Source organism: Pseudomonas sp. SJZ131 (assembly GCF_007828705.1).
In the GTDB taxonomy this organism is placed as follows: Bacteria; Pseudomonadota; Gammaproteobacteria; order Pseudomonadales; family Pseudomonadaceae; genus Aquipseudomonas; species Aquipseudomonas prosekii.
This window is the reverse complement of record NZ_VIVC01000006.1, coordinates 341026-397342: the sequence shown is the minus strand read 5'-3', so window position 1 is coordinate 397342 and position 56317 is coordinate 341026. Positions and strand designations below refer to the sequence as shown.

The 56317-nt window shown below is 60.7% G+C and carries 52 protein-coding genes, 4 tRNA genes and 2 pseudogenes (2 of these 58 running past the window's edge); 40 read left to right on the top strand and 18 right to left on the bottom strand.

Going from position 1 to position 56317, the window contains the following annotated elements:
- The 3 genes from relA to FBY12_RS25100 form a co-directional block, all read left to right on the top strand.
- Positions 1 to 14, top strand: partial view of a GTP diphosphokinase gene (relA, locus tag FBY12_RS25110; protein ID WP_092279156.1) — the final stretch only. 2230 nt of this gene lie to the left of the window's left edge; only the last 14 of its 2244 coding nucleotides appear in the window; its start codon lies beyond the left edge, outside the window; its stop codon occupies positions 12 to 14.
- Between the two features lie 128 nt (positions 15 to 142).
- Positions 143 to 976 carry a nucleoside triphosphate pyrophosphohydrolase gene (gene mazG, locus FBY12_RS25105; RefSeq protein ID WP_145256903.1) on the top strand — a complete coding sequence of 278 codons (834 nt, stop codon included), beginning with the start codon at positions 143 to 145 and terminating at the stop codon, positions 974 to 976.
- 28 nt (positions 977 to 1004) lie between these two features.
- The gene (locus tag FBY12_RS25100) at positions 1005 to 1547 is read left to right on the top strand and encodes a DUF2058 domain-containing protein (RefSeq protein WP_092279160.1); all 543 of its coding nucleotides are present in this window, start codon (positions 1005 to 1007) and stop codon (positions 1545 to 1547) included.
- A gap of 103 nt (positions 1548 to 1650) precedes the next feature.
- On the opposite strand, the gene FBY12_RS25095 is transcribed toward FBY12_RS25100, so the two are convergent.
- From FBY12_RS25095 to FBY12_RS25070, 6 genes are all read right to left on the bottom strand, one after another.
- Complete coding sequence (locus tag FBY12_RS25095; RefSeq protein WP_045061768.1) at positions 1651 to 1839, bottom strand: hypothetical protein; 189 nt, start codon at positions 1837 to 1839, stop codon at positions 1651 to 1653.
- 417 nt (positions 1840 to 2256) lie between these two features.
- Positions 2257 to 3477 (bottom strand): beta-ketoacyl-ACP synthase I, encoded by a 1221-nt coding sequence (gene fabB, locus FBY12_RS25090; RefSeq protein ID WP_121731897.1) that lies wholly within the window; start codon positions 3475 to 3477, stop codon positions 2257 to 2259.
- A gap of 11 nt (positions 3478 to 3488) precedes the next feature.
- On the bottom strand, positions 3489 to 4004 hold the full coding sequence (gene fabA / locus FBY12_RS25085) for a 3-hydroxyacyl-[acyl-carrier-protein] dehydratase FabA (RefSeq protein ID WP_042560484.1): 516 nt from the start codon (positions 4002 to 4004) through the stop codon (positions 3489 to 3491).
- Positions 4005 to 4252: 248 nt separating this feature from the next.
- Complete coding sequence (locus FBY12_RS25080) at positions 4253 to 6157, bottom strand: ATP-binding protein (protein ID WP_145256900.1); 1905 nt, start codon at positions 6155 to 6157, stop codon at positions 4253 to 4255.
- Entirely contained in the window at positions 6154 to 7083 is a 930-nt protein-coding gene (locus FBY12_RS25075) for an ABC transporter substrate-binding protein (RefSeq protein WP_145256897.1), read from the bottom strand. Before FBY12_RS25075 ends, FBY12_RS25080 begins: the two co-directional genes overlap by 4 nt.
- Complete coding sequence (locus FBY12_RS25070; RefSeq protein ID WP_145256894.1) at positions 7084 to 9207, bottom strand: TonB-dependent siderophore receptor; 2124 nt, start codon at positions 9205 to 9207, stop codon at positions 7084 to 7086. It lies immediately after the preceding gene.
- A 196-nt stretch (positions 9208 to 9403) separates the two neighbouring features.
- Between FBY12_RS25070 and FBY12_RS25065 the strand changes: the two genes are divergently transcribed.
- The 10 genes and pseudogenes from FBY12_RS25065 to FBY12_RS25020 all read left to right on the top strand — a co-directional run bounded on the left by FBY12_RS25065 (position 9404) and on the right by FBY12_RS25020 (position 17743).
- On the top strand, positions 9404 to 10429 hold the full coding sequence (locus FBY12_RS25065) for an NAD(P)H-dependent glycerol-3-phosphate dehydrogenase (protein ID WP_092279172.1): 1026 nt from the start codon (positions 9404 to 9406) through the stop codon (positions 10427 to 10429).
- Between the two features lie 31 nt (positions 10430 to 10460).
- On the top strand, positions 10461 to 10808 hold the full coding sequence (locus FBY12_RS25060) for a DUF4389 domain-containing protein (RefSeq protein ID WP_092279174.1): 348 nt from the start codon (positions 10461 to 10463) through the stop codon (positions 10806 to 10808).
- Positions 10805 to 11257, top strand: a complete 453-nt coding sequence (sixA, locus tag FBY12_RS25055; protein ID WP_145256890.1) for a phosphohistidine phosphatase SixA — start codon at positions 10805 to 10807, stop codon at positions 11255 to 11257. Before FBY12_RS25060 ends, sixA begins: the two co-directional genes overlap by 4 nt.
- Before the next feature lie 204 nt (positions 11258 to 11461).
- Positions 11462 to 13129 (top strand): AMP-binding protein, encoded by a 1668-nt coding sequence (locus FBY12_RS25050; protein WP_145256887.1) that lies wholly within the window; start codon positions 11462 to 11464, stop codon positions 13127 to 13129.
- Positions 13130 to 13167: 38 nt separating this feature from the next.
- Complete coding sequence (locus FBY12_RS25045) at positions 13168 to 13611, top strand: hotdog fold thioesterase (protein ID WP_145256884.1); 444 nt, start codon at positions 13168 to 13170, stop codon at positions 13609 to 13611.
- Positions 13612 to 13951: 340 nt separating this feature from the next.
- Positions 13952 to 14758, top strand: coding sequence for an alpha/beta fold hydrolase (locus FBY12_RS25040; protein WP_145256881.1), 807 nt, complete (start codon positions 13952 to 13954; stop codon positions 14756 to 14758).
- The gene (locus tag FBY12_RS25035; RefSeq protein ID WP_092279184.1) at positions 14755 to 15609 is read left to right on the top strand and encodes an alpha/beta hydrolase; all 855 of its coding nucleotides are present in this window, start codon (positions 14755 to 14757) and stop codon (positions 15607 to 15609) included. Before FBY12_RS25040 ends, FBY12_RS25035 begins: the two co-directional genes overlap by 4 nt.
- A 50-nt stretch (positions 15610 to 15659) precedes the next feature.
- Positions 15660 to 15782, top strand: a pseudogene (locus FBY12_RS25030) (glutathione S-transferase); the annotation flags it as partial.
- A gap of 17 nt (positions 15783 to 15799) precedes the next feature.
- The gene (locus FBY12_RS25025; protein WP_145256878.1) at positions 15800 to 16606 is read left to right on the top strand and encodes a DUF4892 domain-containing protein; all 807 of its coding nucleotides are present in this window, start codon (positions 15800 to 15802) and stop codon (positions 16604 to 16606) included.
- Between the two features lie 84 nt (positions 16607 to 16690).
- Positions 16691 to 17743: an AI-2E family transporter gene (locus FBY12_RS25020; RefSeq protein WP_121731906.1), complete on the top strand. Its 1053-nt coding sequence runs from the start codon at positions 16691 to 16693 to the stop codon at positions 17741 to 17743.
- A gap of 167 nt (positions 17744 to 17910) precedes the next feature.
- Here FBY12_RS25020 and FBY12_RS25015 read toward each other — a convergent pair whose 3' ends face one another.
- Both FBY12_RS25015 and FBY12_RS25010 read right to left on the bottom strand, forming a co-directional pair.
- Positions 17911 to 18921, bottom strand: a complete 1011-nt coding sequence (locus FBY12_RS25015; protein WP_092279190.1) for a HAMP domain-containing sensor histidine kinase — start codon at positions 18919 to 18921, stop codon at positions 17911 to 17913.
- On the bottom strand, positions 18921 to 19679 hold the full coding sequence (locus tag FBY12_RS25010) for a response regulator (RefSeq protein ID WP_145256877.1): 759 nt from the start codon (positions 19677 to 19679) through the stop codon (positions 18921 to 18923). The genes FBY12_RS25015 and FBY12_RS25010 overlap by 1 nt, the downstream gene beginning before the upstream one ends.
- Before the next feature lie 292 nt (positions 19680 to 19971).
- On the opposite strand from FBY12_RS25010, the gene pyrF reads away from it, so the two are divergent.
- Positions 19972 to 20670, top strand: a complete 699-nt coding sequence (gene pyrF, locus FBY12_RS25005; protein WP_167370440.1) for an orotidine-5'-phosphate decarboxylase — start codon at positions 19972 to 19974, stop codon at positions 20668 to 20670.
- A 132-nt stretch (positions 20671 to 20802) separates the two neighbouring features.
- Here pyrF and FBY12_RS25000 read toward each other — a convergent pair whose 3' ends face one another.
- Complete coding sequence (locus FBY12_RS25000; RefSeq protein ID WP_145256873.1) at positions 20803 to 21807, bottom strand: NADP-dependent oxidoreductase; 1005 nt, start codon at positions 21805 to 21807, stop codon at positions 20803 to 20805.
- A 233-nt stretch (positions 21808 to 22040) separates the two neighbouring features.
- On the opposite strand from FBY12_RS25000, the gene FBY12_RS24995 reads away from it, so the two are divergent.
- The 4 genes and pseudogenes from FBY12_RS24995 (at position 22041) to FBY12_RS28250 (ending at position 26429) form a co-directional block, all read left to right on the top strand.
- Positions 22041 to 22802: an SDR family oxidoreductase gene (locus FBY12_RS24995; RefSeq protein WP_092279198.1), complete on the top strand. Its 762-nt coding sequence runs from the start codon at positions 22041 to 22043 to the stop codon at positions 22800 to 22802.
- 156 nt (positions 22803 to 22958) lie between these two features.
- A complete protein-coding gene (locus tag FBY12_RS24990) occupies positions 22959 to 24353 on the top strand; it encodes a PLP-dependent aminotransferase family protein (RefSeq protein ID WP_145256870.1) in 1395 nt (464 codons plus the stop codon).
- 108 nt (positions 24354 to 24461) lie between these two features.
- Positions 24462 to 25568, top strand: a pseudogene (locus FBY12_RS28255) (HAMP domain-containing protein); the annotation flags it as partial.
- Positions 25548 to 26429, top strand: a complete 882-nt coding sequence (locus FBY12_RS28250) for a methyl-accepting chemotaxis protein (protein WP_371927557.1) — start codon at positions 25548 to 25550, stop codon at positions 26427 to 26429. The pseudogene FBY12_RS28255 and the gene FBY12_RS28250, both read left to right, overlap by 21 nt.
- A gap of 259 nt (positions 26430 to 26688) precedes the next feature.
- Here FBY12_RS28250 and FBY12_RS24980 read toward each other — a convergent pair whose 3' ends face one another.
- The gene (locus FBY12_RS24980) at positions 26689 to 27054 is read right to left on the bottom strand and encodes a DUF6124 family protein (protein WP_121731911.1); all 366 of its coding nucleotides are present in this window, start codon (positions 27052 to 27054) and stop codon (positions 26689 to 26691) included.
- Between the two features lie 457 nt (positions 27055 to 27511).
- A complete protein-coding gene (locus FBY12_RS24975; RefSeq protein WP_178111809.1) occupies positions 27512 to 28270 on the bottom strand; it encodes a hypothetical protein in 759 nt (252 codons plus the stop codon).
- 390 nt (positions 28271 to 28660) lie between these two features.
- Here FBY12_RS24975 and FBY12_RS24970 point away from each other — a divergent pair.
- From FBY12_RS24970 to FBY12_RS24955, 4 genes are all read left to right on the top strand, one after another.
- Positions 28661 to 28736: transfer RNA gene (locus tag FBY12_RS24970), tRNA-Glu, on the top strand.
- Between the two features lie 3 nt (positions 28737 to 28739).
- Positions 28740 to 28815: transfer RNA gene (locus tag FBY12_RS24965), tRNA-Gly, on the top strand.
- Positions 28816 to 28920: 105 nt separating this feature from the next.
- A tRNA-Glu gene (locus FBY12_RS24960) sits at positions 28921 to 28996 on the top strand.
- 3 nt (positions 28997 to 28999) lie between these two features.
- Positions 29000 to 29075: transfer RNA gene (locus FBY12_RS24955), tRNA-Gly, on the top strand.
- 132 nt (positions 29076 to 29207) lie between these two features.
- Here FBY12_RS24955 and FBY12_RS24950 read toward each other — a convergent pair.
- The 3 genes from FBY12_RS24950 to FBY12_RS24940 all read right to left on the bottom strand — a co-directional run bounded on the left by FBY12_RS24950 (position 29208) and on the right by FBY12_RS24940 (position 31364).
- Positions 29208 to 29846 carry a LysE family translocator gene (locus FBY12_RS24950; RefSeq protein WP_145256864.1) on the bottom strand — a complete coding sequence of 213 codons (639 nt, stop codon included), beginning with the start codon at positions 29844 to 29846 and terminating at the stop codon, positions 29208 to 29210.
- Between the two features lies 1 nt (position 29847).
- Positions 29848 to 30618, bottom strand: coding sequence for a 2OG-Fe(II) oxygenase (locus FBY12_RS24945; RefSeq protein WP_145256861.1), 771 nt, complete (start codon positions 30616 to 30618; stop codon positions 29848 to 29850).
- Positions 30619 to 30737: 119 nt separating this feature from the next.
- A complete protein-coding gene (locus FBY12_RS24940; protein ID WP_145256858.1) occupies positions 30738 to 31364 on the bottom strand; it encodes an alanyl-tRNA editing protein in 627 nt (208 codons plus the stop codon).
- A 90-nt stretch (positions 31365 to 31454) separates the two neighbouring features.
- Between FBY12_RS24940 and FBY12_RS24935 the strand changes: the two genes are divergently transcribed.
- Positions 31455 to 32453, top strand: a complete 999-nt coding sequence (locus FBY12_RS24935; RefSeq protein ID WP_101206828.1) for a LysR family transcriptional regulator — start codon at positions 31455 to 31457, stop codon at positions 32451 to 32453.
- A gap of 147 nt (positions 32454 to 32600) precedes the next feature.
- On the opposite strand, the gene FBY12_RS24925 is transcribed toward FBY12_RS24935, so the two are convergent.
- Together FBY12_RS24925 and FBY12_RS24920 are read right to left on the bottom strand one after the other, a co-directional pair.
- Positions 32601 to 33008: a PA2817 family protein gene (locus FBY12_RS24925; RefSeq protein ID WP_121731916.1), complete on the bottom strand. Its 408-nt coding sequence runs from the start codon at positions 33006 to 33008 to the stop codon at positions 32601 to 32603.
- Between the two features lie 65 nt (positions 33009 to 33073).
- Entirely contained in the window at positions 33074 to 35521 is a 2448-nt protein-coding gene (locus tag FBY12_RS24920) for an acyl-CoA dehydrogenase (RefSeq protein ID WP_145256852.1), read from the bottom strand.
- A gap of 249 nt (positions 35522 to 35770) precedes the next feature.
- On the opposite strand from FBY12_RS24920, the gene FBY12_RS24915 reads away from it, so the two are divergent.
- The 4 genes from FBY12_RS24915 to FBY12_RS24900 all read left to right on the top strand — a co-directional run bounded on the left by FBY12_RS24915 (position 35771) and on the right by FBY12_RS24900 (position 38950).
- The gene (locus FBY12_RS24915; protein WP_145256849.1) at positions 35771 to 36442 is read left to right on the top strand and encodes a transglutaminase family protein; all 672 of its coding nucleotides are present in this window, start codon (positions 35771 to 35773) and stop codon (positions 36440 to 36442) included.
- 43 nt (positions 36443 to 36485) lie between these two features.
- Positions 36486 to 37109 (top strand): glutathione S-transferase family protein, encoded by a 624-nt coding sequence (locus tag FBY12_RS24910; RefSeq protein WP_145256846.1) that lies wholly within the window; start codon positions 36486 to 36488, stop codon positions 37107 to 37109.
- A 132-nt stretch (positions 37110 to 37241) separates the two neighbouring features.
- The gene (locus FBY12_RS24905; RefSeq protein ID WP_145256843.1) at positions 37242 to 38174 is read left to right on the top strand and encodes an ABC transporter ATP-binding protein; all 933 of its coding nucleotides are present in this window, start codon (positions 37242 to 37244) and stop codon (positions 38172 to 38174) included.
- A complete protein-coding gene (locus tag FBY12_RS24900) occupies positions 38171 to 38950 on the top strand; it encodes an ABC transporter permease (protein WP_121731921.1) in 780 nt (259 codons plus the stop codon). The genes FBY12_RS24905 and FBY12_RS24900 overlap by 4 nt, the downstream gene beginning before the upstream one ends.
- A gap of 150 nt (positions 38951 to 39100) precedes the next feature.
- Here the strand turns inward: FBY12_RS24900 and FBY12_RS24895 are convergent, their stop codons facing one another.
- Entirely contained in the window at positions 39101 to 39619 is a 519-nt protein-coding gene (locus FBY12_RS24895) for a DUF2062 domain-containing protein (RefSeq protein WP_145256840.1), read from the bottom strand.
- 136 nt (positions 39620 to 39755) lie between these two features.
- Here FBY12_RS24895 and FBY12_RS24890 point away from each other — a divergent pair, with 136 nt between their 5' ends.
- The 12 genes from FBY12_RS24890 to FBY12_RS24835 all read left to right on the top strand — a co-directional run bounded on the left by FBY12_RS24890 (position 39756) and on the right by FBY12_RS24835 (position 51246).
- Positions 39756 to 42002: a DNA internalization-related competence protein ComEC/Rec2 gene (locus FBY12_RS24890; protein ID WP_145256837.1), complete on the top strand. Its 2247-nt coding sequence runs from the start codon at positions 39756 to 39758 to the stop codon at positions 42000 to 42002.
- A gap of 98 nt (positions 42003 to 42100) precedes the next feature.
- Entirely contained in the window at positions 42101 to 42736 is a 636-nt protein-coding gene (locus FBY12_RS24885; RefSeq protein WP_167370441.1) for a MotA/TolQ/ExbB proton channel family protein, read from the top strand.
- A complete protein-coding gene (locus tag FBY12_RS24880; RefSeq protein WP_092279234.1) occupies positions 42733 to 43164 on the top strand; it encodes a biopolymer transporter ExbD in 432 nt (143 codons plus the stop codon). The genes FBY12_RS24885 and FBY12_RS24880 overlap by 4 nt, the downstream gene beginning before the upstream one ends.
- The gene (gene lpxK, locus FBY12_RS24875) at positions 43164 to 44174 is read left to right on the top strand and encodes a tetraacyldisaccharide 4'-kinase (RefSeq protein WP_145256834.1); all 1011 of its coding nucleotides are present in this window, start codon (positions 43164 to 43166) and stop codon (positions 44172 to 44174) included. Before FBY12_RS24880 ends, lpxK begins: the two co-directional genes overlap by 1 nt.
- A 25-nt stretch (positions 44175 to 44199) precedes the next feature.
- A complete protein-coding gene (locus tag FBY12_RS24870; RefSeq protein ID WP_007945752.1) occupies positions 44200 to 44385 on the top strand; it encodes a Trm112 family protein in 186 nt (61 codons plus the stop codon).
- The gene (kdsB, locus tag FBY12_RS24865; protein WP_145256831.1) at positions 44382 to 45146 is read left to right on the top strand and encodes a 3-deoxy-manno-octulosonate cytidylyltransferase; all 765 of its coding nucleotides are present in this window, start codon (positions 44382 to 44384) and stop codon (positions 45144 to 45146) included. Before FBY12_RS24870 ends, kdsB begins: the two co-directional genes overlap by 4 nt.
- Entirely contained in the window at positions 45146 to 45610 is a 465-nt protein-coding gene (locus tag FBY12_RS24860; protein WP_145256829.1) for a low molecular weight protein-tyrosine-phosphatase, read from the top strand. Before kdsB ends, FBY12_RS24860 begins: the two co-directional genes overlap by 1 nt.
- On the top strand, positions 45607 to 46626 hold the full coding sequence (murB, locus tag FBY12_RS24855) for a UDP-N-acetylmuramate dehydrogenase (RefSeq protein WP_145256826.1): 1020 nt from the start codon (positions 45607 to 45609) through the stop codon (positions 46624 to 46626). Before FBY12_RS24860 ends, murB begins: the two co-directional genes overlap by 4 nt.
- A gap of 255 nt (positions 46627 to 46881) precedes the next feature.
- Positions 46882 to 47352 (top strand): (2Fe-2S)-binding protein, encoded by a 471-nt coding sequence (locus FBY12_RS24850; protein ID WP_121731930.1) that lies wholly within the window; start codon positions 46882 to 46884, stop codon positions 47350 to 47352.
- Positions 47349 to 49676 carry a xanthine dehydrogenase family protein molybdopterin-binding subunit gene (locus FBY12_RS24845; RefSeq protein ID WP_145256822.1) on the top strand — a complete coding sequence of 776 codons (2328 nt, stop codon included), beginning with the start codon at positions 47349 to 47351 and terminating at the stop codon, positions 49674 to 49676. The genes FBY12_RS24850 and FBY12_RS24845 overlap by 4 nt, the downstream gene beginning before the upstream one ends.
- Entirely contained in the window at positions 49676 to 50659 is a 984-nt protein-coding gene (locus tag FBY12_RS24840; RefSeq protein ID WP_145256819.1) for an XdhC family protein, read from the top strand. The genes FBY12_RS24845 and FBY12_RS24840 overlap by 1 nt, the downstream gene beginning before the upstream one ends.
- On the top strand, positions 50656 to 51246 hold the full coding sequence (locus FBY12_RS24835) for an NTP transferase domain-containing protein (RefSeq protein ID WP_145256816.1): 591 nt from the start codon (positions 50656 to 50658) through the stop codon (positions 51244 to 51246). The genes FBY12_RS24840 and FBY12_RS24835 overlap by 4 nt, the downstream gene beginning before the upstream one ends.
- 176 nt (positions 51247 to 51422) lie before the next feature.
- Here FBY12_RS24835 and rne read toward each other — a convergent pair whose 3' ends face one another.
- The gene (rne, locus tag FBY12_RS24830) at positions 51423 to 54791 is read right to left on the bottom strand and encodes a ribonuclease E (RefSeq protein WP_145256813.1); all 3369 of its coding nucleotides are present in this window, start codon (positions 54789 to 54791) and stop codon (positions 51423 to 51425) included.
- Positions 54792 to 55490: 699 nt separating this feature from the next.
- Here rne and rluC point away from each other — a divergent pair.
- On the top strand, positions 55491 to 56317 hold the 5' portion of the coding sequence (gene rluC / locus FBY12_RS24825; protein WP_145256810.1) for a 23S rRNA pseudouridine(955/2504/2580) synthase RluC. The gene runs 136 nt beyond the window's last position; 827 of the gene's 963 nt are visible here — the first part of the coding sequence; it begins with the start codon at positions 55491 to 55493; the stop codon falls past the right edge of the window.

Genomic DNA, 56317 nt, shown 5'->3' with positions numbered 1-56317 from the left:
ACCGCACCCCGTGAAGCGGTCCCTTGTAGGAGCGAGGCTTGCCCGCGAAGGCGCCATACCTGACACACCGCCTTCGCGGGCAAGCCTCGCTCCTACAGGTTTCCGGTTGCCCGATACACCGCGTTGCCGCAGAGATTGATTGATGTATTCACTTGAAGATTTACTGCACCTGATGAACCGCCTGCGCGACCCGCAGTTCGGCTGCCCGTGGGACATCAAGCAGACTTACGCGAGCATCGTCCCGCACACCCTGGAAGAAGCCTACGAAGTCGCCGACGCCATCGAGCGTGGCGACTTTGATCACTTGCAAGGTGAACTGGGCGATTTGTTGTTTCAGGTGGTCTATTACAGCCAACTGGCCCGGGAAGAAGGGCGCTTCGAATTCGCCGGCGTGGTCGACAGCATCACCCGCAAGCTGATTCGCCGACATCCCCACGTGTTCCCGACCGGCGATCTGTATGCGCCGCTGGACGTGCCGCGCCTGAACGAAGAACAGGTCAAACAGCGCTGGGAACAGATCAAGGCTGAGGAGCGCGCCGAGAAATCGTCGGCGCCGGAGCAATTGTCCTTGCTCGATGACGTGCCCGCCGCGCTGCCAGCCTTGTCCCGATCCGCCAAATTGCAGAAGCGCGCCGGGCAGGTCGGTTTCGACTGGCCGCACGCCTTGCCGGTGCTGGACAAGGTCCGCGAAGAGCTCGATGAAGTGCTCGAAGCGATGGCCGACAACGACTCGGCAGCGATTGCCGATGAAGTCGGGGACTTGCTGTTTTCAGTGGTCAATCTGGCGCGGCACCTCAAGGTCGATCCGGAAACCGCGCTGCGCGGCGCCAATGGCAAATTCGAAAGGCGCTTCCGTTTTATCGAACAGGCATTGCGCGACACCCACCGTCCCATAGAAGATTGCACCCTCGAAGAGTTGGACGCCCTGTGGGGCGAAGCCAAACGTCAGGAAAAGAATTTGCCCAGCTGCGGTTGAGCAGTTGCCTAAGTGAGAAATAAGCACCATGAGCATTTCCCTTCGCGACCAGTTGCTCAAAGCAGGGCTGGTCAACCAAAAGCAGGCCAAACAGGTCGGCAAAGACAAGCAGAAACAGCAACGCCTGGCCCACAAAGGGCAGATTGAACTCGATGATTCGCAGCAGCGCGCGGCTCAGGAAGCGAAGGCCGAAAAGGTCAAGCGCGATCAGGAGCTGAACCGCCAGCAACAGGAAAAGGTCGAGGCCAAGGCCCGCGCCGCGCAGGTCAAGCAACTGATCGAGGCGTCGCGCCTGCCGAAGCTGACCACCGAGGATTACTACAACTTCGTCGACGACAAGAAGGTCAAGCGCCTGTGCGTCAACACGCTGATGCGCAACAAGCTCAGCAACGGTTCGCTGGCGATCGTGCATCACGCCGGCGGCTACGAAGTGATTCCGCGTGAGGCGGCGCTGAAGATCCAGGAGCGCGATCCGCAGCGCATCGTGCAGATGAACGTCAAGACTGAAGAAGTCGCGGCTGAGGATGATCCGTACGCGGCTTATCAGATTCCTGATGATCTGATGTGGTAAGGCTTGCTGTGTCGAGTCGATAAAAGGCTCGCGACAACGACGAACCCCGCCAATGGCGGGGTTCGTCGTTTTCAATGCTGTGATTGCCAAATGCTTCGCGGTGTCAGGCGGAACGTAACTCGCGTTGTTGTTCCAGGGTTTCCAGTTCGGCCTTGTAGTTGTGCGCGTCGGTCTCGGAATGAAACATCCCGACCAGCAAGTCTTGTTGATGCACGTCCCAGATTCGGATACCGGCGGCCACGCCTTCGTGGGACATATGTGAATCGTCGCGTTCAGTTACTTTTACAGTCATCTGCTAGCTCCAATTTCAGTTATCTGCAGCAAAGCGTGTGCAGGCCTCTGTTATATGTTTGGTTAGCTCCCTAAGTAAACGCTTTCGTTTCGCAAAGAATAATTGCGAAAACTGCAAATTCGCTGCAGCCCGCCAAAACCGCGACATTCGGTCGCAGGCGCTTGGGTTTCATGACAAATGTTTCATCTTCGCTCAAGTAAAACCGCCATGCAGGACCTGACGAAAGACCCCTGTGGGAGCGAGCTTGCTCGCGATGAGGGAGTGTCAGTCGTCATCATTGTTGTTTGATACACCGCTATCGCGAGCAAGCTCGCTCCCACAGGTTTTGTGTTGGTAGAGGGGCGGTGTTTTTCCAGGCATAAAAAAACGCCCCGAACCAGTCGGGGCGTTTTTATCTGAAGCGAGCGGCGGCGAGTATTACTTGCCGGCCCAGCGCTTCAATACCAGCGTGGCGTTAGTACCGCCGAAGCCGAAGCTGTTGCTCATCACGGTGTTGATGGTGGCGTCTTCGCGCGTCTTGGTCAGGATCGGCATGTCTGCCACTTCCGGGTCCAGTTCGTCGATGTTGGCGGAGCCCGCCATGAAGTTGCCTTCCATCATCAGCATGCAGTAGATCGCTTCGTGAACGCCGGCGGCGCCCAGGGAGTGACCCGACAGGCTCTTGGTCGAGCTGATGGCCGGAGCCTTCGCGCCGAACACTTCACGCACACCTTTCATTTCCGCGACGTCGCCGACCGGAGTCGAAGTGCCGTGGGTGTTCAGGTAATCGATTGGCGTATCAACGGTGGACATCGCCATCTGCATGCAGCGGATCGCGCCTTCGCCGCTTGGGGCGACCATGTCGTAGCCGTCGGACGTGGCGCCGTAGCCAACGATTTCCGCGTAGATCTTCGCGCCGCGAGCCAAAGCGTGTTCCAGCTCTTCAACCACGACCATGCCGCCACCGCCGGCAATGACAAAACCGTCACGGTCAGCGTCGTAGGCACGGGAAGCTTGTTCCGGGGTGTCGTTACGCTTGCTGGACAGAGCGCCCATGGCGTCGAACAGGAACGATTGGCTCCAATGCTCTTCTTCACCGCCGCCAGCGAACACGATGTCCTGTTTGCCCATCTGGATCTGTTCCATGGCGGTACCGATGCAGTGAGCACTGGTGGCGCAGGCAGAAGCGATGGAGTAGTTCAGGCCCTTGATCTTGAACGGCGTTGCCAGGCAAGCGGAAACGGTGCTGCTCATGGTCCGCGTGACACGGTATGGGCCGACGCGCTTCACGCCTTTCTCGCGCAGGATGTCCAGCGCTTCCATCTGGTTCAGCGTGGAGGCGCCACCGGAACCGGCGATCAGGCCGGTGCGCGGGTTGGAGACTTGCTCATCGGTCAGACCGGAGTCAGTGATGGCGTCTTTCATGGCCAGGTAGGCGTAAGCCGCCGCGTGGCCAACGAAGCGATAAATCTTGCGATCGATCAACTCTTCGAGGGGCAGGTCAATGGAGCCGGAAACCTGGCTACGCAGACCCATTTCGGCATATTCCGGGTTGAACCGGATGCCCGGGCGACTTGCACGCAGGTTAGCGGAGACGGTCTCTTTGTCATTGCCCAGGCACGAAACGATGCCCAGACCAGTGATAACGACGCGGCGCATGCGGATAACCCTTAGAAGTTTTCAGTGGAGGTAAACACGCCGACCCGGAGGCCTTCGGCGGTGTAGATTTCGCGGCCATCGACACTGACCGAACCGTCGGCGATTGCGAGGTTCAGTTTGCCTTTGAGGACGCGCTTGATCTGAATGTTATACGTAACTTTCTTGGCGGTCGGCAGGACCTGACCAAAGAACTTCACTTCGCCCGAACCGAGGGCGCGACCGCGGCCCGGCAGACCTTGCCAGCCGAGGAAGAAACCGACCAGTTGCCACATGGCATCGAGGCCCAGGCAGCCCGGCATCACCGGATCACCTTCGAAGTGACAGGCGAAAAACCACAGGTCTGGAGTGATATCCAGCTCGGCGACCAATTCACCTTTGCCGTACTTGCCACCTTCTTCGCTGATATGGGTGATGCGATCCACCATCAGCATGTTCGGCGCGGGCAGTTGCGCGTTACCTGGGCCGAACAGCTCACCGCGACTGCAGCGCAGCAGGTCTTCCCGAGTAAAGGCGTTTTGTTTGGTCATGCGAGCTCCTCAATAGTCCCGTGCGGCAGGGTGGGGCAAATCTTCCCGACCGATCGAAGCGTTCATGCCTCGAGTCGACAGCCTACTCATAGACTATTGCGTTGTGGTGAAAGTCACAGCGCCAAGGACATGAATGTACACTTGTGCACTGAAATTATTATTCAAGCCCCTTTTCGGGCCTGTTCGGGTGCCTAAGACTGCCGCACTTTCGCCTTTCACGCCAGTCGCAGATAGCCAAAAGGACAGCACTACAGCACCCAACGCTGCAGAATTTGCTGCAGATCAGTGCGTTTGAACGGCTTCGCCAGGTAATCGTTCATACCCGCCGCCAAACAAGTTTCGCGGTCACCCTGCAAGGCGTTGGCGGTGAGCGCGATGATCGGCACGTCGAGGCAGCCGGGCAACTGGCGAATCTGCCGGGTTGCTTCGTAGCCATCGATAATCGGCAGTCGACACTCCATCAGGATCGCTTCGAAAATCAGACTCTCGGCACTGCGCACCGCTTGCTCGCCGTCAGTGGCGACGCTGACGGTGAAACCGAGACTGCGCAACATCGCTTCGATAACCGTCTGGTTCACCGGGTTGTCCTCGACCAGCAGCACATTGCGGCCCTCGCCATGACCATTGCCCGACGGTGCGCGCGGGCTCGGCAACGGCGGCAATGCCTGCTTATAAAGAGCCAGCGGTATTTCCAGGGTAAACACCGAACCGCGGCCTTCCTTGCTCTGCGCGCGCAACGTGCCGCCCATGCGTTCGGCCAGCGTGCGGGCAATCGGCAAGCCCAGCCCGGTGCCGCCGTAACGTCTGGAAATCGAACTGTCGGCCTGCTGGAAAGCGTTGAACATCAACTCCAGGCTCGCCGCCGGAATACCGATGCCGCTGTCGCGCACGGTGCAGGTGAACCACAACAATTCGTGATCCAGCGATTGCCATTGCGCCTCGATGGACACGCGACCGTGCTCGGTAAACTTCAGCGCATTGCCGACCAGGTTGACCAGAATCTGCCGGATCCGCGTCGGATCGCCCTGTACCTGCAACGCGCGCAGGTCTGCGGGGATGGTCAGGTCCAATTCCAGTTTGCGTTGCGCCGCGCTGTGCTGGAACGCCTGCGCGCAACTGCCGATCAGGTCCGCGAGGTTGAACGGGATGTGCTCCAGTTCCAGCTCCGAGCGCTCGATGCGCGAGAAGTCGAGAATATCGTTGATCACTTTCAGCAAATGCTCGGTCGACTCCGAGGCCAGCGCCGCGTATTCGACTTGCTCCTCGGTCATGTCGGTGGTTTCAAGCAACTGCAACATGCCCAGCACGCCGTTCATGGGCGTGCGCAATTCGTGGCTCATCATCGCCAGGAAGTCGGATTTCGCATTGTTGGCTTTCTCCGCTTCTTCACGCGTCTGGATCAACTGCGACATGGCTTGCTGCTGTTCGCGGCTGGCCTGTTCGAGGCCGTCGGCGAGGTTGTTGATGTGTTGCGACAGGGCGCCCAACTCGGTGTCATCGACGATCGGCAGCGGCGTGCTGTAGTCGCCTTGCTGGATCGCCTTGACTGCGTTGCCGATGTCGCGGATCGGTTGCGACAGACTGCCGGCCAAGCGTCGCGCCAGCAGGAAAGTGAAGAGCAAGGCAAACAACGCCAGAATCGCTGCTTTGAACAGAATCTCTTGCTGGCGCTGGCTGAAGGCATCGTTGGACAGACCGACGATCACCCGGCCCAGATAGTCCTCGCTCGGCGCACTGACCGAGGTGCGGGTGTTCTCGAAGAAGTCGTTGTTCAGCGCAATCCGTTGCAGGCGTACCGGCGCCTGAAACACCTCGACCTGCTGCGAACGGTTGTGCGATTCCGACGGTTGCTCGACGTACACCAGAATACGGTCGGCGCTGTCCTGCACTTCGAGGAAGCGCACATTGGGCGTGGCGAGCGTGGCTTTAAGCAGGCTTTCGAGCACATCGTTGTTGCCGGAAATCACCCCGTATTCGGTGGCCGGCGCCAGTTGGTTGGCGATCAGTTGCCCGGTGTGATTGAGTTCCTGGCGCAGGTCCTGAATGCGCACAAACGTGAAGAAACTGATCAGCAGCAAGGTCAGCAAAAGGGCAGGGCCGAGGCTGATGATCTGGGTGCGGGTGTTGATGTCCCAACGGCGTCGGAAGGTCATGGGTGGCGTTCTCCTTCGGCCAACTGGGTTGCGACAGACGCTTCATTCATCTGTTCAATACCTAATGAACGAGCCACTTGCGCATTGCTTAACACTTTGAAGTGCCGGGGGTAGAGCGTGCGTGGCCAACTGGCGGTCGGGCGGTCGAGCAGATCGTCGAGAATCGCCAGCCAGTCATTCTGGTCGCTGTAGCTGCTGGCGAGGCTGCCAGCCTTGACGAAAGCGGCGTTGGGCCCGATCAGCGCCATTTGCCGCGCGTAGCTGCTGAGCAGCAGGTTTTTCGCGGTTTTCGGGTTGTACACATCGGGGTCGTCGAGGCCGAGCAATACGTCGCTGTTTTTCAGCAGGTCCTGCAAAGGGCGGCTGTCGCTGGTGTCGTCCCAGCGTTCGGCGACGATCTCCAGGCCCAGCGGCAGGGCGGCGTGGCGCAGTTCCTTGAGGAGGAATTCGCTGTGGCGGTCATACAAAACGCCGACCCGGCGCGCTTGCGGCAGGATCATCCGGGTCAGGCGCAATTGCCGTTCCAGCGGCGGATCGCTCCATAGCAGACTCAAGTGACTGGGCTGCAGATTGCTCAAGCGTTGCCGCGCTTGCAGGCGGCTGATGCGCAGCACCAGCGTGGCCGGGCCCTGACTTTCCTGCAGACGCCAGTCGAGGCTCGGCGGGTCGAGCAGAATCAAGCGTGTGCCGCTGGGCAAGTTGCCCGGCGCCGGCAGGCTGTCGAGTGCTTGAAAACGCACGTTGTCACTGGGGCGCAAGGCGCTCAGGGCCTGGACGAAAGATTGCACGCCGGGGCTTTCCTCAGCGCCGGTCAGCAGAATTTCCACGGCACTCGCCGACAGGCTGGCAAACAGACCACTGACGACCACGCACAGCACGCCGAGCAGTTGGCCAAAGGTTGGCGTCTTCCGTGACTGAACCCGCATTTAGAACGCCAGCTCCGCGCTGAAATAAAGCACTCGGCGCTCGTCGTAATGGTTGTCGGCGAAGGTCGTCGGCTGATTGTCGAGGCGCTGCTGCAGCACGCCGGCCAGTTCCACGTTGGCCTTGCCCAGGCCGATACGTTTGGCCAGGCGCGCGTCGATCCGTTCGAAGCGGTAGCCGTTCAGCGCGTCGTCACCATAGTAGAAGAGCGCGCTGTTCCAGCCGTGGCCCCAATCGCGCAACCAACCGGCAGAACCGCTGTTGCGCGCGGTTTGCTGTTGGTCCAGCGGGTTGCTCGCCTTGGCATCGACGTAGGCGTAGGTCAGGCGCAGGCGGTCGGCACTGCCGAGGCGCCAGTCGAGTTGCGTTTCGGCGCCGGAGAATCGCGAGGTGTTGGCGTTGCTGGCGATGTATTGGTTGTTGCGCAACGGCTCGCTGATCATCCCGGTGATTTCGTCGTAGAACAGCTTCACATCGATTGCCAACCCCAGCTCGGCGAAGAAGCCGTTGTAGCCCAGTTCCCGCGAGCGCATGCGTTCCTTGTCGAGGTCGCCGGGGCCGCGGGTCTTGACGAAGTAGCGAGCGCTGGACTGGCCGTAGGCGCTGGGCCGCAGGTTGGTCACCTGATAGCTCCAGTTCACGTTGTTTTCGAACATGTTCGGCGAGCGGATTGCTTCCGAATACACCGCGCGCACGCCGTGGCGCGGGTTGATCAGGTAATTCACCGCAACCCGTGGGGTCAGCGAGCTGCCGGTCAATTGCGTGTCTTCAAACATCGCGCCGCCCTGCAGCAGCCAGTGTTCGCTGGCGCGCCACTCGAGTTGGCCGAACGTGCGCCACGTGGTGTCGTCGAGCGTGCCATTGAAGTAGGTCTCGGAATCTGCCCGGTCGTAACGATAGTTCATGCCGCTGACCAGTCGCAGACTATCGGACAGGCTCAAGGTGTCCTGCAATTCGAGGTCGTAACGCGACTCGCGGGTGCTCTGGTCGATGTCGCCGCAGAGGGTTCGGCGGGCGCCGTTTTTCCATTGGTCGAGCACTTGATTGGCCAGCGCCTGCTCGGTGGCGGTGCCGGCCGGTGCGCCGGGGCCGGTGAACATCAGCATGTTGCGCGCGAGACGTTCGGTGTAGTTCGGGTTGATCTGCCACAAGTCGCTCAGCTCAGGACTGAACGACACTTCGGCATCACAGGCGCGCCAGGTCTGCTGACGGTCCCAGTGTTGCGCCGAGCCCTGAACGTACAGGCTGTGATCGGGATTGATGTCGAGGTTCCAGCGCAGCGAGCCGGCGTAATCCTTGGCAATCACGTCGGAATTGTTACCCGCAGCGGTAATCCCCGAGAACACTGGCCGGTAGGTGTAAGGTCGCTGGTTGGCGCCGTCCTTGGCATTCAACTGCACGTCGATGCTCTGGCTGTCGTTGAGCGCCTGGCTGACTGCAAGATTGAAGCGGTCGAGGCGTCGACTGTCGCGGTAGTCGGCGCCATTGCGGTCGCTGTCAAAGCCGTCGTCCTGCTGGCCGGAAAGCGACAGGCGCATATCGCCGCCATCCCAACCGGTGCCTTGGCTGGCGTAGAAATCATTGATGCCGCGCTGGCCTCGGGTGATTTTCAGGCGTGTGCCGTGGCTGTCCGCCGGGTTGCGCGTGATGATGTTGACCACCGCCATCAGCGCGTTGGCGCCGTAGCTGACGGTGTTCGGGCCGCGAAACACTTCGATGCGCTCGATGTCTTCCATGGCCACCGGAATATCGCTCCAGTCCACCGTCGCCAGGCCCGCGCGGTACACCGAGCGGCCATCGATCAACACCTGCATGCGCCGCGCTTCGCTGGCGTTGGTGCCGTGGTAGTTCACCGCCGGCTGATTGCCGTTGATGTTGCCGACCATCATCCCCGGCACCAGCCGCAGCAACTCGCTGATGTCGCGGGCACCGCTGGCGTCGATCAGTTGGCTGTCGATCACCGTCATGCTTCCCGGCACGGCCGCTGGCGACTGCTTGAGCCGCGTGGCGGTGAGCACTTGCGGCAGCGCTTCGCTGTCGAGAAACAGGTCGTCGGCGAGCAAAACCGGGCTGAAGATCAGCGCCAGCAGCAATGACGAGCGAGGTGCAGGAGGACCGAAAAACACGACACAGCCTTGGTAGCGATTAAGTGGCGCGCATGTTAACCGAGGTCGTCGAGTTTTCCAGTCACGATCTGGGCATTTTCCTCGGTTTTATTGGTCTTCTTCCTACAACTGCCGGTAATTGTCGCAGGGGCTGGCCGCCACTGGGCCGCTCCGTATAATGCCGGCATCGCCACTGGTATGGATTAACGGATTGCATATGACTGAACAGCGCCCGATTGCGGTCCTGGGAGGCGGAAGTTTTGGTACCGCCGTGGCTAATTTACTGGCCGAGAATGGCCATCAGGTTTTGCAGTGGATGCGTGATCCCGAGCAAGCCGAGGCCATTCGGGTCAATCGCGAAAACCCGCGTTACCTCAAAGGCATCAAGATTCTGCCCGGCGTCGAAGCCGTCACCGACTTGCAAGCGACGTTGCAGGCGTGTGATTTGTGCTTCGTCGCGCTGCCGTCCAGCGCGTTGCGCGCCGTGTTGGTCCCGCACGCCGAACGCTTGAGCGGCAAATTGCTGGTCAGCCTGACCAAAGGCATCGAAGCCCAGACCTTCAAATTGATGAGCGAGATCCTCGAAGAAATCGCGCCGCAAGCACGCATCGGCGTCTTGTCCGGGCCGAACCTGGCCCGTGAAATCGCCGAGCATGCGTTGACCGCCACGGTGGTCGCCAGCGAAGACGAAGAGTTGTGCCAGCGCGTTCAGGAAGCGTTGCACGGGCGCACTTTTCGCGTGTACGCCAGCGCCGATCGTTTCGGCGTGGAGCTGGGCGGCGCGCTGAAAAACGTCTACGCGATCATTGCCGGCATGGCGGTGGCGCTGGGCATGGGCGAAAACACCAAGAGCATGCTGATCACCCGCGCACTGGCGGAAATGACCCGTTTCGCGGTGAACCAGGGCGCCAACCCGATGACCTTCCTGGGTCTGGCGGGCGTTGGCGACTTGATCGTCACTTGCTCATCGCCGAAAAGCCGCAACTATCAGGTTGGCTTTGCCCTCGGCCAAGGCTTGAGCCTGGAAGATGCAGTGACGCGCCTCGGCGAAGTGGCCGAAGGGGTCAACACGCTGAAAGTGCTCAAAGCCAAATCGCAGGAAGCCGGGGTGTACATGCCGCTGGTCGCCGGGCTGCACGCCATTCTGTTCGAAGGTCGCACGCTTGATCAGGTGATCGGTCTATTGATGCGGGGCGAGCCGAAAACCGACGTCGACTTCATTTCCACCAGCGGTTTCAACTGAACACGTTTTGCCAATGGAGCAGGGACGAGATATGAACGATCCGAAAACCGAAGCCAAGTACGAATCCATCCTCCTGCGGGTGTTGTGGATGATCGTCTACTTGCTGGTCTGGCAAGTGGCGCAATTTATCCTCGGCGCCGTGGTGCTGGTGCAACTGATCTACCGTTTGATCTATAGCGCGCCGAGCGGCAGCCTGATGAATTTTGGCGACAGCCTCAGCCAGTTCCTCGCGCAGATCGGTCGTTTCGGCACTTTCCACACTGATCAGAAACCCTGGCCGTTCGCCGATTGGCCAACCCCGCGCGCACCCGAAGGTGAAGCGCCGCACGCGGTCGCGCCTGCGCCACATCCGGCGCGAGATGAGGAGCCGAAGCTATGAAAATCTGGGTATTGCGCCACGGTGAAGCCGAGCCACACGGCTCACGTCCGGACTCCGAGCGCGCCTTGACCGATCACGGTCGCGAAGAAGTGCTGCGTACCGCCGCCGATTTGATCGGCCATCCGATCACCGCCATTTATGCCAGCCCTTATTTGCGCGCGCAGCAGACCGCCGAGCTGGTGCGCGATGCCTTGGGTTTCCTGCCGGAGATTCGCACCGTCGAATGGCTGACCCCGGACAACCGCCCGCAAGCGGTGGCCGAGCAGTTGGTGTCGGTGGATAACGCCTTGCTGGTCAGCCATAACCCGCTGGTCGGCAACTTGCTCGGGTTTCTCCAGCACGGCCACGTGCAAGACCCGGAAGCGGTGAAAACCGCAGGCCTGGCTGAACTCGAAGGCGACCTGCCACTGGCCGGCGCGATGAAACTCATGTCGCTGAAACACCCCTGATACCCTGTGGCCCTCGTAGGAGCGAGGCTTGCCCGCGAAAGCGGCGTCTCAGGCAATAAATTTGCCGAATGATGCGCCCTCATCGCCAACAACCGCGCTCCTACCATTCCACGGGTCATCGCAAAAATTTGTATCAAATAAGCAACCAAGCACTTGCTTGGTTGACTACGCTTGCTCCAGACCAAAAAAACAGGAGCGAGTCGCATGTCTGCTGCTTTCCGTTTGCCGCTGGACGTGTTCTACGAGCGTGAAGCCCGTCATCCCGAGCAGCGATTTCTGGTTCAGCCCAGCGGCGGCGGTCGCGTCGAAACCCTCACCTGGGCCGACGTCGGTCATCAGGCTCGCTGCGCCGCGCACTGGTTGCGCGCGCGGCAATTGCCACCAGGCAGCCACATTGCCCTGATCTCGAAAAACTGCGCGCACTGGATCGTCGCCGACTTGGCGATCTGGATGGCCGGCCATGTGTCGGTGCCGCTGTATCCCAACCTCACCGCCGAATCCGTGGCTCAGGTGCTGGAGCATTCCGAAGCAGCGCTGGCCTTTATCGGCAAACTCGATGACTGGCCCGGCATGTCGCGCGGCGTCAGTGCTGATTTGCCGACCATCAGCCTGCCACTGCATCCGCCCGGCACGTTTACCTTCAGTTGGGCCGACCTGCAAAACAGCTCGCCGATCCAGGACAACCCGACGCCGGCCGCCGATCAATTGGCGACGATCATCTACACCTCGGGCACCACCGGCCTGCCCAAAGGCGTGATGCACACCTTCGGCAATCTCGGTTTCGCCACCACGCGCGGCACGCAATTGTTCGGGCTCAACGAGTCGGATCGGCTGCTGTCGTACTTGCCGCTGTGCCACGTGGCCGAGCGCATGTTCGTCGAACTGGCGTCGATTTATACCGGGCAAACCGTGTTCTTCGCCGAGAGCCTCGACACTTTCCTCACCGATTTGCAGCGCGCGCGACCGACCGCGTTGTTCGGCGTGCCGCGCATCTGGACCAAATTCCAGATGGGCGTGTACAGCAAGATCCCGGCGAAACGCCTCGATTGGCTGCTCAGCCTGCCGTTCATTGGCAGGCGAGTCGGGCACAAAGTGCTCGCCGGGCTCGGCCTCGACGCGTTGCGCATTGCTTTGTCGGGTGCCGCGCCGGTGCCACAAACCCTGCTGCTGTGGTACCGCAAATTGGGGCTCGACGTGCTCGAGGTATATGGCATGACCGAAAGTTGCGGTTACTCGCACATCGGGCGGCCCGGCGACAACAAACCGGGCTGGATCGGCCGGCCATGTCCGGACGTCGAAGTGCGGATCGACGAGACCGGCGAGGTGCTGGTGCGCAGCGGCGCGACCATGCTCGGCTATTTCAAGGAACCGCAGAAAACCGCCGACACCATCACTGCCGACGGCTTTCTGCGCACCGGCGACAAAGGCGAGCAGGACGCTCAGGGCAACTTGCGCCTGACCGGGCGCCTCAAGGAAATCTTCAAGACCAGCAAAGGCAAATACGTCGCCCCGGCGCCGATCGAGAATCGGCTGGCGGTGCATTCGCGGATTGAACAAGTGTGCGTGGTCGGCGATGGCTTGAGTGCGCCGCTGGGTTTGTGCGTGCTCTCGGCGGTCGGCCAGCAAGACGCGACGGGCGCCGCGCGGGCGGGGTTGCAAAGCAGCCTGGAAAACCTCCTCGAAGAGGTCAACGGCGCGCTCGACAAACATGAGCGCTTGCGCCAATTGGTGGTGGTCAAGGACAGCTGGGCAGTGGAAAACGGCTTTCTGACGCCGACGCTGAAGATCAAGCGCAACGTTATCGAGGCCGCGTATGGGTCGCGCTTCGAAGAATGGAGCGAGCGAAATGAAGTGGTGCTGTGGCAGGATTGAGCGACCAACAATACCTATACCTGTAAAAGGAACCTGCGATGAGTCTCTGGCGTACCGCTCCCAACCTTGAACAACTGAACACATTCCAGAAAAACACCATCGGCGAAGTGCTGGATATTCGCTTCGACGCCTTCGACGACGAATCCCTGACCGCCAGCATGGTCGTCGACCATCGCACCCATCAGCCGTTCGGCCTGCTGCACGGCGGCGCCTCGGTGGTGCTGGCCGAAACCGTCGGGTCGATGGCCAGTTACCTGTGCATCGATGCCAGCAAATTCTATTGCGTGGGCCTTGAGGTCAACGCCAACCATCTGCGCGGTTTGCGCAGCGGCCGGGTGACGGCGGTGGCCAAAGCCATTCACATCGGCCGCACCACGCACGTCTGGGACATTCGCCTGAGCAGCGACGAAGGCAAAGCCAGTTGCGTGTCGCGCCTGACCATGGCGGTTGTGCCGTTGGGTGAGAATCCTCCGACGCGTTGAGGTTGAGTTTCTTCAGATGAAACCACCCCTCATCCCAACCCTCTCCCTAGAGGGGAGAGGGGAGAGGTGAGAGGTGAGAGGTGAGAGGGGGCCGACCGGGTTGTTTAGTCGAAGTACATCGACCTGAAAGTCCGAGTCGAACGCCGGTTCTGAAAAGTCCTCGATCGGCTCCCTTTCCCCCTCTCCCCTTGGGGAGAGGGCTGGGGTGAGGGGTGGATTTAACTGACACCCCCCATAGCCATGGCCGGACTGTCATCATTCCTGTCAGTTACAGTCATTGCCGCCGCTCATGCCGTTGCGGACAATCACCCTCACGTTTCTCGCCCATGGATTGACCGGTATGCCGCAGCAGATCTTTTTCGCCCACGCCAATGGCTTCCCGTCGGGGACCTACGGCAAGTTGTTCGCGGCGTTGGCGCCGGAGTACCAGGTGACGCATCTGGAGCAGCACGCCCACGACCCGCGTTTCCCGGCGGATGACAACTGGCACAACCTGGTGGACGAGTTGATCCATCACCTCAACCAACAGCCTGAGCCGGTCTGGGGTGTCGGTCATTCCTTCGGTGGCGTCCTGCATTTGCACGCCGCGCTGCGGTGCCCCGAACTCTATCGCGGCGTGGTCATGCTTGATTCGCCAGTGCTGACCCGCGCCGATCAATGGGTAATCCGCGCTGCCAAGCGGTTTGGCTTCATCGACAAATTGACCCCCGCCGGGCGTACCTTGGGTCGTCGCGAAGAATTCGCCGACCTCGAAAGCGCGCGCAGTTACTTCGCCGGCAAAACCCTGTTTCGCGGCTTCGACCCGGAATGCTTCGACGCCTACCTGCAGCACGGTTTGCACAAGGTCGGCGACAAGCTGCGGCTGCGCTTCGACCCGGCCACCGAAATCAGCATTTACCGTGGCGTGCCGCACACCAGCCCCGGCCGCGCCCGGCAATTGAAAGTGCCATTGGCGGTGGTGCGCGGGCACAAAAGCCGCGTGGTCATGCGCCATCACGCCAGCTCCGTCGGGCGCATGCCGTTGGGCGAATCCCTGAGCATGCCCGGCGGCCACATGTTTCCCCTCGAACGCCCGCAAGACACCGCCACGCTGCTGAAAAACCTGTTCAGCCGCTGGGAAGGTCGCCGCCAGCAGGATTGCGCATGAGCAGCGTCGTCGAAGAAGTCCGCCTGAGCCTGCCGCACATCGAATTGGCCGCGCACCTGTTCGGCCCCGAAGACGGTTTGCCGGTGATCGCCCTGCATGGCTGGCTGGACAACGCCAACAGCTTTGCGCGGTTGGCGCCGAAGCTCACCGGTTTGCGGATTATCGCGCTGGACATGGCCGGCCACGGGCATTCCGGACACCGCCCGACGGGCGCTGGTTACGCGATGTGGGATTACGCGCACGACGTGCTGCAAGTCGCCGAGCAATTAGGGCTGAAGCGTTTTGCGTTGATCGGCCATTCAATGGGCGCGATTGCTGCGTTGATCATTGCCGGCTCAATGCCGGAACGCGTCACGCATCTGGCGTTGATCGATGGCGTGATTCCTCCTACAGACAAAGGCGAAAATGCGGCGGAACGCATGGGCATGGCCCTGCAAGCGCAACTCGACCTGCGGGAAAAACGCAAACCGGTCTACAACACCCTCGACCGCGCCATCGAAGCGCGGATGAAAGGCCTGGTGGCGGTGAGTCGCGAGGCCGCGGAGTTGTTGGCGCAACGCGGTTTGATGCCGGTGCCGGGCGGCTACACATGGCGCACCGACAGTCGCCTGACGTTGCCATCGCCGTTGCGTCTGACAGAAGAACAGGCAATGGCCTTCGTCGCGCGTATCACTTGTCCTACGCAATTAGTCGTCGCAGCTGACGGCATGCTCGCCAAACACCCCGAGTTGCTGGAGCGTCTACCCTTTGCCCGGGAACAGCTGCCGGGCGGCCATCATTTGCACTTGAATGACGAACTCGGTGCCGGCCTTGTCGCAGACTGTTTCAATCGGTTCTTCGCCGTTCCTTGACTTGCGCCGGGCAACTGTCGAGGCTGGGCGGGTTGAAATGGGAGACAACCATGATAGATCTCTACACCGCTGCGACCCCGGAAGGCCACAAGGTCTCTATCGTGTTCGAGAAACTCCGCTTGTCCTGCACGATGCAGGCACTGAGTTTCGACCAAAAGGAACAGGGCGTGCCAATCCGATGAGCAGGCCCATGCGTACACTCAGTCTGCTGGCCCTCAGTTGTTTCAGTCCGTTGCTGTTGGCGGCGGACATAGCGGGCAGCCAGGACTTGCCGATTGTGCCGCGCCTGGCCGACGCGCAAATCGTCGACTATCGCGCGCCGGTCGAGCTTGAGCGGATCTATCCGCTGGGCTCGATCCGCAAGATCAGCGGCCAATTGCGTTTCGACGGCCAGGTCAGCGCCCGTGGCCAGACCACCTCGGTGACCTACGAACTGCCCGCCGAGCATTCCTCCACCGAAGCCTTCACCGCAGCGCGCGAAGCCTTGCAAAAGCAGGGCGCCGAGTTGCTGTTCTGGTGCCAGGCCCGCGATTGCGGCGAAAGCAGCCTGTGGGCCAATGAAGTCTTCGGCAACTCCAAACTGTACGGCGCCGACGAGCAGCAGGCGTACTTGCTGCTGCGGCTGGCGGCGCCCAACGATGACTCGCTGGTGGCGCTTTACAGCATCACTCGCGGCAATCGCAAAGCCTATCTGCACGTCGAGCAATTTGCCGCCGCCGCCCCGCTGGGCGACCTGCTGCCGACCTCCGCGACCCTGCTGCGCCAGCTCAAGAGCACCGGCAAGCTGGATTTCCCCAAACTCGACGCTGAACCTGACGCCACCTGGCTGCGCCTGATTTCCCGTGGACTGAACCTCGACACGACGCTGCGGGTCAGTGTTTCCGGGGCCAACGCTGAAGCCTGGCGACAATCGCTGATCAGCCAGGGTGTGCGCGCGGCGCGCATGGAAACTGGCAATGTCGAAGGCTCTGGCCTGCACTTCGAACTGTTGCGCTAAGCTGCACCCGGCGAGCGCGCCCGACGCGTTCGCCTACTCTTTGTTTCAGTGACCTTGGCTCTACTGACTTTTTTCGAGACTTGAATGATCAATAACGATCGGCTGTTGGTGCAGATTCTGCTCCTGGTGCTGTTTGGCGCGAGCCTCTGGGTGATGGCGCCGTTCTGGTCGGCATTGTTCTGGGGCGCGGTGCTGGCGTTTGCCAGTTGGCCGCTGATGCGTTTGCTGACCCGTTGGCTGAATGGCCGCGAATCGCTGGCGGCGGCTTTGCTGACCCTCGGCTGGATGTTGCTGGTGGCGGTGCCGCTGGTGTGGCTGGGGTTCAATCTGGCGGATCATGTGCGCGACGCCACGGCGTTCATCAAGGATGTGCAGGTCGACGGCCTGCCCGAAGCGCCGACCTGGCTTGGCAGCATTCCCCTGATTGGCGAACGGCTGGTGGGTTTGTGGAACAGCATCGACGAGCAGGGCGCGGCGCTGATGGTCACCGTCAAACCTTATCTGGGACAGGTTGGTAACTGGTTGCTGGCGCGCAGCGCGCAGATCGGTGGCGGCATTCTTGAGCTGACCTTGAGCATCGTTTTCGTGTTCTTCTTCTACCGCGACGGCCCGCGTCTGGCCGCGTTTGTCCATGGTTTACTCGAGCGGTTGATCGGTGATCGCGCCGGTTACTACATCGAACTGGTCGCCGGCACCGTGCAACGGGTGGTCAACGGCGTGATCGGTACTGCGGCGGCGCAAGCGGTGCTGGCGTTGATCGGTTTCCTGATTGCTGGCGTTCCGGGCGCGCTGGTGCTGGGGATCGTCACGTTCATGTTGAGCCTGATCCCGATGGGCCCGCCGCTGATCTGGATTCCGGCGACAGCTTGGCTGGCGTGGAAAGGCGAGTATGGGATGGCGGTGTTCCTCGGCATCTGGGGCACGTTCATCATCAGCGGCGTCGACAACGTGCTGAAGCCATACCTGATCAGCCGTGGCGGCAATCTGCCGCTGGTGATCGTATTGCTCGGGGTGTTTGGCGGGCTGATCGCGTTCGGGTTTATCGGTCTGTTTATCGGCCCGACGTTATTGGCGGTGGCGTACAGCTTGCTGACGGACTGGAGCAAGAGCCATGCGCGGATAGAAGATCGGCGCTGATTTGTGGCGGGCTTGCGGCCACCCTAAATCCCCCTGTAGGAGTGAGCCTGCTCGCGATGGCGGTGTATCAGCCAATCTTCATGTCGGCTTATAGGCCCTCATCGCGAGCAGGCTCACTCCTACAATTGATTTGTGTTGAACAGGAAAGATTTATTTCTAACCGGGATTCAATTGCGCGGCAGGTTGATCACGGCGGTCAGGCCGCCGCCCGGAGTTTCTTCCAGGCTGAGCTGCCCGCCCAGGCGTTCCGCCGCTTCCCGGGCGATGGTCATGCCCAATCCAACCCCGCCGGAATTACGGTTGCGCGAACCTTCCAGGCGAAAGAACGGTTCGAACACCGCTTCGCGTTTATCCGCAGCAATCCCCGGACCGTGATCGATCACCCGGATCACCAGATGTTCGCGGCTGTCCTCCAGCGTAATCAGCGCCTGCCCGGCATAGCGCAGCGCGTTGTCCATCAGGTTATTGATGCACGAACGCAGCGCCATCGGCTGCACTTGCAACGGCACGCAATGCCCGCTGGCCTGCACATCGGCGCCCTGATCCTGAGCGTTTTCACTGAGTGATTCGACCAGCGCCTGCACGTCCATCCACTGCCTTGCTTCGCTGGTGCGTTGCTCGTGCAAATAGGTCAGGGTTGCGTCGAGCATGCCGATCATGTCGTCCAGATCCTGGCGCATCTGGCCTTGCAGTTTGCTGTCGTCGATTTGCTCCAGCCGCAGCTTCAACCGCGACAACGGCGTGCGCAAGTCGTGGGACACCGCGCCGAGCATCCGCGAACGCTGCTGCACTTGTTCGATGATTCGCCGCTGCATCTTGTTGAACGTGTGAGCCGCCTGCCGCGCTTCCCGTGGGCCGGACTCGTCGAGCGGCGGGCTGTCGAGGTTTTCGCTCAAACGCTCGGCGGCATCGCTGAGGCGCTGGATCGGCCGACTGAGCAGTTTGGCGCCGTACCACGCGGCGATGATCAGCGAGACAAACTGAAAGGTCAGCGGCACCAGCGGTCCGCCAAACCACGGGCGTGGCGGCCGCTGCTGGTCGGAGAAACCCGGCGGTGGCGGCGGTGGCGGCGGGCCGTAATGGTGAAACCAGAAAAACGCCAACACGTGCGCGAGGATAATCGCGATCAGCAGCACACCAAACAGGCGGCCGAACAGCGTATCGAAGCGCGCCCGCATTAGCCGATGTCTCGAGCGTCGAACAGGTAACCCTCACCGCGAACGGTTTTGATCAACTGCGGATTTTTCGGGTCATCGCCGAGTTTCTGCCGCAACCGCGACACCAGCAGATCAATGCTGCGATCGAACGCTTCAATCGACCGCCCGCGCGCGGCATCGAGCAATTGTTCGCGACTGAGCACGCGCCGCGGACGTTCGATAAATACCCACAACAGGCGGAATTCGGCGTTGGACAGCGGCACCACCAAACCATCAGCGGCGATCAACTGGCGCAGCACACTGTTCAGGCGCCAATTGTCGAAGCGAATATTCGCACGCTGCTCGGTGCGATCGTCGCGCACCCGCCGCAGAATCGTCTGAATCCGCGCGACCAACTCACGCGGCTCGAACGGCTTGGCCATGTAATCGTCGGCGCCCAGTTCCAGGCCGATGATCCGGTCGGTGGGTTCGCAACGCGCGGTGAGCATCAGGATCGGAATATCCGATTCGGCGCGCAACCAGCGGCACAACGACAAACCGTCTTCGCCGGGCAGCATCAGGTCCAGCACCACCACATCGAAATGTTCCGCTTGCAGCGCCAGGCGCATGGCCGCGCCGTCGGTGACGCCGCTGGCGTGGATATTGAAGCGCGCCAAGTAGTCGATCATCAGTTCGCGGATCGGGATGTCATCGTCGACGATCAAGGCGCGAATGCTCCAGCGCTTGTCGTCGCCGGGCGTCTTTTGATCGTCGTTCACAGGAACAGGGGTGTTGTGCATGCGTGGGTTCATCTGCCAGAGAGGCTGCCAACCACAAAGTGGGCTGCGAGGTTGTGGCTTCAGCATAGGCGTCCGGCCCGGAGGCGGGAAGTGCTGTAAGGACATGTTGCGGTGGACGAGGGTAGCGCCGGCAGTTGTTGTGGGCGTGTCGTGAATGTATCGGCCTCGACACAATTGGCGCAGCGGCTAGGCTTGGCAGAGTCTGCGGGACGAATTACCGATCATCGGGTCCCGCAGTGGCGCTGGTTCCGCTACAATGCGCGCCGATTTCGTCCTGCCTGAGAGCCCGCACATGTCCGTCTGCCAGACTCCTATCATCGTCGCCCTGGATTTCCCCACCCGTGACGCCGCACTGAAGCTGGCCGACCAGTTGGACCCGAAACTGTGCCGGGTCAAAGTCGGCAAGGAACTGTTCACCAGTTGCGCCGCAGAAATCGTCGGCACCCTGCGCGACAAGGGTTTCGAAGTTTTTCTCGACCTCAAATTCCACGACATCCCGAACACCACCGCGATGGCGGTGAAAGCAGCGGCGGAAATGGGCGTGTGGATGGTCAACGTGCATTGCTCCGGCGGCCTGCGCATGATGGCCGCGTGCCGCGAAGTGCTCGACCAGCGCACCGGCCCCAAGCCGCTGTTGATTGGCGTGACCGTGCTGACCAGCATGGAACGTGAAGATCTGGCGGGGATTGGTCTGGACATCGAGCCGCAGGAGCAAGTCTTGCGCCTCGCCGCGTTGGCGGAAAAAGCCGGGATGGACGGTCTGGTGTGTTCGGCGCTGGAAGCGCAGGCGTTGAAATCGGCACATCCGTCGCTGCAATTGGTGACGCCGGGGATTCGTCCGGCGGGCAGCGCGCAGGATGACCAGCGACGCATTTTGACCCCGCGTCAGGCGCTGGATGCTGGCTCGGATTACCTGGTGATTGGTCGCCCGATCAGCCAGGCAGCGGATCCGGCGAAAGCGTTGGCCGATGTCGTCGCCGAAATCGCCTGAACATCGCTAAACCTGTAGGAGTGAGCCTGCTCGCGATTGCGCAGTATCAGCCGACATGAATGTTGACTGATACACCGCTATCGCGAGCAGGCTCACTCCTACATTGGTTTTAGTGGTGTATTAAAAAATCCGTTAAACCTTCAACACCAACTTGCCGAAATTCTCGCCGCTGAACAGTTTCATCAGCGTCTCCGGGAATGTCTCCAGTCCCTCGACAATATCTTCGCGACTCTGCAATTGCCCCTTGGCCATCCAGCCGGCCATTTCCTGCCCGGCGGCGGCGAATTGCGCGGCGTAGTCCATCACTACAAAACCTTCCATGCGCGCGCGATTGACCAGCAATGACAGGTAGTTGGCCGGGCCCTTGACCGCTTCCTTGTTGTTGTACTGGCTGATCGCGCCGCAAATCACCACCCGCGCTTTCAGCGCCAGACGGCTCAACACCGCGTCGAGAATGTCGCCGCCGACGTTATCGAAATACACGTCCACGCCTTTCGGGCATTCGCGCTTGAGCCCGGCGTGGACGTCTTCGTTCTTGTAATCGATGACGCCATCGAAGCCCAACTCATCGATCAAAAACTTGCACTTGTCTGCGCCGCCGGCGATGCCGATCACCCGGCAACCTTTGATTTTGGCGATCTGCCCGGCAATGCTGCCCACCGCACCTGCCGCGCCGGACAGCACCACGGTGTCGCCGGCCTTCGGTGCGCCAACGTCGAGCAGCGCGAAATAAGCGGTCATGCCGGTCATGCCCAGCGCCGACAAGTAGCGCGGCAGCGGTGCCAGTTTCGGGTCGACCTTGTAGAAGCCGCGCGGCTCGCCGAGGTAATAATCCTGCACGCCGAGGGCGCCGTTGACGTAGTCACCGACGGCAAACCCCGGATTGTTCGACGCGACGACTTTGCCTACGCCCAACGCGCGCATTACCTCGCCGATACCGACCGGCGGGATGTAGGACTTGCCCTCGTTCATCCAGCCACGCATGGCCGGGTCCAGTGACAGGTATTCGTTTTTGACCAGGATCTGACCCGCCGCCGGCTCGCCGACCGGTACTTCCTGATAGGTAAACGTTTCGCGGGTCGCCGCGCCGACCGGGCGTTTGGCGAGCAGGAATTGGCGATTGGTCTGGGTAGTCATGACGGGCACTCAAGCTGAATGAAGCTTTGTTGATAGCTGTTCATGGCGGATGTCGCAAGGTTGGCTGACGCGGCGAATGCACTTCGATCCAGTGCAGTGATAGTCGGCCGGGCGCTTTTATCACTGCAACGCATGGCCACTCAACCGGGCTTCTGATAGTGCTGCCGCGCGATGCGTCGCTGTGGCTAGACTGCGCAACACGCGATCCCCCGCATCTTCTCGAGGACATAACAATGAGCATGACGTTTTCCGGCCAGGTCGTCGTAGTCACCGGCGCTGCCAACGGCATCGGCCGCGCCACCGCCCAGGCATTCGCTGCCGAGGGCTTGAAAGTGGTGGTTGCCGATTTCGACACGGCGGGGGGCGAGGGCACGGTGGCGCTGATTCGTACAGCGGGCGGCGAAGCGTCCTTCGTGCGCTGCGACGTAACGGTGGAGAGCGAGGTAAAAAATCTGATGGACGAGGTGATCAATACCTACGGCCGTCTCGACTATGCCTTCAACAATGCCGGGATCGAGATCGAAAAAGGCAAACTGGCTGACGGCACGCTCGACGAGTTCGACGCGATCATGGGCGTCAACGTCAAAGGCGTGTGGTTGTGCATGAAGTATCAATTGCCGCTGTTGCTGGCGCAGGGCGGTGGCGCGATCGTCAACACTGCGTCGGTGGCCGGCCTCGGCGCGGCGCCAAAAATGAGCATCTACGCGGCCTCCAAGCATGCGGTGATCGGCCTGACCAAATCGGCGGCGATTGAATACGCGAAGAAGAAAATCCGCGTCAACGCGGTGTGCCCGGCGGTTATCGACACCGACATGTTCCGCCGCGCCTACGAGGCCGATCCGAAAAAAGGCGAGTTCGCCAACGCGATGCACCCGGTCGGGCGAATCGGCAAAGTCGAGGAAATCGCCAGCGCAGTTTTGTACCTGTGCAGCGACGGCGCAGCGTTCACCACCGGGCATTCGCTGGCGGTGGATGGCGGCGTTACCGCGTTCTGAACCTGCCAACCCGAATCCCCTGTGGGATTGTGGTCGGCATTGAGGAATGTGTTTCAAATAGTTAGAACCGCTGTTTTTGACGGCGTTGTCGCACAGCCCTGTCCGCACTCCTGTGATTAACTGCGCGCAGCAAAACGGACAGGAGTTTGCGTGCTCATGGAATTGAGAATTGACCGACAGGCAATGGTGCCGGTCGTACAGCAAATCGTCGACGGATTGGCGAGCTGGATCGCTCAAAGCGAAGTCCCGCCCGAGACTCGCTTGCCCTCCGTGCGACAGATCGCGCGGCTCAATCTGCTCAGTCAATCGAGTGTCGTCGAAGCGTGTGAACGGCTGGTGGTGCAGGGCGTTCTGGCCTCGCGTCCGGGTTGCGGCTTCCAGGTCGCAACGTCGCTGGCGGTGGCGCCGCAAACCTTGGACCTGCCGCGATTCGAAGGCCTGCACAGCCTTTGCAGCGCCAGCCTGTCGGGCGAGTTGCTGCTGGGCTGCGGCGGATTGCCCGAGAGTTGGCGCGAGACTGATGACCTCAGCTACGCGATCCGCGAGGTCACGCGAACCGACATGGCCGGCCTGTTCAATTACAGTACGCCGCTGGGGTTGCTGTCGTTGCGCCAGCAGATTCTCCAACGCCTGAAACCGCTGAATATCGTCGCCACTGAATCGTCTGTCCTGACCACCGCCGGGGCCAGCCAGGCGCTCGACCTGATCGTGCGCACGTTGCTCAAACCCGGCGATTGTGTGGTGGTGGAAAGTCCGGGTTTTGCACATTTGTTCGATTTGCTCAGGTTGCACGGCGTGCGCATGCTTGCAGTGCCGCGCACGCCGACTGGCCCGGATACTCGAGTGCTTGAGCGTTTATGCCGCGAGCACAGCCCGCGCGCGATGTTCATCAATAGCTTCCACCACAACCCGACAGGCAGTTGCCTGACCGCCGTGGTCGCGCAAAAAATTCTGCAGTTGAGCGGGGCGCACGGCGTGCTGGTGATCGAGGACGATGTCTACGCGGACATGCACCACGCGCCCGGCACACGCCTCGCGGCGCTGGATGACGAGGCGCGGGTGATTTACGTCGGCAGTTTCTCGAAAACCCTCAGCAGTTCGTTGCGCGTGGGTTTTGTGCTGGCGGGGGAAGGGCGGATTGCGCAGCTGGCCGAGGTCAAAATGGTCAGCAGCATGGGCGGCTCACGGTTTTGCGAGTCGGTGCTGGCCAATCTGCTGAGCACGGGCGCCTATCGCAAATTGATTCAACGCCAGCGTCAGCGCTTGAGCATGGACCGTGCCGCCGCGCTGCAATTGCTCGAAGATGCCGAGTGGGAAGTGTTCGGCAAGCCGGTCGGTGGCCTGTTCATCTGGGCGCGGCCGACCCGATGCGACTACGCTCAGCTACGCACACTGGCGCGGCGATTTGGTGTGCTGTTGTCGTCCGCCACAGCGTTCAGCCCGGGTGGCGAGGCCAGTTCGTGGCAGCGGATCAATGTGGCGTATGCCTGTGATCCACGGGCGCGAAGGTTTTTCCAGGCCAGCGCTGGGGATCGACCTAAAACGTTCTGAAAACGACGCGGGCGTAGCTTTTTGCCATTATTTCGACGCCAGAGACTTGTGCTGGCACAGGCCCGTTGCGAATCTCCATCTACAGACTATGGCAGGGGACTACGCGCAATGATTTCGGCCGTGCAAGGACGTTTTGCCAACCTCGGTATGGCGAAAAAACTGGGCATCGGGTTTGTCCTGGTGCTTTTGTTGACCGCCGTGGTGGCAGCCATTGGCGTATGGTCCCTGCAAACCATCAGTCAGCGTTTCGATGGGCTCAAGCAGATGTCCTCGCTCAACAGCGAGTTGCTCAAAGTGCGTTTGCTGGAACAGGACTACGCGCTGCACAACAACCCGAAAACTGCGGACGCGTTGCGTCAGGGAGTCGATGAGTTGGTCGCTCTCGCCAACCAATTGAAAGCGCAAACGGCGGCCAATGTGCCGGTCATGAACGATGTCGAGCAGTCGCTTGGCGCCTATCGCAAGGCGTTCGACGAGTTCGTCTCGTTGACCCAGGCCAAGGACCTCGCTCTGGAAATGGCCAGTTGGTCGGTGTCGAGCGTGGCCAATAATCTCGACGTGTTGCAGGCCGGGCTGGCTGACGATGGCGCTTATACCTTGAAGGAATCCGAGGGCAAGGACGGCGCCCAGTTCATCGAGCAGGCCAGCCAGGTCAGCCAGGTTTCGCAGTTGATGTTGCAAGCGATGAACGAGGCCCGAGTGCGCCTCGACCAGAGCCGCAAGGGCGATGACGACAGCGCCGGCAAAGGCAAGATCGAGCAGGCCGATCAGGCGCTGGCGCAAGCCGAACAGTTGAAAACGTCGGTCAAGGATGAGGGTTATCAAACGGTGCTCAACGAAGTGGCCGGGCATATCGCCGGTTTCAGCGAGAAACTGGCCGAGTACACCGGGCTTTTGGCTCAGGAAAAAACCGTCTACGAACAATTGCATCAGCGCGCCGCGCAGGTGGTCGCGCGGGTCGATCAGGCGTATGTCGCCGAAGATGCGGCGATGCAGGCTGAATTGAAGAAAAACTCATTGTTGATCATTGCTTCTTCGGCGCTGGCGCTGTTGGTCGGGTTGATCGCGGCGTGGGTGATTACCCGGTTGATCGTCGCGCCGTTGCGCAGCGTTATTCGGGTCGCGCAGCAGATTGCGGCGGGGGATTTGAGTGCGACGGTGGAGGTGACCCGGCGTGATGAGATCGGCCAATTGATGCTGGCGATGCAGCAGATGGGCGCGGGGCTGAGCAGTATTGTCAGCGGCTTGCAGGCGGGGATCGAGCAGTTGGCCAGTTCGGCGCAATCGCTGTCGGCGGTGACTGAGCAGACCAACCTGGAGGTCAGCAGCCAGAAGGAAGAAACCGAGCAGGTGGCGACCGCGATGAATCAGATGACCGCCACGGTGCATGACGTGGCGCGCAATGCCGAAGAGGCCGCGACCGCAGCGCAAACCGCCGATGACAAGGTTGAGAGCGGGCAGCAGGTGGTGCGCCAGAGTATGGCGCGGATCGAGCAGTTGGCGGATTCGGCGACCTCGGCGAGTTCGAGTATCGAGAGTTTGAGCGCCGAGATTCAGAATATCGGCACGGTGTTGGGAGTGATCAAGAGTGTTGCCGAGCAGACTAATCTGTTGGCGCTGAATGCTGCGATTGAGGCGGCGCGGGCGGGTGAGCAGGGCCGGGGTTTTGCGGTGGTGGCGGATGAGGTGCGGGCGTTGGCCAAGCGTACTCAGCAGTCGACGGAGGAGATTGAGCGGTTGGTGTCGGCGTTGCGTTCGGCGGCGCAGTCGTCGGTGCAGCAAATTCGCAGCAGCGGTGAGTTGGTGAAGTTGGCGGTGAGTGATGCGTTGCAGACGGAGAGTGCGTTGGGGAGTATCGCGGCGGCGGTGTCGTTGATTCAGCAGATGAATCAGCAGATTGCGGCGGCGGCGGAGGAGCAGAGTTCGGTGGCGGAGGAGATTAATCGGAGTGTCACGAGTATTCGGGCGAGTGCGGATCATTCTTCGCTGGCGATGCGCGGGAATGCGGCTTCGAGCGTTGAGTTGGCGCAGTTGGGAGTTGAGTTGAAGGGCATGGTCGGGCATTTTCGGCTCTGATTATTTGGTCTCGCGGCCTCCGGGCCAACCAACCCACCCCAGATTCACCCGGTCCCCTGTGGGAGCGAGCTTGCTCGCGATGAAGCCCTCCCAGCCAACCATTCTCCCCAGAATGTACCCAACCCAACTGTAGGAGCGAGCCTGCTCGCGAAGACGTCCTTAACTCAACCACCCCCTCCCGAATGTACTCATATCCCCACATACCAACTTCTCGCCAGAAAGTGAGAGGCGCAATGCCTCTCACCGTTTCGCCCGGCCGTCACCCAGGCGGGTGGTAGTTGTCCAGTACCCGATTGACTGCCAATTCTCCCATCATGATCACTTGCTGCAGCGCCACGATCGAATCGCGATGCCGCGCATCTATCGAGTTCGCGATGTCGTTGGCCATGGCGCTGGCCGAGGCAAACGAGGTGCAGGCTTGTACCAGCAATGTCTCGTCGTCGACCAAGGGGCCGATGACGAAAATGCCGTACGGTTTGCGGGATGATATCTGCGTTTTCTGTGTCCCGCTGTCCATGTAAAAGCTCAGCGCCCGGTCTGCTGCGGCTTGCAGTTTTTTGGGGTCGAGGCAGGCGTCGTAGGGTAATGGATCGGTGTGCGGCGGATTGGGCGTTACTTTGAACATATTTGCTTTCCTGTTTTGGGGCAGCAACCGTTCTCGACTAAAAGAAGGGAGGCGGCTGTACGCAGGTTAGTCGACCGGGAGGAATAGCAAAAACCGGCGCGCCCTAGGGCGCCCTGCGCACAACCACCATCAAGTGCAGGATTGAAATACCTGGCTGGATGGAGCTCATGCGTTCACTAGACCTCTGGGCGACTAAACCCGACCACTGATGAGCAGCGGCAGGGAAACAATAGGGCTCAAGGGCAGGGCGCACAAGCCGGCGGATTCTGTCTTAGTCGTAGGCAAAGGCACAAGGTTTTGTAGCCTTCAGGACGTTTCTGCGCGTGTCGTTAAACGGATCTTGTTAAACGTGTTTACCGATTCCCCTGCATCGGTGACAGGCATCGCCAGGCGCCGAAACGCAAAACGCCCGATGCAATGCACCGGGCGTCAAGGTGTTTCAGAAAACCAAGGATGATCAGTCGTAAATCGCTTTCTTCTTCCAGTCCGCATCAGCCTCAACGTCTTTCAGGCCTGAAGTCAGTTGATTGACTTCGTCTTCGGCCGGGGCGTTTTGGTCCATGACTTGGGCGTTGACGCGGGCCAGGAGTTTTTCCAGGTATTCGAGTTGTTCGGCGTAAATCTGCGGTTCCTGCTGTTTGCGCAGGTATTGCACGCCGCGTTCGAAGGCGAGGCGGGCCTGGCCGGGTTGGCCCTGTTGCAGGGAGTGCTGGCCAAGGTTGTTGAAGAATTCGATGTGCAGCAACACGAGGATGTGGCGGACTTCGCGGATCCAGCGTTTGGCTTCGTTGGTCGGCAAAAAACCGTCTTGCGCGGCGCGGGTGATTTGGCCGTGCAGGGCTTCGAGCAGGAAGCGCACGTCTTTGGCTTTCGCTTCAGTCTGGATCGGTGCCGGCGGATTGTTGACCGGGAGCGATTCGCCTTGGGCGACCAGAGCGTTGAGTTCGATGATGCGGGCCTTGAGCGCGGCGTTGTTTTTTTCCAGATTTTGCAGGCGCTGGCAGACGTTCAGCTCCAGACGGGTCAACAGCAGCTTGAGCGCAGGGTTCATCAACTGACCGGGGAAGGTCTCGGTAATTTCGCCGCAGCGACGCAGACGGTCGTTGAGTTCAACCTTGGTACGGGCCTTTTCCAGCTTATTGTTTTCCACCACATGGTTCATGTAGCCAATGGCGATCAATAGTGCGATCCCGGCTACAACTAGCAGGGTGATCATGAGTGGTGTCACCGGTAAGACCTCTTTATTGGGTTCGCGTGCGAGTGTAGTGGCTTGGCGTGGGGGCGCATAGCGCCGCTCGACCAGTTGGAGCAGCCGGACTCTACTGTTTATCGGCCGTCATCGCGCTTATATAAGCAGCGGCGTGCACGTTGCACATGGCCATCATTGTTGCAGGCGGACTATAACGTCTTGCCGGGCGCCAGAATATAGGCGCCAAACACCGAGCGACGGAAAACCCGGATTCGCTGCTCGAAGCAGGGCGAAGTCATTGATTTAAATAAATTTATATCAAGGGGTTGACGACCCCTCAATCCATCCATAGAATGCGCGCCACTTACAGCGTAAAGCACACAGCGAAACGCGGTAGGGAGTGAATGTTGTACGTGTGTCCCCTTCGTCTAGTGGCCTAGGACACCGCCCTTTCACGGCGGTAACAGGGGTTCGAGTCCCCTAGGGGACGCCATATGCGGGAATAGCTCAGTTGGTAGAGCACGACCTTGCCAAGGTCGGGGTCGCGAGTTCGAGTCTCGTTTCCCGCTCCAATTTTAAACAGCGTTGCTTTCGGGCAGCGCTGAGTGAAACCAGAAACGACATCTTCGGATGCGGATTTGGGCACTGAAATACACACCATGTGTTTCAGTTAGCGTGTCCCCTTCGTCTAGTGGCCTAGGACACCGCCCTTTCACGGCGGTAACAGGGGTTCGAGTCCCCTAGGGGACGCCATTTGCGGGAATAGCTCAGTTGGTAGAGCACGACCTTGCCAAGGTCGGGGTCGCGAGTTCGAGTCTCGTTTCCCGCTCCATATTCAACAAAAACGCCGCTCACTGAGCGGCGTTTTTGTGTGCGCTCGATTTATCCCAAGCCTGCAAAAAAAGGCCCGCCAGTCTGAATAGGCGAGCCTTTTGCGTGGTGCATGTTTCGTTGTGAATGAGTTTTACATCGACAAAATCAGGCGCCCGGCGAACAGGATCAGAATCACTCCCATGCTGCGTTCGAACCAATGCCCCATACGCAAGAACAACAGGCGCACCCGGTTACTGGAAAAAAACAGCGCCACAATCACGAACCACAGCGCGTTAACAAAACACATCCACACGCCGTACAGCGCTTGAATGTTCAGCGGCGTCGTGGCGCTGATTATGGTGGTGAAGATCGCCAGAAAGAATAGCGTGGCTTTCGGGTTGGTCGCGTTGGTCAGGAAACCCGTGGTAAACGCTTTCAACAGCGTCTGCTCGACCACTGGTTCGTCCGTGACTTTTTCCCCTTCAAGCACGGTTTTCGGCTTACTGCGCAACAGGCTGACGCCGAGGTACAGAATGTAGGCGCCGCCCACGACCTTGGCCACGGTCAGCAGCCACGGCGTGGTGTGCATCAGCGCGCCGACGCCGAGCAGGGTGTAAAGCACGTGCACGGAAATCCCCGCGCCGATGCCCAGCGCAGTGCAGATGCCGACCAGCCGGCCGAAACGCACGCTCTGGCGGATGGTGACGGCAAAGTCCGGTCCGGGGGCGACGACGGCCAGAAAGTGAATGGTCGCCAGTGCCAGAAACTCGCCCAGGTAATTCGAAAGCATCTCAACTCCAGAAAGTAAGGGGTGCAGCGTTGCCGCGATAACCGACAAAAAAGGACAGGCTCAAACGCGGATCTGCCACGCCCGGCGTCACCGAGTGCATGCAGCGCGAGTTGAACATGATGAAATCGCCCGGATCGGGGCGTACCTCCAGGGTCGGAGGGCCGAGCAGTGCCGGGTCGATGCCGTAGCTGTCGCCACGCATTTCATCGAACTGGTCGGGGGTGATGGGGTGGTTCCACATCTGCAACGCGCCGCCCTCGGTCGGCATGTTCAGGTAGACGTTGCAGGCAAACTGCGCGTCGAGGCTGCGCGCCTGAAAACTGTCCGGGGCGTCCTTGGCGAAGATGTCGTGATGGGCGAGGAAACACACGCCGGGTTTCACCACGCGGGACAGGCCGACGTACATTTTGCGTCCGTAGAGGTTTTCCAGATGCGCGCCTGCCGGCCAGGTCTCGTCGAGCATGCAGCGCAGCGTGTCGACGGGGGAGGCGTAGGGTGCGCAGCGGTTGCGCAGTTCTTCGATGTTGCTGGCGGCGCGGGCAAAATAATCTTCGATCAGCAGTGGCTGGTTTTCCGCTTCATAAAACGCCATGCCAATGCGACCGATGCTCGGTGCGTTGATGTAGCCCTCGAAACCCGGCGCAAGAATCTTGTCGCCAATCTGCACCGCCAGCGGCTGAGGCAAAAAGCCTTTGACGCGAACGGCGAGCACTTCTTCGTTGGCGAGTTTTTTTATGCACGTCTCATCGAGACGCTCGACGTCAAGCATCATGTTTTCAGGTCCATCTATCGAGTAGTCAACGGAGCTCGCTCGTGCGTGCCCCTCCGGCGTTGAGCGTTGAGCGTTGAGCGATGACGGTGGCGCCATCGCGGCAAAGCTCAGTCCGCGCGTCAGTCCACGTGGTAATGGACGGACAAGGTGCCCTTTTTCTGTGCGAGGGAGTCGATCGTTACCGTGCCCAAATCCTTCAGGCTCCGTACATGTGTGCCGCCACAACCGTAGGCCGGCAGGTCGCCGAAACTGATTTCCCGGGCGCCTTCGCGCAATGACGTCAGGCGCGGCAGGTCGGCGGCAATCCACTGTTCGATGCCGCGCTGGACGGTTTCCACATCCACTTCTTCGGCCGATTCGGCCGGTTTGAATTGCACCCGGCTTTCGCCCGGCCAGTGGTGCGCCTTGATCGGCATCCAGCCGCGCGCCTGAATGAAATGCCCGATCAGGTGACCGGCCGAGTGCAGGCGGGCGTTGAGTTGGCGGCGTTGTTCGTCGACGCGGATCTGGATCATCCCGAGTTGTACCGGGTGGTCGACGTAATGGACGATCCGCTCGGGATCCTGAACCACGCGCAGCACTTGGCTTTCACCGATCCAGCCAATGTCCGACGGCTGCCCGCCGCCCTGTGGGTGAAACAGTGTGGCGCGTAGAACCACCGCGAATTCATTCTCGTGGGGCGTGCAGTCGAGGACTTCCACATTGGCCTTGAGGTCATCACTATGGAAAAAGAGGCGAAGCGTCATATTCCATGCCCTTATTAAAGTTTCTGTTTTTATTATATGAATCGTGGTTTTCCGTGATAATCCGTTCAAACATCAAAGGGCTGTTGCGCTGTGAGCATAAATCTACCGCTGCCGTTGTTGGGTGAGATGGCGATTTTCGTCAAAGTTGTCGAGACCGGCAGCTTCTCCGAAGCCTCTCGCCAATTAGGCTCGTCGCCCTCGGCGGTCAGCCGCAGCATTTCGCGTTTGGAGAAAGCCTTGAACACGCGTTTGCTGCAGCGCACCACGCGCAAATTGCGCTTGAGTGATGGCGGCGAAGAAGTGTTCAAGCGTTGCCAGGAAATGGTCAGCGCGGCGAAGTCAGTGATGGAAATCAGCGGCCAGTTCAACCATGAGGCGGAAGGTCTGGTGCGGGTCAGCGTGCCGAAAGCGGTGGGGCGTTTTGTGATTCACCCGCATATGCCGGAATTTCTGCGGCGTTATCCCAAAGTCGATGTGGAGTTGTTGCTGGAAGATCGGCAAGTGGATTTGATCGATGACAATGTCGACCTGGCGATCCGTATCACCGATCGCCCGCCGGCCGGATTGGTCGGGCGGCAGTTGCTGACCATCGACCATTTGCTGTGCGCCACCCCGCAATACCTCGCCGAACATGGCACGCCGACCCATCCTCACGACTTGCTCAATCACAGCTGCATCTACCTGGGCGAAACCCCGAGCGATGCACGCTGGAAATTCAAGAAGGGCGGCAAAGCGGTGACCGTCGGCGTGCGTGGACGTTATGCGGCCAACCACACAGGCGTGCGGCTCGGCGCGGTGTTGCAGCACATTGGCATTGGCAGCTTGCCGTATTTCACTGCGCGTTATGCGCTGGAGCAGGGATTGATTGTGCAGGTGCTGCCGGACTGGACGTTCCTCGCGTCCTATCATGGCGGTGCCTGGTTGCTGCATTCACCGACGCGTTATCTGCCGCCCAAGCTTCGGGTGTTGATTGATTATCTGGTGGAGTGCCTGGAGAAAGAGCCGACGCTGAGCAAGCCGGGGAAGCCGAGTGCCTTGGGCAAGGTTGCGGCTGAGTATGAGTTGCCGGAGAGTGACGGATTGCTTTGACTGACGCCTTCGCGGGCAAGCCTCGCTCCTACAGGGATCGCGCATAACCTGTAGGAGCGAGGCTTGCCCGCGAAGGCGCCCTCATTAACGCCACAAAAAAAGGCCCGCATGTTGTCCATGCGGGCCTTTTGCATTGCTGATCCGGGATCAGTGCTTGCTGTCGTCGTTCGACATCGCCAGCAGCTGTTTTTCCTGATTCCAGTCAAACGGTTCATCGTTCTGCTCAGCTTCGAAACGACGTTCTTCCAGAGCCTGATACAGATTGATTTCATCGTCAGGCATGTAATGCAAGCAATCGCCGGCGAAGTACCAGAGCAGGTCGCGCGGTACCAGGTGGGCGATTTGCGGATAACGGGTGATTACCTGGCAGAGAATGTCCTGACCCAGATATTGGCTTTCGATCGGATCGACCGGCAGCGACTCACGCAATTCGTCGAAACGCTCCATGAACAGGGCGTGGCTTTCATCAGGAACCTGTTCGGCCTCACCGACGGCGACCAGGATGCTGCGCAAGTGGTCAAGCAAGACGAGATGGTCGGCAACGACATTGGACACGAGATAAGTCCTCAAGAGCAAAACGGGCGCGGGAGTATAAAGCTCCCGCACCGGTTTTTACAGGATCAGCGGACCTTTCCGTCGGCCAGCGCCAGTTCTTCCTTGTCGAAGTCATCGACATCAATGACTTTGCGGCGCGCCAGTTCGGCATCACGCAGGGTCTGCGCCTCTGCCGGTTGCAACACGCCGACCTCCAGTGCGGCATCAATCGCGTGTTCGCCGGCAGTCGGTTTGACCTGACCGCTCTTGAGCGCGACGTGCAGCTTTTTGTGCAACGGCTGCGCGCTGTTCAGCAGATTGCACGCATGTTGCAGCGCGCCAACCGCGTCATCAGCCGACTGCGGACGGTAGCAACCGCCGAGCAACTCTTCGAGGGTTGGATCGCCCTTGGCCCGGCCAATCACCGCAGCCACTTCGGCACCGAGTTTGTCCGATGGACCTTTGTGGCGACGGCCGAACGGGAACACGATGACCCGCAGCAGGCAACCCAGGATCTTGTTCGGGAAGTTGCTCAACAGTTCGTCCAACGCCCGCTCGGACTGACCGAGGCTTTCTTCCATCGCCCAGTTGAACAATGGCGCCATGTGGTCCGGCGAGTCCAGATCGTGATAACGCTTGAGGGCGGCGGAGGCGAGGTACATGTTGCTGAGCACATCGCCCAGACGCGCCGACAGACGTTCGCGACGTTTCAGTTCGCCGCCCAGCAGCATCATGCTGAGGTCGGCGAGCATGGCGAATGCGGCAGCCTGACGGTTGAGCGCGCGGAAGTAACCCTGGCTCAGCTTGTTGCCCGGCGCGTGTTCGAAGTGGCCGAAACCGAGGTTCAACACCAGCGTGCTGGCAGCGTTGCTGACCGCAAAACCGATGTGCTGGAGCAGCAGACCGTCGAATTCCTTGAGTGCCTGATCCTTGTCTTCACGACCGGCCAGCGCCATTTCCTTGAGTACGAATGGATGGCAGCGAATCGCGCCTTGGCCGAAGATCATCAGGTTGCGCGAAAGGATGTTCGCGCCTTCCACGGTGATGAAGATCGGCGCGCCATTCCAGCTGCGGCCCAGATAGTTGTTCGGCCCCATGATGATTGCTTTGCCGCCGTGCACGTCCATCGCGTGGCTGATGCACTCGCGGCCGCGTTCGGTCAGGTGATATTTGAGGATCGCCGACAACACCGATGGTTTCTCGCCCAAATCCACAGCGTTGGCGGTCAGCATGCGCGCGGCGTCCATCATCCAGGCGTTGCCGCCGATGCGCGCCATGGCTTCCTGGATACCTTCGAATGCCGACAGCGGCACGTTGAACTGTTCACGTACTTGCGCGTATTGGCCAGTGACCAGACTGGTGAACTTGGCGGCGCCAGTGCCCACGGCCGGCAGGGAAATGGAACGCCCGACCGACAGGCAGTTCATCAGCATCATCCAGCCTTTGCCGAGCATTTCCTGGCCGCCGATGAGGAATTCCAGCGGAATGAACACGTCTTTGCCGGAGTTCGGGCCGTTCATGAACGCCGCGCCGAGCGGCAGGTGACGACGGCCGATTTCGACGCCAGGGGTTTCGGTGGGGATCAGCGCGAGGCTGATGCCGAGGTCTTCCTTGTCACCCAGCAAGTGATCCGGGTCATAAGCCTTGAACGCCAGACCAAGCAGGGTGGCGACAGGGCCGAGGGTGATGTAGCGTTTTTCCCAGTTCAGGCGCAGGCCCAGGGTTTCCTGACCTTCCCATTCACCTTTGCAGATGATCCCGGTGTCGGGCATCGCGCCCGCGTCGGAGCCGGCCAGCGGCCCGGTCAGTGCGAAACATGGGATGTCATCGCCACGCGCCAGACGTGGCAGGTAATGGTTGCGTTGTTCGTCGGTGCCGTAATGCAGCAGCAGTTCGGCAGGGCCCAGCGAGTTCGGGACCATGACGGTGGAGGCGAGGTCGCCGCTGCGGGTCGCCAGTTTCATTGCGACCTGAGAGTGGGCGTACGCGGAGAAGCCTTTGCCGCCGAATTCCTTGGGAATGATCAGCGCAAAGAAGCCGTTTTCCTTGATGTGCGTCCAGGCTTCGAGCGGCAGGTCCATGTCCTGGCCGATCTGCCAATCGCTGACCATCGCGCAGAGTTCTTCGGTCGGGCCATCAATGAAGGCCTGTTCTTCTTCGGTCAGTTGGACTTTTGGATAGGCCAGCAACTTGTCCCAGTCCGGACGACCGCTGAACAGTTCGCCGTCCCACCACACGGTGCCGGCATCGATGGCGTCGCGTTCGGTTTGCGACATCGGCGGCAGGGTTTTCTGAAACCAGCTGAACAGCGGCGCGCTGAAGTATTTGCGGCGCAGGTCGGGCAGCAACAGAGGCGCCGCCACCGCAGCGATCAGCACCCAGAGAATCAGCAACAGCCAACCCGGTGCATGGCTGAAGGCGCCCATCGCCAACACGTAAACAGCCACAATGCCCAACGCCGGCAGCGGGGCGACGCGGCGGTGAGCCAAATAGGCGACTCCGACGATCAGAACCAGTATCCACAACAACAGCATATTTAATCCTCCGTGACACCAGGGCAAAACCAACCTTCAGAGCTTAGACGGCATCCGCAAAACAGTGTGGTCAGACCGATGTGATTGATATCGTGGGAAACCTTGGACGGGTTTTGTAAGAACTGTGGGCAACAGCCCTGGGAAAACGTTCGCGGGGGTAGCGGCAAAGCGCCCATGTTTGGCCGAAACGTCGTTATCTCTGTGCTGAAGGTGTCGCTAGACTCGAGGCTCCCCCAGGAGATCGCCCTCATGCACGAGTATTTGAATCCCGGCCGCTTCATCGATAGTGACCACCGCGCAGTGGTGGAGTTCGCCGAAAAGCATCGTGGGGTCAGTCGCGATCCCGTGCAGCAGGCGATCAATCTGTATTACGCGGTGCGTGAGGCCGTGCGCTACAACCCCTACACCTTCAGCCGCGACCCAGACACCTTGCGTGGCAGTTACGCACTCGCGGCCGGCGAAAGTTACTGCGTGCCCAAAGCGACTTTGTTGGCGGCATGTGCCCGGCATTGTGGGATCGCCGCGCGTATTGGACTGGCGGACGTGCGCAATCACCTGTCGACGCCGCGTTTGCTGGAATTGCTCAAGAGCGATGTGTTCGCCATGCACGGTTACACCGAGTTGTTTTTGAACGGGCGCTGGGTCAAAGCGACGCCGGCGTTCAATCAGGGTTTGTGCGAATTGTTCAATGTCGCGCCGCTGGAATTCGACGGCGAGCACGACAGCGTTTTCCATCCGTTCAACCGCGACGGCGAGCTGTTGATGGAGTACCTGGTGGACCACGGCCAGTTCGCTGACGTGCCTGAGACATTCTTTTTCCAACACCTGAAAAAGTGCTATCCGCACCTCTTCGGCGACCATCTGCCCGCGCTTTTGGGTGACATGCGTGGCGACATGCAGGGTGATTTGAGTCGGGCCTGATCCGGCGTATGCTGCCTGCGCATTCATCCATAAAGAGGCGGTCATGCTGAAGATCTGGGGTCGGAAAAACTCGTCGAATGTGCGCAAACCACTGTGGGCCGCCGAAGAACTCGGCCTCGCCTACGAAGCCATCGATGCCGGTGGTGCGTTCGGGGTCGTCGACACGCCGCAGTACCGGGCGATGAATCCGAATGGGCGGGTGCCGGTGATTGAGGACGACGGTTTTGTCCTGTGGGAATCCAATGCCATCGTGCGTTACCTGATGGCCAAACACGCCAGCAACACGACGTGGTATCCGCAGGATGTTCAGGCGCGCGCGACCGCTGACAAATGGATGGACTGGACCACTTCAAGTTTCGCCGGCCCGTTCCGCACAGTGTTCTGGGGTGTGTTGCGCACGCCGAAAGATCAGCAGGACTGGCCCGCCATCCATGCGGCGATCAAGGAATGCGAAGGCTTGCTGTCGATGGCCGATCAGGCATTGACGAACCAACCGTACCTGTCCGGCGCCGAAATCGGCATGGGCGACATTCCGCTGGGCAGTTTCATTTATGCCTGGTTCGAGATGCCCATCGAGCGCGCGCCGCAGCCGCATCTCGAAGGCTGGTATGCGCGGTTGAAACAGCGTCCGGCGTATCAGAAGGCGGTCATGACCGCGTTGACTTAATACTCACTATCGACACACTTGACTGTACTTGTGCGACGGCGACACGCACCATTGCGCTCCTGCGCCGCGGTTGTTTTCGTCGCCGCCCGCCCTTATTTATTCCTTTCTTCCCTTCTTGGTGCGTAATCAGATATGAGTTCCGCTCTGTCCATCCGGCAGCTAACCAAAACCTACGGCAACGGTTTCCAGGCCTTGAGTGGTATCGATCTGGACGTCGCCGAAGGTGACTTTTTTGCTTTGCTCGGCCCTAACGGCGCTGGCAAATCCACCACCATTGGCATTCTCTCGACCCTGGTCAACAAAACCAGCGGCACGGTGAATATCTTCGGCCACGACCTGGACAAGAACCCTGCGCAACTCAAGCGCTCGATTGGCGTGGTGCCGCAGGAATTCAACTTCAATCAGTTCGAAAAGACCTTCGATATTGTCGTGACCCAGGCCGGTTATTACGGCATCCCATCGAAAATCGCCAAGGAACGCGCCGAGCAATACCTGACTCAGCTCGGTCTCTGGGACAAACGTGATACGCCATCGCGCTCGCTGTCGGGCGGGATGAAACGGCGTTTGATGATTGCGCGCGCGCTGGTTCACGAACCGCGTCTGCTGATCCTCGACGAACCGACGGCGGGCGTGGACATCGAACTGCGTCGTTCGATGTGGACCTTCCTCACCGAACTGAATCAAAAAGGCATCACCATCATCCTCACCACGCATTACCTGGAAGAGGCTGAGCAGTTGTGCCGCAACATCGGGATCATCGACCACGGCACTATCGTCGAAAACACCAGCATGAAAACGCTGCTCGGCCAGTTGCACGTGGAAACCTTCCTGCTCGACATCAAGAACACCTTGACCACACCGCCGCAGTTGCTCGGTTACCCGACCAAGCTGATCGATGGCCATACGCTTGAAGTGCAGGTCGACAAAGCCATGGGCATCACCGCGCTGTTCACCCAGTTGGCGCATCAGAGCATCGAAGTGCTGAGCTTGCGCAACAAAACCAATCGCCTCGAGGAGTTGTTCGTGTCCCTGGTGGAGAAAAATCTGTCGAAGGTGGCGGTATGAGTTCCGAGCTGCAGCCCAACCTCGTTGCCCTCAATACCATCGTTTACCGTGAGGTCCGGCGCTTTACCCGGATCTGGCCGCAGACGCTGCTGCCGCCGGCGATCACCATGGTTCTGTACTTTGTGATCTTCGGTAACCTGATCGGCAAGCAGATCGGGGGCATGGGTGGCTTCACTTACATGGAGTACATCGTGCCGGGGCTGATCATGATGTCGGTGATCACCAACTCCTACGGCAACGTGGTGTCGAGTTTCTTCGGCAGCAAGTTCCAGCGTTCCATCGAGGAATTGATGGTCTCGCCGGTGTCGCCGCACACGATTCTGATCGGCTACACCTTGGGCGGCGTGCTGCGCGGTTTGATGGTCGGGGTCATCGTGACGCTGCTGTCATTGTTCTTCACCGATTTGCAGGTGCATCACCTCGGCGTGACCATTCTGGTGGTGGTGCTGACCGCGACGATTTTCTCGTTGCTGGGCTTCATCAACGCTGTGTTTGCGCGCAACTTCGATGATATTTCGATCATCCCGACGTTCGTGCTGACGCCTCTGACTTATCTGGGCGGGGTGTTCTACTCGATTTCGCTGCTGCCGCCGTTCTGGCAAACCGTGTCACTGGCCAACCCGGTGCTGCACATGGTCAACGCCTTCCGTTACGGCATCCTTGGCGTGTCGGACATCAAGATCAGCGTGGCGATTACCTTCATGATCGTGGCGACCGTGGTGCTGTACGTCGCTTGCGCGCGGTTGCTGGTGAGTGGGCGCGGCATGCGCACCTGATCTGCGACCGAGTCGTCTGCTTCGCGGGCAAGCCTCGCTCCTACAGGGGGGCAAACGCTGAACCTGTGGGAGCCGAGCTTGCTCGCGATGGCGTCAGCGCAAACACCGCATAAAAAAACGGCCTCCCATTAAAAGGAGGCCGTTTTGCATTCAACCCATTCTCTTCTTCTTGCGCCGCCGCCACTGCCGCGCCACCCACCAACGCCAATACATCATGGTCAGGCAATAGGCGAGGGCGCCAAGCACCAATCCCACCACCACCGAACCCAGCAAAAACGGCTGCCACAACGTCGAGAGTTGGCCGCTGATCCATTCCCAGGTCAGCTCATCCGGCAGATGTCGGGCCGGCACATCCATCAGCCAAGCGCCGGTCTGATAGGTGCAAAAGAACACCGCTGGCATGGTGATCGGATTGGTCAGCCAAACCAGGCTCACCGCAATCGGCATGTTGCCGCGCACCATGATCGCCAGCACCGCAGCGACAATCATTTGCAGGGGAACCGGCAGGAACGCGGCAAACAGACCTACCGCCATCGCCCGGGCCACCGAGTGTCGATTGAGGTGCCAGAGGTTGGGGTCATGCAGCAGAGTGCCGAGAAAGCGTAAGGATTTGTGTTCCCTGATGCTGGTCGGGTCTGGCATGTAGCGTTTGAATAAGCGCCGGGGCATAAGGCTTCTCGGTCGGTTCAGGCCGCAAGTATGTCTGGATTCTATAAGTGGCCCATTCAGACTTTGTGACAATTAATAACCATGCACCTGCATAAAGCCGACTAAGCCTAGGGAGGAACCTCTCAAGGACGGGCTTATGCGCACATGGATAGTGGCGCTGGCGCTCGGATTATTAGCGTTGCGTTTTTTACCGGAATTACCGCCGGTCTGGTTGTGGCTGTTGTTGCCGGTGGTGGCGTTGATGCTGCTGCCGTTTCGCACGTATCCGTTGGCATTCTTGCTGTTTGGTTTTAGCTGGGCCTGTGGTTTTGCGCAAACGGCGCTGGATGATCGGCTGCCCGCGAAGCTGGATGGCGAAACGCGCTGGGTCGGAGGGCGAATCACAGGGTTGCCGCAAAACAGCGAAACGGTGGTGCGTTTCGAACTGGCCGACGCGCGCTCGCGCCACGCCGCAGTGCCGTCGCTGATGCGCCTGGCGTGGTACGGCGGGCCACCGGTCAACAGCGGCGAACGCTGGCGGCTGGCGGTGAAAATGAAGCGCCCGGTGGGTCTGCTCAATCCGCACGCGTTCGATTACGACGCCTGGTTACTGGCCCAAGGCATCGGCGCGACGGGCAGCGTCAAGGACGGCCAACGCTTGGCGCCCGCGCGTTGGGCGTGGCGCGACGGCATCCGCCAGCGCTTGCTCAACGTCGATGCGCAGGGCCGCGCCGGGGCGCTGGCGGCACTGGTACTGGGCGATGGCGCCGGTTTGAGCCGCGAAGACTGGCAAGTGTTGCAGGACACCGGCACCGTCCACCTGTTGGTGATTTCCGGGCAACACATCGGGTTACTGGCGGGCACGGTGTACTTGTTGATCGCTTTGCTCGCCCGTTACGGCATGTGGCCGGGGCGAATCCCGTGGTTGCCGTGGGCGTGTGGCTTGGCGTTCGCCGCCGCGCTCGGTTACGGACTGCTGGCCGGTTTCGACGTGCCGGTGCGCCGCGCCTGCGTGATGATTGGCCTGGTGCTGTTGTGGCGATTGCGCTTTCGTCATCTCGGCGCGTGGTGGCCGCTGTCGCTGGCGCTCGGTGGAGTGTTATTGCTCAACCCGCTGGCGAGCCTGCAACCAGGTTTCTGGTTGTCGTTCACGGCGGTCGCGGTGTTGATCTTCACTTTCGGCGGGCGACTGGGCCCGTGGCGTTGGTGGCAAACCTGGACTCGCGCGCAATGGTTGATCGCGATTGGCCTGTGCCCGGTGCTGCTGTTATTGGGATTGCCCATCAGTGTCAGCGGGCCGCTGGTCAATCTGCTCGCGGTGCCGTGGATCAGTCTGGTGGTATTGCCGCCAGCCTTGTTGGGGACGTTACTGCTGCCAGTGCCGGTGGTCGGTGAAGGCTTGCTGTGGCTGGCCGGCGGGCTGATCGACCTGATGTTCAAAGGCCTCGGATTGGTCGCCAATCAACTGCCCGCGTGGGTGCCGGTGGCGGTGCCGTTATGGATTGGTGTGCTCGGTGGGTTGGGCGCGTTCCTGCTCTTGATGCCGCGTGGCGTGCCGATGCGCGCGCTAGGCTGGCCGCTGCTGCTGTTGCTGGTGTTTCCGCCGCGCGATGAAGTGCCCGAGGGCCGTGCCGACGTCTGGCAATTCGATGTCGGCCAGGGTCTGGCGATTCTGGTGCGCACCCGGCATCACGCGTTGCTCTACGACGCCGGCCCGCGCGTCGGCGATTTCGACCTCGGCGAGCGCGTGGTGCTGCCGGCATTGCGCAAACTCGGGGTGAAGCAACTCGATGTGATGTTGCTCAGCCATGCCGACGCCGATCATGCCGGCGGCGCGCGCTCGGTCGCCAACGGGCTGGCGGTGGCGCGCGTGCTCAGCGGCGATCCTCAAGGCTTGCCCGGCGAATTGCTGGCCGAGGATTGCGAAAGTGGCCGGCAATGGACGTGGGACGGCGTGACATTCCAGCTCTGGCAATGGTCAGCGGCGAGCGAAAGCAATCAAAAATCCTGCGTGCTGCAGATTGAGGCCAACGGCGAACGTTTGCTGCTGACCGGCGATATTGACCGCCACGCCGAGCGCGCGCTGCTCGACAGCCCGTTGGCAGTCAGCACCGATTGGCTGGCGGCGCCGCACCACGGCAGTCGCAGTTCTTCGTCGATGGCGCTGCTCAGCGCGCTGCAACCCAAAGCCGTGCTGATCTCGCGCGGGCATGGCAATTCCTTTGGTCATCCGCATCCCACGGTGCTGGCGCGCTATCGCAAACGCGGCTTGCGCATCTATGACAGTGCCGAGCACGGCGCCATCCGTCTGCAACTCTGCAGCTACGAAGCACCGCAGACGATGCGTCAACAACGGCGCTTCTGGCGTGATTCGCCAACGGTTGACCACGGGGGCAATAAATAGCCATGAGCTATCACGGCCAGACGGGATGCGACATGACAGTCTTCGGTGCGCCGAACCCCTATGTTAGAGTGGCGCACTTTTTCGAGGGGACTGTCACTGTGTGGGAATTGGTTAAATCCGGCGGCTGGATGATGATTCCGATCATTCTGAGTTCCATCGCGGCAATGGCAATCGTTGCTGAACGTCTGTGGACCCTGCGCGCCAGTCGCGTGACCCCGGAGCACTTGCTCGGGCAGGTCTGGGTCTGGATCAAGGACAAACAGCTCAATAAAGAGAAACTCAAGGAACTGCGCGCCAACTCGCCGTTGGGCGAAATCCTCGCGGCCGGCCTGGCCAACTCCAAGCATGGTCGCGAGATCATGAAAGAGTGCATCGAAGAAGCCGCCGCTCGGGTGATTCACGAGCTGGAGCGCTACATCAATGCGCTCGGCACAATCGCCGCCATGGCCCCGCTGCTCGGGTTGCTCGGGACGGTGCTGGGCATGATCGATATTTTCAGCGCGTTCATGGGCACGGGCATGACCACCAACGCTGCGGTGCTCGCCGGGGGGATCTCGAAAGCGTTGATCACCACGGCGGCGGGCCTGATGGTCGGTATTCCGTCGGTGTTCTTCCACCGTTTCCTGCAACGGCGCATCGATGAACTGGTGGTCGGCATGGAGCAGGAAGCGATCAAGCTGGTCGAGGTGGTGCAGGGCGACCGTGACGTCGATCTGGCTGAGGGCAAAGCGTGAAATTCCGCCGCAAGCAACGGGAGAATGTCGACATCAACCTCGCGTCGCTGATCGACGTGGTGTTCATTTTGCTGCTGTTTTTTGTCGTGACCACCACGTTTACCCGCGAGACCCAGTTGCGCGTCGAACTGCCGGAAGCGGTCAGCGGCTCCCCGGCCGAAGATCAGCAGCTCAAGCAACTCGACGTGGCGATCAGCGCCGAAGGCGTGTTTTCGGTAAACAACCAATTGCTGCCGAAAAATGATCTGGCGACGTTGATGGACGCCTTGCGCAAGGAATCCAATGGCGACACCAACTTGCCGTTGTCCATCAGCGCCGACGGCAAGGCCCAGCATCAGTCCGTCATCATCGCCATGGACGCCGCCGGGAAGCTCGGTTTCAGCCATTTGCGCATGACCACCGTCGAGGCGGCGCCGCCCGCACCCTGATGGCCATGTCTGATCGTTTGCTCGCCGCGTGGTATGCCGGTCATCCGGCGCTGAAGCTGCTGCAGCCGCTGGAATGGCTGTACCGGCGCATTGTGGTCGGCAAGCGCCAGCGGTTCCTGGCCGGCGAGGGCGAAATCTACCAACCGCCGGTGCCGTTGATTGTCGTCGGCAACATCACAGTCGGTGGCACCGGCAAGACACCGTTGATTCTGTGGATGATCGAGCATTGCCAACGCAGCGGTTTGCGCGTCGGCGTGGTCAGTCGCGGTTATGGCGCCAAGCCGCCGCAACTGCCGTGGCGTGTCGAAGCGGAGCAGAGCGCGGCGATTGCCGGTGATGAGCCGTTGCTGATCGTCCAGCGCACCGGCGTGCCGTTGATGATCGACCCCAACCGCAGCAACGCGGTCAAGGCATTGCTGGCCAGCGAAGCGCTGGACCTGATTCTGTCCGACGACGGCATGCAGCATTACCGCTTGGCCCGCGACCTTGAACTGGTGCTGATCGACGCCGCGCGCGGCTTGGGCAATCAGCGTTGCCTGCCCGCCGGGCCGTTGCGCGAGCCGGTCGAGCGCTTGCAAAGCGTCGATGCCGTGCTGTTCAACGGCGCCGCCGAAGACCGCGACGACGGTTTTGCCTTTCAGTTGCAACCGACCGCGCTGGTCAACCTGCACAGCGGCGAACGCCGGCCGCTCGATCACTTTCCTGCCGGTCAGGCGCTGCACGCAGTGGCCGGGATCGGCAATCCGCAGCGTTTCTTCAATACCCTCGAAACGCTACACTGGCGGCCACTGCCGCATGCCTTTGCCGACCACGCCGAGTACAGCGTGCAGGCGTTGAATTTCATCCCGTCATTGCCGTTGGTGATGACCGAAAAGGACGCGGTGAAGTGCCGCGCCTTTGCTGCCGCCGACTGGTGGTACCTGGCGGTCGATGCTGCGCCGTCGCCGGCCTTTGTGGCCTGGTTTGATACGCAGCTGATGCGTCTGTTGCCGAATCGTCTTTTGCCTTAATTACGTCTTTATCCAGGGAACGCTCATGGACACCAAATTGCTCGATATCCTCGCTTGCCCGGTCTGCAAAGGCCCACTCAAGCTCAGCGCCGACAAGACCGAGCTGATCAGCAAAGGCGCAGGCCTGGCGTACCCGATCCGCGACGGCATTCCGGTGATGCTCGAAACCGAAGCCCGCACCCTGACCACCGACGAGCGCCTGGATAAATGACCACAGCCTTTACCGTTGTCATTCCATCGCGCTACGCCTCGACCCGCCTGCCGGGCAAACCGCTGCTGCTGATCGCCGGCAAACCGATGATCCAGCACGTCTGGGAACAGGCGAGCAAAAGCAGCGCCCAGCGCGTGGTGGTTGCCACTGACGATGCGCGGATTGTCGAGGCCTGCAAAGGCTTCGGCGCTGAGGTGGTGCTGACCCGCGAAGATCACAATTCCGGCACCGACCGTCTGGCCGAAGTTGCGACGAAGCTGGGCTTGGCCGCAGACGCGATCGTGGTCAACGTGCAGGGCGACGAGCCGCTGATTCCGCCGAGCGTGATCGACCAGGTGGCCGCCAACCTCGCCGCCTACACCGAAGCGCGCATGGCCACGTTGGCCGAGCCGATCGAAGACGTCGAAACCCTGTTCAACCCCAACGTGGTCAAGGTCGTCAGCGACCTGAATGGTCTGGCGCTGACCTTCAGCCGTGCCACGTTGCCGTGGGCGCGCGACGCGTTCGCCAAAACCCGCGAGCAGATGCCGGAAGGTGTGCCGTATCGCCGTCACATCGGCATCTACGCCTATCGCGCCGGTTTCCTGCATGACTTCGTCAGCTGGGGCCCGTGCTGGCTGGAAAACACCGAATCTCTGGAGCAACTGCGCGCCTTGTGGCACGGCGTGCGCATCCACGTTGCCGATGCGTTGATCGCGCCGCCGACCGGCGTCGATACCGTCGAAGACCTTGAGCGCGTTCGTCGCTTGCTGGAGGCCTGATGCGGGTTCTGTTTGTCTGCCTCGGCAACATTTGCCGCTCGCCCACCGCTGAGGGCGTGCTGCGCCACAAACTGCGCGAAGCGGGGCTGGCCGGGCAGATCGAAGTGGCTTCGGCCGGCACCGGTGACTGGCATGTCGGCAACGCGCCGGACAAGCGCAGTCAAGCGGCGGCCAAGTTGCGCGGTTACGACTTGTCGGCGCAACGCGCGCAGCAAGTCAGCCGCGCCGATTTCTCCAGTTACGATTTGATCCTGGCGATGGACAACAGCAACCTGCGCAACCTCAAGGCCTTGCAACCGGCCAAGGGCAAAGCCGAGCTGGACCTGTTCCTGCGCCGTTATGAATCCGAAATCGATGAAGTGCCGGATCCGTATTACGACGGCGACCAAGGCTTCGAGTACGTGCTGGATCTGATCGAACGTGCCAGTGATCGGCTGGTGATCGAGTTAAAAGGACGGTTATGAGTTTGCAGGTACAACCCCGGGTTTCGCTCAAGCCGTTCAACAGTTTTGGCGTCGACGTTGAGGCGCAGCTGTTTGCCGAAGCGCACAGCGACGCCGATGTTCGTGACGCGCTGGCCTATGCCGCCACGCACGCAGTGCCGCTGTTGGTGATCGGTGGCGGCAGCAATTTGCTCCTGACCGCCGATATTCAGGCGCTGGTGCTGCGCATGGCCACGCGCGGCATTCGTGTGTTGAGCGATGACGGCAGCCAAGTGGTGATCGAGGCCGAGGCCGGTGAGCCTTGGCATCCGTTTGTGCAACACACGCTGGCGGCGGGGTTGTCCGGGCTGGAGAATCTCAGCCTGATCCCCGGCACTGTCGGCGCCGCGCCGATGCAAAACATTGGCGCTTACGGCGTCGAGATCAAAGACGTGTTCGCCGGCCTCACTGCGCTGGATCGGCAGACCGGCGAGCTGCGCGATTTCACCCTGCAGGACTGCAATTTCGCTTACCGCGACAGCGTGTTCAAACAGCAGCCGGGCCGCTGGTTGATTCTGCGGGTGCGCTTTACTTTGAGCCGCGCTGCGCACTTGCATCTGGAATACGGCCCGGTGCGTCAACGCCTGACCGAGCAGGGCATCGATCAGCCGACGCCGACTGATGTCAGCCAGGCGATTTGCAGCATCCGCAGCGAAAAACTCCCGGACCCGGCGGTGCTCGGCAATGCCGGCAGTTTCTTCAAAAACCCGTTGGTGCCGGCGTCGCTGGTTGCGCAACTGAAGGTCGAATACCCGGATTTGGTGGCGTACGCGCAAGCCGACGGGCAGATGAAACTGGCCGCCGGTTGGCTGATCGAGAAGGCTGGCTGGAAAGGTTTCCGCGACGCTGATGCCGGCGTGCACAAATTGCAGGCGCTGGTGCTGGTCAACTACGGCAGCGCGACCGGGCTGCAACTGCTGGAACTGGCGCAACGCATCCAGCAAGACATTTCGCAGCGATTCGGTGTGGAGCTGGAAATGGAGCCTAATCGTTATTGAGGCTACGCTTTCAAGATCGAATTCGAAGCCCTGCACACTTCAAATGTGCAGGGCTTTTTTGTTAACGCTGGGTTAACTTAGCCACCTAACGATGCAACCATTTGTTTCACCCATTTATTTAACGACAGGCCCGACGCAGACGCATCCGTCCACGTAAGAGAGCCGATTAGCCTGAGCCGATCTGTTGCACCCACCGCCATCCCCCGGCGGCAGATTGCTCGACCCCATGACCAAACCAACTATGCGGGCGTGCCCATGATTACCCTGAAACTCAATGGCGAAGACCATCAACTCGACGTCACCGAAGACATGCCGCTGCTCTGGGCGATTCGCGATGTCGCCGGTTACAACGGCACCAAGTTCGGCTGCGGCATGGGCCTGTGCGGCGCCTGCACCATCCACATTGACGGGCTGCCGGCGCGCAGCTGCATCACGCCGATTGGCTCGGTGATCGGCCAGGACGTGCGCACCATCGATAACCTGCACGCCGATCCGGTCGGGCAAGTCGTCCAGCAAGCCTGGCTCGACACCGCCGTGGCCCAGTGCGGTTTCTGCCAGGGCGGGCAAATCATGTCCGCCACCGCGCTGCTCAAGACCAACCCGAATCCCAGCGACGAGCAGATTGAAGAAGCAATGGTCGGCAACATTTGCCGTTGCGGCACTTACAACCGGATCAAGACTGCGATCCGCCAGGCCTCGACTCATCTGAAGGAGGCCAAGGCATGAGCCAGCTGCCGAAAGATTTTGCCCTGAGCAATCTGAGCAATCTGAGCCGTCGCGGCTTTCTCAAAGGCGTCGGCGCCACCAGTGCGCTGGTGGTCGCGGCGAGTTGGGGGTTGCCCGATGCTTTCGCTGAGGAGAAAGACAAGAAGTTCGGCGCCGAAGGCATGCCCAACGGCTGGATCGACGATCCGAAGGTCTACGTCAGCATCGCCACTGACGGCACGGTCACCGTGGTCTGCAACCGCTCGGAAATGGGCCAGGGCGTGCGCACCAGTCTGAGCATGGTTGTCGCCGATGAACTCGACGCCGATTGGGCGCGCGTTAAAGTGCAACAGGCGCCGGGCGACGAAGTGCGTTTCGGCAACCAGGACACCGACGGCTCGCGCAGCATGCGTCACTGGTACGAACCGATGCGTCGCTGCGGTGCCGCCGCGCGAGCCATGCTCGAACAAGCCGCCGCTGATCAGTGGAAAGTCCCGGTCGGCGAATGCCGCGCGCAATTGCACAAAGTCGTGCACCAACCGAGCAAACGTGAACTCGGTTACGGCGAATTGGCCGCTGCCGCAGGTGCGCTGGCCGTACCGGCGCGCGACAGCCTGCGGCTCAAACAGCCGTCAGAGTTTCGCTATATCGGCAAGGAAGGTGTGCGCGCCATCGACGGCGACGACATCGTCAACGGCCGCGCAATCTACGGCGCCGACGTGCATTTCGAGGGCATGCTTTACGCCACGATTGCTCGGCCGGCCGTGTACGGCGGCAAGGTCAAATCGGTGGATGACAGCGCCGCGCTGAAAGTCCCCGGCGTGATAAAAGTCTTGCAGATCGAAGGTCGTCCGTTGCCATCGGAATTTCAGCCATTGGGCGGCGTGGCCGTGGTGGCGAGCAACACCTGGGCGGCGATCAAGGGCCGCGAGGCGCTGAAAATCGAGTGGGACGACGGCCCGAATGCCAGTTACGACTCGATTGCCTATCGCAAGGAACTGGAAGCCGCTTCGCTGAAACCCGGCAAAGTGGTGCGCAATACCGGCGACATCGACAAAGCCTTGAGCGGCGCCAATACGTTGGAAGCGTCCTACTATTTGCCGCATCTGGCGCAGGCGCCGATGGAGCCGATGGTCGCCATCGCCCGCTTCAAGGACGGCGTGATCGAAGCCTGGGCGCCAAGCCAGGCACCGCAAGTCACCCGCGAGCGGATCGGCGAACGCCTTGGTGTGCCGTTCGATAACGTCACGTTCAACGTGACATTGCTCGGTGGTGGTTTCGGGCGTAAGTCGAAACCGGATTTTGTGGTTGAAGCGGCGATTCTGGCCAAGGAATTCCCCGGTAAAGCAGTGCGCGTGCAATGGACGCGTGAAGACGATATCCATTGTTCGTACTTCCACACCGTGTCGGCTGAATACCTGAAAGCCAGTCTGGACAAGGACGGCATGCCGTCGGGTTGGTTGCACCGCACCGTGGCGCCGAGTATTACCGCGCTGTTTGCGCCGGGCATGAACCACGAAGCAGCGTTCGAATTGGGCATGGGTTTCACCAACATGGCGTACGCGATTCCCAACGTGCGCCTGGAAAACCCGGAAGCGACCGTGCGCACGCGGGTCGGCTGGTATCGCTCGGTGTCGAACATTCCTCACGGTTTCGCGATTCAGACCTTTGTTGATGAATTGGCCCACAAGGCTGGGCAGGATCCGCTGAAGTATCAGCTGAAGTTGCTCGGCCCGGATCGCAAGATTGATCCGCGCACCTTGAGTGAAGAGTGGAATTACGGCGAATCCCCGGAGCGTTATCCAATCGATACCGCGCGCATGCGCACCGTGCTGGAAACCGCAGCCAAGGCTGCCGGTTGGGGTCGGCAATTGCCCAAGGGCCGAGGCTTGGGGCTGGCGGTGCATTACAGCTTCGTCACCTACGTGGCGGCGGTGATTGAAGTCGAGGTCAAGGACGATGGCACGTTGATCGTGCACAAGGCTGACATTGCGGTGGATTGCGGTCCGCAGATCAACCCCGAGCGCATCCGTTCGCAGTTCGAAGGCGCTTGCGTGATGGGCCTCGGCAACGCGGTGCTCGGCGAGATCAGCTTCAAGGACGGCAAGGTCCAGCAGGACAACTTCCACATGTATGAAGTGGCGCGCATGTCGCTCGCACCGAAGGAAGTCGCGATACATCTGGTTACGCCACCGGGTGAGGTGCCATTGGGCGGCGTCGGCGAACCGGGCGTGCCGCCGATTGCCCCGGCATTGTGTAACGCGATCTTTGCCGCGACCGGCAAACGCATTCGTGACTTGCCGGTGCGTTATCAGTTGCAGGGCTGGCAGAAGGCTGAAGCCTGATGGACAGCGTCGATCTGAACGTCTTGCGCAGCGTCCTCGAATGGCGCCGCGCCGGTCAGCGCGTGATGTTGTACAGCGTGGTCCAGACCTGGGGCACCGCGCCCCGGGCACCTGGCGCGATGCTGGCGTTGCGCGAGGACGGCGTGGTGATCGGCTCAGTGTCCGGCGGTTGCGTCGAGGACGACCTGATTGCGCGGTTGCACGACGGGCGGATCCCGCCTGACGGGCCGCCGGTGCAGTTGATCACCTACGGCGTTACCCGCGAGGAGGCCGCGCGGTTCGGGTTGCCTTGCGGCGGCACGTTGCGCCTGACCGAGGAACGCGTCGGCGATCCGGCGTGGGTCGCCGAATTGCTGGCGCGTTGTGAAGACCATGAAATCGTCGCGCGTCTGCTGGATATTTCCAGCGGCGCAGTGCTGCTGGAGCCCGCGAGCAAGACCGATGCGCTGAGTTTCGACGGCAATACGTTGCGCGCGATCTACGGGCCACGCTGGCGTCTGCTGCTGATCGGTGCGGGGCAGTTGTCGCGTTATGTTGCGGAGATGGCGCGGCTGCTGGATTTCGAAGTGCTGATCTGCGATCCGCGCACCGAGTTCGTCTACGGCTGGGAAGAACAGCACGGCCGATTTGTCACGGGCATGCCCGACGAAGCGGTGCTGAACATTCAGACCGACGAGCGCACGGCCATTGTCGCGCTGACCCACGATCCACGTCTGGATGACATGGCGCTGCTGACGGCGCTCGATTCGAAGGCGTTTTACGTGGGGGCGCTGGGTTCGCGGGTCAACAGTCAGAAACGCCGCGACAACCTGGCTCAGCTGGGCTTGTCAGCACAGGCCATCGAGCGGCTGCACGGCCCGATCGGCCTGCACATCGGCAGCCACACTCCGGCGGAAATCGCTTTGTCGCTGCTGGCCGAAATTGTCGCGATCAAAAACGGCGTCGAGCTGAAACAGAAGAAGCCGTTGCGGGAGGACGTATGAGTGAGCCGATTGGCGTGATCGTGCTGGCGGCGGGGCAGGGCAGTCGGTTTCGCCAGGTTGCCGGTGCTGATAAAGACAAATTGCTCGCTGATTGCACCGGTCGCGATGGCGCCGTGCGTTCGGTGATCGAGCAAGTGCTGGTGAGTTTGCCGGCATCGCTGCACAAGCGTGTGCTGGTGACCACCGAGGATCGCCCGCAGGTGATTCGCATGGCGCAGGCTTACGGCTTCGACATTGTGCTGATCGAATCGACCGGCATGGGCGACAGCATCGCTGCCGGCGTGGCGGCGTGTGCCGAACTTGATGGTTGGTTGATCGTGCTCGGGGATATGCCGTTTATCTTGCCTTCGAGTGTTGAGCGGGTGGTGACGGGGATGGCCGAGGATTGCATCAGCGTCGCGGTGCATGAGGGCGACCCTGGACACCCGGTGGGATTTGGGCGGCGCTTCGGTCCCGAGTTGATGAAGTTGTCAGGGGATCGCGGGGCCAAGCCGTTGTTCGCGCAGGCGCGGGTGGTGGAAGTGGCGGTGGATGATCCCGGTGTGTTGTGGGATGTGGATGTGCCGCAGAGGTTGGTCTTCCAGTAGTTCTGCCGCACCTCCATTGTGGGAGCGAGCTTGCTCGCGATAGCGGTTAAATATTCAACATTGATGCAAGCTGACTCACCGCCATCGCGAGCAAGCTTGCTCCCACAGAGATTGTGGTGAACATAAAAAAAGCCCCGCCTGGATCACCAGGCGGGGCTTTTTAATGGCCGATGGAATCAGACGAGGGGTTTAGGCTCGTGTTCTTTTTCCAGGGCTTGCTCGTGTTGCTGTACCGCGTCTTGAACGGAGCGTGGCGCTTCGTCGATAGCGGCTTCAACTGTGCCAGCAGCAGGCGCTTCAGCAGTCGGGGTAGGGGCTGCCTCGGCAACTTCAGCAGCGGCCGGAGCAGCAGAAGCAGCCTGTTCGGCTTCTTTCTGCAGACGCTCGGCTTCACGCTTGCGGCGACGCACTTCACGTGGGTCGTTCGGCGCGCGGCCGTTTTCAGTCAGGGCGCTGACCGGAGCAGCTTCGACAACCGGTGCAGCCACTTCGGCAACAACCGGTGCTTCAACCACTGGAGCAGGCCCGGCGGCAGCAACCACTGGCTCGGCGACTGGCGCTTCAAACGACGGCGCTTTGAATGCCGGAGCTTGAATTACTGGAGCTTCGTTTACTGGGGCTTCGTTTACCGGAGCTTCAACCGACGGAGCTTCAATCGACGGAGCTTCAACCGACGAAGCTTCCACTGCCGCAGCTTCAGCGACTGGCGCTGGGGCTTCGACGGTTGGCTCAGCGGCTACTGGCTCGGAGACCCAGTTGAACGCGGTTTGCTCTTCACGCACTTCGCGAACGGCTTCGGTGACTGTTTCGGTCGATGTTTCCGGAGTTGCCTGATGGGCAGCTTCGGCGACAAAAGCAGGCTCGGCAGCAGCTTGAACTTCAGGCTGTGCCTGACGAACCGGCGCGACTTCGATTTCCGGCGATGCCGTGGCTTCTACCGGAGTAGTCGCTTCAACAACCGGCGCTTCTACCGGAGCAGTTTCCTGCACGGCGGCGGTGGCGCGTTCGGCTTGCTCGTTGGCCTGAGCTTCGGCCGGAGCGCTGATCACGCTGCTGGCGACGGCTGCAGTAACGGCCAGGCCGGCGGCCAGATCACCAGCGCTTGGTGCCTGGTTGTTGTCGTTGCCTTCGCTGCCTTCGGCGGACTCGGATTCTTCCGAACCTTCGATCACGTTGCCGTTGGCATCGCGTTGACGCTCGCGACGGTTGCTGCGACGACGCTGGCCACGGGAGCGGCGGCGTGGACGATCGCCTTCGGCGTTGTCCTGACCGTCTTCCTGCAGTTGCTCTTCGTTGGTCAGCTCTTCTTCAGCAACGGCGGCGACAGCTTGCTCGGCACGGGGTTGACGCTCTTCACGCGGTTGGCGTGGCGCGCGTTCTTCACGTGGCTGGCGCGCTGGACGCTCTTCCGCTGTGGTCGCGGTGGCAACAGTGCCAGTAGCGGCTGCGGCAGCAGTCGGAGCGGCGTCGAGTGGTTCACGCAGTTCACGGACGCGTTCTTCACGATCACCGCCGCGAGGCTTGCGGTCTTCGCGAGGTGCGCGCGGTGCACGTTCTTCACGAGGGGCGCGCGGTGCGCGTTCTTCGCGAGCAACGGCCGGAGTTGCAGTTTCTTCACGGGCTTCGCGTGGTTGACGCTCTTCGCGTGGCTCACGTGGTGCGCGTTCTTCACGCGGTGCACGGTCCTCGCGAGGTTTGCGTTCTTCATCGCGGCGACCGTTACGGTTGCGGCTCTGCTGACGACCGTTGCGGCGCTCTTCGTTACGCGCTGGACGCTCGGTGGTCGCTGGTTTTTCAACAACTACCGGAGCGGCTGGCTCTTCTTTGGTCGCGAACAGGCTGACCAGCGATTTCACCAGGCCTTTGAACAGGCTTGGTTCTGGCACGGCAACCGGTGCTGCGACAGGCGCAGGGGCGGCGACTTCAGTCGGCACTGGCGCGTTGGCGCGGGCCGGCGCAGTTTTCACCGCGGCTTCCTGGCGAACCAGAGTGCGGGTCGCAGCGGCTGGCTGGACTTCTTCGACTTCGGCAGCGGCAGCAGCGATTTCGTAGCTGGACTGATTGATGTGCGCTTCCGGGCTGTCATCACGCAGACGCTGAACTTCGAAGTGCGGCGTTTCGAGGTGATCATTCGGCAGAATGACGATGCGGGCACGGGTGCGCAGTTCGATCTTGGTGATCGAGTTGCGTTTTTCGTTGAGCAGGAACGCGGCCACCGGGATCGGCACTTGTGCGCGAACTTCGGCGGTGCGGTCTTTCAGGGCTTCTTCTTCGATCAGGCGCAGGATCGCCAGCGACAGCGATTCAACGTCACGGATGATGCCGGTGCCGTTGCAACGCGGGCAGACGATGCCGCTGCTTTCGCCGAGCGATGGACGCAGGCGTTGGCGGGACATTTCCAGCAGGCCGAAGCGCGAGATGCGACCGACTTGCACGCGAGCGCGGTCGGCTTCCAGGCATTCGCGGACTTTCTCTTCCACGGCGCGCTGGTTCTTGGCAGGGGTCATGTCGATGAAGTCGATGACGATCAGGCCGCCAATGTCGCGCAAGCGCAACTGACGGGCGATTTCTTCGGCGGCTTCAAGGTTGGTCTGCAGGGCGGTTTCTTCGATGTCGCTGCCTTTGGTGGCGCGCGCCGAGTTGATGTCGATGGACACCAGGGCTTCGGTCGGATCGATAACGATGGAGCCGCCGGAAGGCAGTTCGACAACGCGCTGGAAGGCGGTTTCGATCTGGCTTTCGATCTGGAAACGGTTGAACAGCGGAACGCTGTCTTCGTACAGCTTGATCTTGCTCGCGTACTGCGGCATCACCTGGCGGATGAAGGTCAGGGCTTCGTCCTGGGCTTCAACGCTGTCGATCAGCACTTCGCCGATGTCCTGGCGCAGGTAATCGCGGATGGCGCGGATGATCACGTTGCTTTCCTGATAGATCAGGAATGGCGCGGAGCGATCCAGCGAGGCTTCTTTGATGGCGGTCCAGAGTTGCAGCAGGTAATCGAGGTCCCACTGCATTTCTTCGCTGCTGCGGCCCAGGCCGGCAGTGCGCACGATCAGACCCATGTCGGCTGGAGCAACCAGGCCGTTCAGGGCTTCACGCAGTTCGTTGCGCTCTTCACCTTCGATGCGACGGGAGATACCGCCGGCACGCGGGTTGTTCGGCATCAGCACGAGATAACGACCGGCCAGGCTGATGAACGTGGTCAGGGCTGCGCCCTTGTTGCCGCGTTCTTCTTTTTCGACCTGAACGATGACTTCCTGGCCTTCGGTCAGGACGTCCTTAATGTTGACGCGGCCTTCGGGGGCTTTCTTGAAGTATTCGCGGGAGATTTCTTTGAGGGGCAGGAAGCCGTGGCGCTCAGAGCCGAAATCGACAAAGGCAGCCTCAAGGCTTGGTTCGATGCGAGTAATCCGGCCTTTATAGATGTTGGCCTTCTTCTGCTCGCGTGCACCGGATTCGATGTCCAGGTCGTAGAGGCGTTGGCCATCTACCAGTGCAACACGCAACTCTTCGGGTTGAGTTGCGTTAATCAGCATTCTTTTCATGTAGTACCGTCGGTTTCCGGGCTGCCGGAAACGGCGTTCGGCACACACGACTTCTCACGGTCGGTGTCAGGTGCGTCGGGAGTGGTTGGCCATTCCCGTGTCCAGCGACTGCGGCCAATTGGGCCGTTATCGCGACGTACGCGTCCTGCTTGCTGTGGCTACTTAAGCACTCAGTCAGGAGGAGGAATCAACCGGCGGCTGTGGACGAGATGAAGCGTCTTGATAAAGCCTATTGCTACACAGTCCAGCGGTTGTGCATCTCCACCCTACACGTATCCCTGATAATTCGGGTGCTGCCGCGCGCAGAATCCGCAGCGGGTTGGCATTTACCGTGAGCTCCGAAAGGGGAGGTCACGCATCATGGCTAATTTAGGCGTTGTTTCCGAAGCATTCGCTCGGGGTCATTCGCAGCTGACTGCACTTTGTGAACTGGCCATGAATATTGGCGAGCAAAACGAGTGAAAACTCTGCTTTGCGGCTTGATTCAGGCCTCATGTCACCTGCGCTCGTTACACCTGCAAACTCCACCGTTACGTAGCGAAAGCCCCGTAGGACGGCCTCGCGTCCTGGTGAATTGCGTTGGTCAGGGCCGGTTTTTGACCGTTAGTCCGCTGTCCAGGCCGCTTTTGGCGGCGTTCGCGACTATAGCAGCAATGATTAAGTGCTTCAATTCCATAAAAAATTGTTATCATCCGCGCCATGACGACTACTGCCCCTTCGACCCCAGCCGTACAACTGCTGGAGGTCTCGCCGGAATATGCCGGCCAACGCATTGATAACTTCCTTCTCGCTCGGCTCAAAGGCGTGCCCAAGACCTTGATTTATCGCATTTTGCGCAAGGGCGAAGTGCGGGTGAACAAAGGTCGGATCAAGCCCGAATACAAGCTGCAGGCGGGCGATATCGTGCGCGTGCCGCCAGTGCGCGTGCCCGAGCGCGACGAACCGGTGCCGCTGGCACAAGGCCTGCTGCAACGCCTCGAAGCGTCAATCATCTTCGAAGACAAAGCCCTGATCGTGATCAACAAGCCGTGCGGCATTGCCGTTCACGGTGGCAGCGGCCTGACCTACGGCGTGATCGAAGCTTTCCGTCAGTTGCGTCCCGACTGCAAGGAGCTGGAGCTGGTTCACCGTCTCGACCGTGACACCTCCGGCCTGCTGATGATCGCGAAAAAGCGCAGCATGTTGCGCCACTTGCACTCGGCACTGCGCGGCGATGGCGTCGACAAGCGCTACATGGCGCTGGTTCGCGGCAATTGGGCGGCGTCGATCAAGCAAGTCCGCGCGTCGCTGGGCAAGAGCAATCTGCGCTCCGGCGAGCGAATGGTCGAGGTCGACGAGGAGGAGGGCAAGGAGTCGGTGACCGTGTTCAAGGTCCTGCGCCGTTTCGGCGACTTTGCCACGCTGATCGAAGCCAAGCCGATTACCGGCCGCACCCACCAGATTCGCGTTCACACCTTGCACGCCGGGCATTGCATTGCCGGCGACAGCAAGTACGGCGATGACGATTTCAGCAAGGAAATCCGTGA

Coding starts and splice junctions, on each gene's coding strand:
- murB (WP_145256826.1), top strand. CDS start 45,607: ATGAGTTTGCAGGTACAACCCCGGGTTTCGCTCAAGCCGTTCAACAGT.
- FBY12_RS24900 (WP_121731921.1), top strand. CDS start 38,171: ATGAGTTCCGAGCTGCAGCCCAACCTCGTTGCCCTCAATACCATCGTT.
- fabA (WP_042560484.1), bottom strand. CDS start 4,004: ATGACCAAACAAAACGCCTTTACTCGGGAAGACCTGCTGCGCTGCAGT.
- FBY12_RS24980 (WP_121731911.1), bottom strand. CDS start 27,054: ATGTTCAAAGTAACGCCCAATCCGCCGCACACCGATCCATTACCCTAC.
- FBY12_RS24840 (WP_145256819.1), top strand. CDS start 49,676: ATGGACAGCGTCGATCTGAACGTCTTGCGCAGCGTCCTCGAATGGCGC.
- FBY12_RS24910 (WP_145256846.1), top strand. CDS start 36,486: ATGCTGAAGATCTGGGGTCGGAAAAACTCGTCGAATGTGCGCAAACCA.
- FBY12_RS24850 (WP_121731930.1), top strand. CDS start 46,882: ATGATTACCCTGAAACTCAATGGCGAAGACCATCAACTCGACGTCACC.
- FBY12_RS25010 (WP_145256877.1), bottom strand. CDS start 19,679: ATGCACAACACCCCTGTTCCTGTGAACGACGATCAAAAGACGCCCGGC.
- FBY12_RS25040 (WP_145256881.1), top strand. CDS start 13,952: ATGCCGCAGCAGATCTTTTTCGCCCACGCCAATGGCTTCCCGTCGGGG.
- FBY12_RS25080 (WP_145256900.1), bottom strand. CDS start 6,157: ATGACCTTCCGACGCCGTTGGGACATCAACACCCGCACCCAGATCATC.
- FBY12_RS25025 (WP_145256878.1), top strand. CDS start 15,800: ATGCGTACACTCAGTCTGCTGGCCCTCAGTTGTTTCAGTCCGTTGCTG.
- FBY12_RS24890 (WP_145256837.1), top strand. CDS start 39,756: ATGCGCACATGGATAGTGGCGCTGGCGCTCGGATTATTAGCGTTGCGT.
- sixA (WP_145256890.1), top strand. CDS start 10,805: ATGAAAATCTGGGTATTGCGCCACGGTGAAGCCGAGCCACACGGCTCA.
- FBY12_RS25000 (WP_145256873.1), bottom strand. CDS start 21,807: ATGACTACCCAGACCAATCGCCAATTCCTGCTCGCCAAACGCCCGGTC.
- FBY12_RS25035 (WP_092279184.1), top strand. CDS start 14,755: ATGAGCAGCGTCGTCGAAGAAGTCCGCCTGAGCCTGCCGCACATCGAA.
- FBY12_RS24915 (WP_145256849.1), top strand. CDS start 35,771: ATGCACGAGTATTTGAATCCCGGCCGCTTCATCGATAGTGACCACCGC.
- FBY12_RS24895 (WP_145256840.1), bottom strand. CDS start 39,619: ATGCCCCGGCGCTTATTCAAACGCTACATGCCAGACCCGACCAGCATC.
- FBY12_RS25100 (WP_092279160.1), top strand. CDS start 1,005: ATGAGCATTTCCCTTCGCGACCAGTTGCTCAAAGCAGGGCTGGTCAAC.
- FBY12_RS24975 (WP_178111809.1), bottom strand. CDS start 28,270: ATGATCACCCTGCTAGTTGTAGCCGGGATCGCACTATTGATCGCCATT.
- FBY12_RS24835 (WP_145256816.1), top strand. CDS start 50,656: ATGAGTGAGCCGATTGGCGTGATCGTGCTGGCGGCGGGGCAGGGCAGT.
- FBY12_RS24990 (WP_145256870.1), top strand. CDS start 22,959: ATGGAATTGAGAATTGACCGACAGGCAATGGTGCCGGTCGTACAGCAA.
- FBY12_RS24870 (WP_007945752.1), top strand. CDS start 44,200: ATGGACACCAAATTGCTCGATATCCTCGCTTGCCCGGTCTGCAAAGGC.
- kdsB (WP_145256831.1), top strand. CDS start 44,382: ATGACCACAGCCTTTACCGTTGTCATTCCATCGCGCTACGCCTCGACC.
- FBY12_RS25015 (WP_092279190.1), bottom strand. CDS start 18,921: ATGCGGGCGCGCTTCGATACGCTGTTCGGCCGCCTGTTTGGTGTGCTG.
- FBY12_RS24905 (WP_145256843.1), top strand. CDS start 37,242: ATGAGTTCCGCTCTGTCCATCCGGCAGCTAACCAAAACCTACGGCAAC.
- FBY12_RS24945 (WP_145256861.1), bottom strand. CDS start 30,618: ATGATGCTTGACGTCGAGCGTCTCGATGAGACGTGCATAAAAAAACTC.
- FBY12_RS24860 (WP_145256829.1), top strand. CDS start 45,146: ATGCGGGTTCTGTTTGTCTGCCTCGGCAACATTTGCCGCTCGCCCACC.
- rne (WP_145256813.1), bottom strand. CDS start 54,791: ATGAAAAGAATGCTGATTAACGCAACTCAACCCGAAGAGTTGCGTGTT.
- FBY12_RS25095 (WP_045061768.1), bottom strand. CDS start 1,839: ATGACTGTAAAAGTAACTGAACGCGACGATTCACATATGTCCCACGAA.
- FBY12_RS24940 (WP_145256858.1), bottom strand. CDS start 31,364: ATGACGCTTCGCCTCTTTTTCCATAGTGATGACCTCAAGGCCAATGTG.
- FBY12_RS24995 (WP_092279198.1), top strand. CDS start 22,041: ATGAGCATGACGTTTTCCGGCCAGGTCGTCGTAGTCACCGGCGCTGCC.
- FBY12_RS24950 (WP_145256864.1), bottom strand. CDS start 29,846: ATGCTTTCGAATTACCTGGGCGAGTTTCTGGCACTGGCGACCATTCAC.
- FBY12_RS24845 (WP_145256822.1), top strand. CDS start 47,349: ATGAGCCAGCTGCCGAAAGATTTTGCCCTGAGCAATCTGAGCAATCTG.
- FBY12_RS25045 (WP_145256884.1), top strand. CDS start 13,168: ATGAGTCTCTGGCGTACCGCTCCCAACCTTGAACAACTGAACACATTC.
- FBY12_RS25060 (WP_092279174.1), top strand. CDS start 10,461: ATGAACGATCCGAAAACCGAAGCCAAGTACGAATCCATCCTCCTGCGG.
- FBY12_RS25075 (WP_145256897.1), bottom strand. CDS start 7,083: ATGCGGGTTCAGTCACGGAAGACGCCAACCTTTGGCCAACTGCTCGGC.
- FBY12_RS24920 (WP_145256852.1), bottom strand. CDS start 35,521: ATGCTGTTGTTGTGGATACTGGTTCTGATCGTCGGAGTCGCCTATTTG.
- FBY12_RS25065 (WP_092279172.1), top strand. CDS start 9,404: ATGACTGAACAGCGCCCGATTGCGGTCCTGGGAGGCGGAAGTTTTGGT.
- pyrF (WP_167370440.1), top strand. CDS start 19,972: ATGTCCGTCTGCCAGACTCCTATCATCGTCGCCCTGGATTTCCCCACC.
- mazG (WP_145256903.1), top strand. CDS start 143: ATGTATTCACTTGAAGATTTACTGCACCTGATGAACCGCCTGCGCGAC.
- lpxK (WP_145256834.1), top strand. CDS start 43,164: ATGGCCATGTCTGATCGTTTGCTCGCCGCGTGGTATGCCGGTCATCCG.
- FBY12_RS28250 (WP_371927557.1), top strand. CDS start 25,548: ATGCTGGCGATGCAGCAGATGGGCGCGGGGCTGAGCAGTATTGTCAGC.
- fabB (WP_121731897.1), bottom strand. CDS start 3,477: ATGCGCCGCGTCGTTATCACTGGTCTGGGCATCGTTTCGTGCCTGGGC.
- FBY12_RS25020 (WP_121731906.1), top strand. CDS start 16,691: ATGATCAATAACGATCGGCTGTTGGTGCAGATTCTGCTCCTGGTGCTG.
- FBY12_RS25050 (WP_145256887.1), top strand. CDS start 11,462: ATGTCTGCTGCTTTCCGTTTGCCGCTGGACGTGTTCTACGAGCGTGAA.